This window comes from Tumebacillus lipolyticus, from assembly GCF_042682745.1.
Taxonomy (GTDB): domain Bacteria; phylum Bacillota; class Bacilli; order Tumebacillales; family Tumebacillaceae; genus Tumebacillus_A; species Tumebacillus_A lipolyticus.
Genome location: NZ_JBHUIO010000023.1, coordinates 1 through 54,510, shown reverse-complemented (window position 1 = coordinate 54,510; position 54,510 = coordinate 1). Strand labels below are relative to the sequence as shown.

70 protein-coding genes and 1 other annotated feature (1 of these 71 only partly in view) are annotated in these 54,510 nt (G+C 54.5%); of the genes, 67 read left to right on the top strand and 3 right to left on the bottom strand.

Annotated features, from left to right (window positions below):
• From pssA to ACFSOY_RS20425, 62 genes are all read left to right on the top strand, one after another.
• A protein-coding gene (gene pssA, locus ACFSOY_RS20730) for a CDP-diacylglycerol--serine O-phosphatidyltransferase (RefSeq protein WP_386049765.1) crosses the window boundary here: on the top strand, positions 1–319 show its 3' end. The gene continues 407 nt to the left of window position 1, outside the view; 319 of the gene's 726 nt are visible here — the last part of the coding sequence; its start codon lies beyond the left edge, outside the window; it ends in the stop codon at positions 317–319.
• 306 nt (positions 320–625) lie between these two features.
• The gene (locus tag ACFSOY_RS20725) at positions 626–1,702 is read left to right on the top strand and encodes a PIN/TRAM domain-containing protein (RefSeq protein WP_386049755.1); all 1,077 of its coding nucleotides are present in this window, start codon (positions 626–628) and stop codon (positions 1,700–1,702) included.
• Between the two features lie 116 nt (positions 1,703–1,818).
• Complete coding sequence (gene ispD / locus ACFSOY_RS20720; RefSeq protein WP_386049754.1) at positions 1,819–2,514, top strand: 2-C-methyl-D-erythritol 4-phosphate cytidylyltransferase; 696 nt, start codon at positions 1,819–1,821, stop codon at positions 2,512–2,514.
• Positions 2,511–2,990 carry a 2-C-methyl-D-erythritol 2,4-cyclodiphosphate synthase gene (gene ispF / locus ACFSOY_RS20715; RefSeq protein WP_386049753.1) on the top strand — a complete coding sequence of 160 codons (480 nt, stop codon included), beginning with the start codon at positions 2,511–2,513 and terminating at the stop codon, positions 2,988–2,990. Before ispD ends, ispF begins: the two co-directional genes overlap by 4 nt.
• Positions 2,991–3,051: 61 nt before the next feature.
• Positions 3,052–4,497, top strand: coding sequence for a glutamate--tRNA ligase (gene gltX / locus ACFSOY_RS20710; RefSeq protein ID WP_386049752.1), 1,446 nt, complete (start codon positions 3,052–3,054; stop codon positions 4,495–4,497).
• A gap of 333 nt (positions 4,498–4,830) precedes the next feature.
• Complete coding sequence (gene cysE / locus ACFSOY_RS20705; protein WP_386049751.1) at positions 4,831–5,499, top strand: serine O-acetyltransferase; 669 nt, start codon at positions 4,831–4,833, stop codon at positions 5,497–5,499.
• Positions 5,480–6,868 carry a cysteine--tRNA ligase gene (gene cysS / locus ACFSOY_RS20700; RefSeq protein ID WP_386049750.1) on the top strand — a complete coding sequence of 463 codons (1,389 nt, stop codon included), beginning with the start codon at positions 5,480–5,482 and terminating at the stop codon, positions 6,866–6,868. Before cysE ends, cysS begins: the two co-directional genes overlap by 20 nt.
• A 4-nt stretch (positions 6,869–6,872) precedes the next feature.
• On the top strand, positions 6,873–7,355 hold the full coding sequence (locus ACFSOY_RS20695) for a Mini-ribonuclease 3 (protein ID WP_386049749.1): 483 nt from the start codon (positions 6,873–6,875) through the stop codon (positions 7,353–7,355).
• Positions 7,352–8,266: a 23S rRNA (guanosine(2251)-2'-O)-methyltransferase RlmB gene (gene rlmB / locus ACFSOY_RS20690; RefSeq protein WP_386049748.1), complete on the top strand. Its 915-nt coding sequence runs from the start codon at positions 7,352–7,354 to the stop codon at positions 8,264–8,266. The genes ACFSOY_RS20695 and rlmB overlap by 4 nt, the downstream gene beginning before the upstream one ends.
• Positions 8,267–8,282: 16 nt before the next feature.
• The gene (locus tag ACFSOY_RS20685; RefSeq protein WP_386049747.1) at positions 8,283–8,795 is read left to right on the top strand and encodes an NYN domain-containing protein; all 513 of its coding nucleotides are present in this window, start codon (positions 8,283–8,285) and stop codon (positions 8,793–8,795) included.
• Between the two features lie 152 nt (positions 8,796–8,947).
• Complete coding sequence (sigH, locus tag ACFSOY_RS20680; RefSeq protein ID WP_386049746.1) at positions 8,948–9,595, top strand: RNA polymerase sporulation sigma factor SigH; 648 nt, start codon at positions 8,948–8,950, stop codon at positions 9,593–9,595.
• Positions 9,596–9,788: 193 nt separating this feature from the next.
• On the top strand, positions 9,789–9,938 hold the full coding sequence (rpmG, locus tag ACFSOY_RS20675) for a 50S ribosomal protein L33 (protein WP_386049745.1): 150 nt from the start codon (positions 9,789–9,791) through the stop codon (positions 9,936–9,938).
• Between the two features lie 30 nt (positions 9,939–9,968).
• Positions 9,969–10,205: a preprotein translocase subunit SecE gene (secE, locus tag ACFSOY_RS20670; protein ID WP_386049744.1), complete on the top strand. Its 237-nt coding sequence runs from the start codon at positions 9,969–9,971 to the stop codon at positions 10,203–10,205.
• Between the two features lie 71 nt (positions 10,206–10,276).
• Entirely contained in the window at positions 10,277–10,819 is a 543-nt protein-coding gene (gene nusG, locus ACFSOY_RS20665) for a transcription termination/antitermination protein NusG (RefSeq protein WP_386049743.1), read from the top strand.
• 105 nt (positions 10,820–10,924) lie between these two features.
• Positions 10,925–11,350 carry a 50S ribosomal protein L11 gene (gene rplK / locus ACFSOY_RS20660; RefSeq protein ID WP_132946757.1) on the top strand — a complete coding sequence of 142 codons (426 nt, stop codon included), beginning with the start codon at positions 10,925–10,927 and terminating at the stop codon, positions 11,348–11,350.
• Between the two features lie 106 nt (positions 11,351–11,456).
• Positions 11,457–12,152, top strand: coding sequence for a 50S ribosomal protein L1 (gene rplA, locus ACFSOY_RS20655; protein WP_386049742.1), 696 nt, complete (start codon positions 11,457–11,459; stop codon positions 12,150–12,152).
• Between the two features lie 57 nt (positions 12,153–12,209).
• Positions 12,210–12,359: a sequence feature (ribosomal protein L10 leader region), on the top strand.
• A gap of 23 nt (positions 12,360–12,382) precedes the next feature.
• Positions 12,383–12,874, top strand: a complete 492-nt coding sequence (rplJ, locus tag ACFSOY_RS20650) for a 50S ribosomal protein L10 (protein WP_386049741.1) — start codon at positions 12,383–12,385, stop codon at positions 12,872–12,874.
• 50 nt (positions 12,875–12,924) lie between these two features.
• Entirely contained in the window at positions 12,925–13,290 is a 366-nt protein-coding gene (rplL, locus tag ACFSOY_RS20645; RefSeq protein WP_386049740.1) for a 50S ribosomal protein L7/L12, read from the top strand.
• Positions 13,291–13,408: 118 nt separating this feature from the next.
• On the top strand, positions 13,409–14,017 hold the full coding sequence (locus tag ACFSOY_RS20640) for a class I SAM-dependent methyltransferase (protein ID WP_386049739.1): 609 nt from the start codon (positions 13,409–13,411) through the stop codon (positions 14,015–14,017).
• A gap of 242 nt (positions 14,018–14,259) precedes the next feature.
• Positions 14,260–17,793, top strand: coding sequence for a DNA-directed RNA polymerase subunit beta (gene rpoB, locus ACFSOY_RS20635; protein WP_386049738.1), 3,534 nt, complete (start codon positions 14,260–14,262; stop codon positions 17,791–17,793).
• Between the two features lie 23 nt (positions 17,794–17,816).
• Positions 17,817–21,479 carry a DNA-directed RNA polymerase subunit beta' gene (gene rpoC / locus ACFSOY_RS20630; RefSeq protein ID WP_386049737.1) on the top strand — a complete coding sequence of 1,221 codons (3,663 nt, stop codon included), beginning with the start codon at positions 17,817–17,819 and terminating at the stop codon, positions 21,477–21,479.
• 305 nt (positions 21,480–21,784) lie between these two features.
• Positions 21,785–22,201: a 30S ribosomal protein S12 gene (gene rpsL / locus ACFSOY_RS20625; RefSeq protein ID WP_386049736.1), complete on the top strand. Its 417-nt coding sequence runs from the start codon at positions 21,785–21,787 to the stop codon at positions 22,199–22,201.
• A gap of 48 nt (positions 22,202–22,249) precedes the next feature.
• Positions 22,250–22,720, top strand: a complete 471-nt coding sequence (gene rpsG / locus ACFSOY_RS20620) for a 30S ribosomal protein S7 (RefSeq protein WP_386049735.1) — start codon at positions 22,250–22,252, stop codon at positions 22,718–22,720.
• Positions 22,721–22,802: 82 nt separating this feature from the next.
• The gene (fusA, locus tag ACFSOY_RS20615; RefSeq protein ID WP_386049734.1) at positions 22,803–24,878 is read left to right on the top strand and encodes an elongation factor G; all 2,076 of its coding nucleotides are present in this window, start codon (positions 22,803–22,805) and stop codon (positions 24,876–24,878) included.
• Between the two features lie 22 nt (positions 24,879–24,900).
• Positions 24,901–26,088: an elongation factor Tu gene (tuf, locus tag ACFSOY_RS20610; RefSeq protein ID WP_386049733.1), complete on the top strand. Its 1,188-nt coding sequence runs from the start codon at positions 24,901–24,903 to the stop codon at positions 26,086–26,088.
• 369 nt (positions 26,089–26,457) lie between these two features.
• Complete coding sequence (gene rpsJ, locus ACFSOY_RS20605) at positions 26,458–26,766, top strand: 30S ribosomal protein S10 (protein WP_087456448.1); 309 nt, start codon at positions 26,458–26,460, stop codon at positions 26,764–26,766.
• Between the two features lie 31 nt (positions 26,767–26,797).
• Entirely contained in the window at positions 26,798–27,421 is a 624-nt protein-coding gene (rplC, locus tag ACFSOY_RS20600; protein ID WP_386049732.1) for a 50S ribosomal protein L3, read from the top strand.
• Between the two features lie 30 nt (positions 27,422–27,451).
• Positions 27,452–28,072 (top strand): 50S ribosomal protein L4, encoded by a 621-nt coding sequence (gene rplD, locus ACFSOY_RS20595; protein WP_386049731.1) that lies wholly within the window; start codon positions 27,452–27,454, stop codon positions 28,070–28,072.
• Entirely contained in the window at positions 28,072–28,362 is a 291-nt protein-coding gene (rplW, locus tag ACFSOY_RS20590; RefSeq protein WP_386049730.1) for a 50S ribosomal protein L23, read from the top strand. The genes rplD and rplW overlap by 1 nt, the downstream gene beginning before the upstream one ends.
• A gap of 25 nt (positions 28,363–28,387) precedes the next feature.
• Positions 28,388–29,218, top strand: coding sequence for a 50S ribosomal protein L2 (gene rplB / locus ACFSOY_RS20585; protein WP_386049729.1), 831 nt, complete (start codon positions 28,388–28,390; stop codon positions 29,216–29,218).
• Positions 29,219–29,248: 30 nt separating this feature from the next.
• Complete coding sequence (rpsS, locus tag ACFSOY_RS20580) at positions 29,249–29,527, top strand: 30S ribosomal protein S19 (protein WP_386049728.1); 279 nt, start codon at positions 29,249–29,251, stop codon at positions 29,525–29,527.
• A gap of 33 nt (positions 29,528–29,560) precedes the next feature.
• On the top strand, positions 29,561–29,896 hold the full coding sequence (gene rplV, locus ACFSOY_RS20575) for a 50S ribosomal protein L22 (protein WP_386049727.1): 336 nt from the start codon (positions 29,561–29,563) through the stop codon (positions 29,894–29,896).
• 20 nt (positions 29,897–29,916) lie between these two features.
• Positions 29,917–30,588, top strand: coding sequence for a 30S ribosomal protein S3 (gene rpsC, locus ACFSOY_RS20570; protein WP_386049726.1), 672 nt, complete (start codon positions 29,917–29,919; stop codon positions 30,586–30,588).
• Between the two features lie 3 nt (positions 30,589–30,591).
• A complete protein-coding gene (rplP, locus tag ACFSOY_RS20565; RefSeq protein ID WP_386049725.1) occupies positions 30,592–31,026 on the top strand; it encodes a 50S ribosomal protein L16 in 435 nt (144 codons plus the stop codon).
• Complete coding sequence (gene rpmC, locus ACFSOY_RS20560) at positions 31,016–31,213, top strand: 50S ribosomal protein L29 (protein WP_386049724.1); 198 nt, start codon at positions 31,016–31,018, stop codon at positions 31,211–31,213. Before rplP ends, rpmC begins: the two co-directional genes overlap by 11 nt.
• A gap of 25 nt (positions 31,214–31,238) precedes the next feature.
• Complete coding sequence (gene rpsQ / locus ACFSOY_RS20555) at positions 31,239–31,502, top strand: 30S ribosomal protein S17 (RefSeq protein WP_386049723.1); 264 nt, start codon at positions 31,239–31,241, stop codon at positions 31,500–31,502.
• Between the two features lie 46 nt (positions 31,503–31,548).
• The gene (gene rplN / locus ACFSOY_RS20550; protein WP_386049722.1) at positions 31,549–31,917 is read left to right on the top strand and encodes a 50S ribosomal protein L14; all 369 of its coding nucleotides are present in this window, start codon (positions 31,549–31,551) and stop codon (positions 31,915–31,917) included.
• 44 nt (positions 31,918–31,961) lie between these two features.
• Complete coding sequence (gene rplX / locus ACFSOY_RS20545; protein WP_386049721.1) at positions 31,962–32,291, top strand: 50S ribosomal protein L24; 330 nt, start codon at positions 31,962–31,964, stop codon at positions 32,289–32,291.
• Between the two features lie 26 nt (positions 32,292–32,317).
• Complete coding sequence (gene rplE / locus ACFSOY_RS20540; RefSeq protein WP_386049720.1) at positions 32,318–32,860, top strand: 50S ribosomal protein L5; 543 nt, start codon at positions 32,318–32,320, stop codon at positions 32,858–32,860.
• A 29-nt stretch (positions 32,861–32,889) separates the two neighbouring features.
• On the top strand, positions 32,890–33,075 hold the full coding sequence (locus tag ACFSOY_RS20535; RefSeq protein ID WP_386049719.1) for a type Z 30S ribosomal protein S14: 186 nt from the start codon (positions 32,890–32,892) through the stop codon (positions 33,073–33,075).
• 34 nt (positions 33,076–33,109) lie between these two features.
• Complete coding sequence (gene rpsH / locus ACFSOY_RS20530; RefSeq protein WP_386049718.1) at positions 33,110–33,508, top strand: 30S ribosomal protein S8; 399 nt, start codon at positions 33,110–33,112, stop codon at positions 33,506–33,508.
• 31 nt (positions 33,509–33,539) lie between these two features.
• The gene (rplF, locus tag ACFSOY_RS20525; RefSeq protein ID WP_386049717.1) at positions 33,540–34,079 is read left to right on the top strand and encodes a 50S ribosomal protein L6; all 540 of its coding nucleotides are present in this window, start codon (positions 33,540–33,542) and stop codon (positions 34,077–34,079) included.
• Positions 34,080–34,122: 43 nt separating this feature from the next.
• Positions 34,123–34,491 carry a 50S ribosomal protein L18 gene (gene rplR / locus ACFSOY_RS20520; protein WP_386049716.1) on the top strand — a complete coding sequence of 123 codons (369 nt, stop codon included), beginning with the start codon at positions 34,123–34,125 and terminating at the stop codon, positions 34,489–34,491.
• 30 nt (positions 34,492–34,521) lie between these two features.
• Positions 34,522–35,019, top strand: coding sequence for a 30S ribosomal protein S5 (gene rpsE / locus ACFSOY_RS20515; protein WP_386049715.1), 498 nt, complete (start codon positions 34,522–34,524; stop codon positions 35,017–35,019).
• A gap of 15 nt (positions 35,020–35,034) precedes the next feature.
• The gene (gene rpmD / locus ACFSOY_RS20510) at positions 35,035–35,217 is read left to right on the top strand and encodes a 50S ribosomal protein L30 (RefSeq protein WP_386049714.1); all 183 of its coding nucleotides are present in this window, start codon (positions 35,035–35,037) and stop codon (positions 35,215–35,217) included.
• A gap of 33 nt (positions 35,218–35,250) precedes the next feature.
• Positions 35,251–35,694, top strand: a complete 444-nt coding sequence (gene rplO, locus ACFSOY_RS20505; protein WP_386049713.1) for a 50S ribosomal protein L15 — start codon at positions 35,251–35,253, stop codon at positions 35,692–35,694.
• On the top strand, positions 35,694–36,977 hold the full coding sequence (secY, locus tag ACFSOY_RS20500; protein ID WP_386049712.1) for a preprotein translocase subunit SecY: 1,284 nt from the start codon (positions 35,694–35,696) through the stop codon (positions 36,975–36,977). The genes rplO and secY overlap by 1 nt, the downstream gene beginning before the upstream one ends.
• A 56-nt stretch (positions 36,978–37,033) precedes the next feature.
• Positions 37,034–37,684: an adenylate kinase gene (locus ACFSOY_RS20495; protein WP_386049711.1), complete on the top strand. Its 651-nt coding sequence runs from the start codon at positions 37,034–37,036 to the stop codon at positions 37,682–37,684.
• Entirely contained in the window at positions 37,681–38,427 is a 747-nt protein-coding gene (map, locus tag ACFSOY_RS20490; RefSeq protein ID WP_386049710.1) for a type I methionyl aminopeptidase, read from the top strand. The genes ACFSOY_RS20495 and map overlap by 4 nt, the downstream gene beginning before the upstream one ends.
• Before the next feature lie 188 nt (positions 38,428–38,615).
• Positions 38,616–38,834, top strand: coding sequence for a translation initiation factor IF-1 (infA, locus tag ACFSOY_RS20485; RefSeq protein ID WP_087456472.1), 219 nt, complete (start codon positions 38,616–38,618; stop codon positions 38,832–38,834).
• A gap of 25 nt (positions 38,835–38,859) precedes the next feature.
• On the top strand, positions 38,860–38,973 hold the full coding sequence (gene rpmJ, locus ACFSOY_RS20480; RefSeq protein ID WP_018131305.1) for a 50S ribosomal protein L36: 114 nt from the start codon (positions 38,860–38,862) through the stop codon (positions 38,971–38,973).
• A 118-nt stretch (positions 38,974–39,091) separates the two neighbouring features.
• The gene (gene rpsM / locus ACFSOY_RS20475) at positions 39,092–39,460 is read left to right on the top strand and encodes a 30S ribosomal protein S13 (RefSeq protein WP_386049709.1); all 369 of its coding nucleotides are present in this window, start codon (positions 39,092–39,094) and stop codon (positions 39,458–39,460) included.
• Positions 39,461–39,479: 19 nt separating this feature from the next.
• Positions 39,480–39,890, top strand: coding sequence for a 30S ribosomal protein S11 (gene rpsK, locus ACFSOY_RS20470; RefSeq protein ID WP_386049708.1), 411 nt, complete (start codon positions 39,480–39,482; stop codon positions 39,888–39,890).
• An 87-nt stretch (positions 39,891–39,977) separates the two neighbouring features.
• The gene (gene rpsD, locus ACFSOY_RS20465; RefSeq protein WP_386049707.1) at positions 39,978–40,604 is read left to right on the top strand and encodes a 30S ribosomal protein S4; all 627 of its coding nucleotides are present in this window, start codon (positions 39,978–39,980) and stop codon (positions 40,602–40,604) included.
• An 86-nt stretch (positions 40,605–40,690) separates the two neighbouring features.
• Positions 40,691–41,635, top strand: coding sequence for a DNA-directed RNA polymerase subunit alpha (locus tag ACFSOY_RS20460; RefSeq protein ID WP_386049706.1), 945 nt, complete (start codon positions 40,691–40,693; stop codon positions 41,633–41,635).
• A 51-nt stretch (positions 41,636–41,686) separates the two neighbouring features.
• On the top strand, positions 41,687–42,049 hold the full coding sequence (gene rplQ, locus ACFSOY_RS20455) for a 50S ribosomal protein L17 (protein WP_386049705.1): 363 nt from the start codon (positions 41,687–41,689) through the stop codon (positions 42,047–42,049).
• A gap of 69 nt (positions 42,050–42,118) precedes the next feature.
• On the top strand, positions 42,119–42,856 hold the full coding sequence (gene truA, locus ACFSOY_RS20450) for a tRNA pseudouridine(38-40) synthase TruA (protein ID WP_386049704.1): 738 nt from the start codon (positions 42,119–42,121) through the stop codon (positions 42,854–42,856).
• A gap of 117 nt (positions 42,857–42,973) precedes the next feature.
• On the top strand, positions 42,974–43,408 hold the full coding sequence (rplM, locus tag ACFSOY_RS20445) for a 50S ribosomal protein L13 (RefSeq protein ID WP_386049703.1): 435 nt from the start codon (positions 42,974–42,976) through the stop codon (positions 43,406–43,408).
• Positions 43,409–43,426: 18 nt separating this feature from the next.
• Positions 43,427–43,822 (top strand): 30S ribosomal protein S9, encoded by a 396-nt coding sequence (gene rpsI, locus ACFSOY_RS20440; protein ID WP_386049702.1) that lies wholly within the window; start codon positions 43,427–43,429, stop codon positions 43,820–43,822.
• 95 nt (positions 43,823–43,917) lie between these two features.
• Entirely contained in the window at positions 43,918–44,640 is a 723-nt protein-coding gene (gene cwlD, locus ACFSOY_RS20435) for an N-acetylmuramoyl-L-alanine amidase CwlD (RefSeq protein WP_386049701.1), read from the top strand.
• A gap of 48 nt (positions 44,641–44,688) precedes the next feature.
• Entirely contained in the window at positions 44,689–45,177 is a 489-nt protein-coding gene (locus ACFSOY_RS20430) for a hypothetical protein (protein WP_386049700.1), read from the top strand.
• Between the two features lie 48 nt (positions 45,178–45,225).
• Positions 45,226–46,305: an Mrp/NBP35 family ATP-binding protein gene (locus ACFSOY_RS20425; RefSeq protein WP_386049699.1), complete on the top strand. Its 1,080-nt coding sequence runs from the start codon at positions 45,226–45,228 to the stop codon at positions 46,303–46,305.
• 99 nt (positions 46,306–46,404) lie between these two features.
• Here the strand turns inward: ACFSOY_RS20425 and gerD are convergent, their stop codons facing one another.
• A complete protein-coding gene (gerD, locus tag ACFSOY_RS20420; protein WP_386049698.1) occupies positions 46,405–47,133 on the bottom strand; it encodes a spore germination lipoprotein GerD in 729 nt (242 codons plus the stop codon).
• Positions 47,134–47,276: 143 nt separating this feature from the next.
• On the opposite strand from gerD, the gene ACFSOY_RS20415 reads away from it, so the two are divergent.
• Positions 47,277–47,843, top strand: a complete 567-nt coding sequence (locus ACFSOY_RS20415; protein WP_386049697.1) for a KinB-signaling pathway activation protein — start codon at positions 47,277–47,279, stop codon at positions 47,841–47,843.
• Between the two features lie 17 nt (positions 47,844–47,860).
• On the opposite strand, the gene pdaB is transcribed toward ACFSOY_RS20415, so the two are convergent.
• Complete coding sequence (pdaB, locus tag ACFSOY_RS20410; protein ID WP_386049764.1) at positions 47,861–48,607, bottom strand: polysaccharide deacetylase family sporulation protein PdaB; 747 nt, start codon at positions 48,605–48,607, stop codon at positions 47,861–47,863.
• Positions 48,608–48,778: 171 nt separating this feature from the next.
• Between pdaB and ACFSOY_RS20405 the strand changes: the two genes are divergently transcribed.
• Both ACFSOY_RS20405 and ACFSOY_RS20400 read left to right on the top strand, forming a co-directional pair.
• Complete coding sequence (locus ACFSOY_RS20405) at positions 48,779–49,390, top strand: stage II sporulation protein M (protein WP_386049696.1); 612 nt, start codon at positions 48,779–48,781, stop codon at positions 49,388–49,390.
• A gap of 236 nt (positions 49,391–49,626) precedes the next feature.
• On the top strand, positions 49,627–52,008 hold the full coding sequence (locus ACFSOY_RS20400; protein ID WP_386049695.1) for a putative bifunctional diguanylate cyclase/phosphodiesterase: 2,382 nt from the start codon (positions 49,627–49,629) through the stop codon (positions 52,006–52,008).
• A gap of 46 nt (positions 52,009–52,054) precedes the next feature.
• Here ACFSOY_RS20400 and ACFSOY_RS20395 read toward each other — a convergent pair whose 3' ends face one another.
• The gene (locus ACFSOY_RS20395) at positions 52,055–53,182 is read right to left on the bottom strand and encodes a hypothetical protein (protein WP_386049694.1); all 1,128 of its coding nucleotides are present in this window, start codon (positions 53,180–53,182) and stop codon (positions 52,055–52,057) included.
• Positions 53,183–53,470: 288 nt separating this feature from the next.
• On the opposite strand from ACFSOY_RS20395, the gene ACFSOY_RS20390 reads away from it, so the two are divergent.
• Positions 53,471–53,668: a cold shock domain-containing protein gene (locus tag ACFSOY_RS20390; RefSeq protein WP_386049693.1), complete on the top strand. Its 198-nt coding sequence runs from the start codon at positions 53,471–53,473 to the stop codon at positions 53,666–53,668.
• A 154-nt stretch (positions 53,669–53,822) separates the two neighbouring features.
• Complete coding sequence (gene hpf, locus ACFSOY_RS20385) at positions 53,823–54,380, top strand: ribosome hibernation-promoting factor, HPF/YfiA family (protein WP_386049692.1); 558 nt, start codon at positions 53,823–53,825, stop codon at positions 54,378–54,380.
• Positions 54,381–54,510: the final 130 nt, after the last annotated feature.

Here is a 54,510-nt window from a genome sequence, read left to right as displayed (position 1 = left end):
CGCCCTCTATCATGATCTGCTGCCGTCGCCGAACATCACGCTGCCGCTGCTCATGGTCTTTCTCGCCTATCTGATGGTGTCGAACGTCAAATACCCGAACTTCAAGAAGGTCGGGATTCCGAAAGCTACCTATTACATCGTGCCGGTGATTCTGCTGATCGTGCTCGGCACGTTCTTCTTCTGGCCGCAATATGTGAATCGACTGATCTTCCTGCCGCTCGCCTGCTACGCGCTGTACGGCGTTTTAAAAAAAAACGGAAAAAAGAAGCGCCGCAAAAAGAAAGCAGTAGATGATTCTTTCAATTCGTTCGTAAAATGATCTATCGCCCAAGAAAAGCCACAGGGATACGAAACCCTTGTGGCTTTTTTGCGTATGTATCAGTATGCCCCATCTGTCATCTGTGCACTTCGACAAAATGTGACTAGTTGTTGACGGATTGCATATTGCTGTGGTAGTATATATGATTCGAAATTGACTGTGCAGTCGATTTGTGGTATGCTAGTGTTCGAACTCATAAAGACGTCAAGGGACGTCTTTCTTTCTTAAAAGTGATGTTAAAGGGTCTGCCTACGTTTTGATGACCGTTTCCTTGTCTATAATGCTTGATATGGAGGTGACATTCCTGTGCTAAAACGCATTGTGCATCTGTTTTTTGCCGTGATCGGGATCGTGTTGGGCTACAAGTTTGCCCCCGGGCTGTTCAGCTTGATCAAGCTGGATATCAACCCGTTTGTACACCCGATCTTCGGTGCGGTGTTGGGCGGCTCGCTCTTTATTCTGGCGACGAGCTGGATCGTAGATTATACGGTGAGCTTGATCAAGTGGTTTGAAGAGAAGATGATCAAAACCCCGTTCCCCGACGTTGTTGCCGGAGCTTTCGGGATGGTTCTCGGTCTTATCATCGCGTACCTGATGGCACCGGCCATCGCGCTGATTCCGGTCGTCGGTCAGGTCGTTCAATTCTTTGCGAGCGTGCTGCTCGCCTACATGGGGTATCGCTTCTTCTTCACCAAGCGGGAAGATCTGATGAGCTTCTTCCCGGCTCGCCTGGGCGGCAAGGAGAAGGGGAAGGCGGAGGGAGCGCTCCGTCCGGGAGAGGCGAAGATCCTGGATACGAGCGTGATCATCGACGGACGGATCGCCGACATCGTCAAGACGGAGTTTCTCGATGGCGTGCTGATCATTCCATCGTTCGTGCTGGAGGAGCTCCAGCACATCGCCGACTCCTCCGACGTGCTCAAGCGCAACCGTGGACGCCGCGGGTTGGACATCCTGAACAAGATCCAAAAGGAACTGAAGATCAAAGTGCAGGTGATGGAGATCGACTTCGAAGAGATTCAAGAGGTCGATTCGAAGCTGGTGCGCCTCGCCAAGCAGATCAACGGGAAGGTCGTCACCAACGACTTCAACCTGAACAAAGTGTGTGAGCTGCAGGGAGTCGGCGTGCTGAACATCAACGATCTCGCCAACGCGGTCAAGCCGGTCGTCCTGCCTGGCGAGGAGATTTTCGTGCAGGTGATCAAAGATGGCAAGGAGCACAATCAAGGGGTCGGTTACTTGGACGACGGCACGATGATCGTCGTCGAAGGTGGACGCGACTTTATCGGCACTCGCTTAGAGGTGTTGGTGACCTCGGTGCTTCAGACTTCGGCCGGACGGATGATCTTTGCCAAGCCGAAGATGCTGGAGCGAGCTCTTTGATTCACATCGCGCGTAGTAGGTGCCGTACCCCTGTGGTGCGGCCCTTTTTTGCTTGCAACCCCAAGTTGGTTGGTGTATAGATAAAACGAGACGTCAACGCGTGGAGGAGATTCCCGATGCATACGGAAGTGATCGTTGTCGCAGCAGGCAGCGGCACGCGGATGGGCAGCAGGATCAAAAAGCAGTATCTGCCGCTTGCCGGCGTGCCCGTGCTGGTGCGAACGCTACAGGTGTTGGCAAGTTGCCCGTCGGTCGACCGGATGGTTCTGGTCGTCTCTGCCGATGATAGGGAATATGTAGATAAGCATGTGAAAGACCATCAGATCAGCAAGGTGGGCGCGATCGTCGAGGGCGGTCGCGAGCGTCAAGACTCGGTGCGGCGCGGACTGGGCGCACTGCTCGAACGAACGGCGCTGGTGGCCGTTCACGACGCGGCCCGGCCGCTGGTCACGGTGGCAGAGGTGGAGGCGGTGCTGCGAGCGGCGGAGCGCGAGGGCGCAGCGACGCTCGGCGTGGCGGTCAAGGACACGATCAAGCGGGTGGTGAACGAGCAGGTCACCGAGACGCTCGATCGCCGCGAGCTGTTTGCTGTGCATACCCCGCAAGCATTTACGCGCCCGCTCTTGGAGCGCGCACATCGAGCGGCGCAGCAGCAGGGCGGCATCAGCACGGATGATGCGTCGCTCGTCGAGTGGGTGGGCCATCCGGTGCGGATGGTAGAAGGGCTGTATTCGAACATCAAGATCACGACGCCAGACGATCTGCTGATCGCCGAGGCGCTGTGGAAGAGGAGAGGGGAAGAGGGACGATGATGCGAGTGGGCATGGGTTATGATGTGCATCAGCTGGTCGAAGGGCGCGACCTGATCTTGGGCGGTGTGCTGATCCCGCACGACAAGGGGTTGCTCGGACATTCGGATGCGGACGTGCTGCTGCATGCGATCAAGGACGCGCTGCTCGGAGCGATCGGGGAGGGTGACATCGGCAGGCATTTTCCTGACACAGATCCGCAGTTTGCCGGTGCGGATTCCCTGAAGCTGTTGACGCATGTGTGGAGCATGGTCACCGATCGCGGCTATGCGCTCGGCAACCTCGACTGCGTGGTCATGGCGCAGAAGCCGAAGTTGGCCCCTTATATCGAAGAGATGCGCGGGGTGATCGCGCGCGAGCTTCAGGCGGAGCTCAGCCAGGTCAACGTCAAAGCGACGACGACCGAAAAGCTCGGCTTTGTCGGCCGCGAAGAGGGCATGGCTGCCCAAGCGGTCGTGCTTCTCGTCAAAAAAAGCTAAACCTGTTACAATGAAGTGATGTTTATCTGCAAGGAACTCATTTTGATGGAGGTTATTCACGATGACGGTACGCTTGCGTTATGCACCAAGTCCGACCGGACATTTACATATCGGCGGCGCGAGAACTGCGCTGTTCAACTACCTGTTTGCGAGAAAGCACGGAGGCACCTACATCCTGCGGATCGAGGATACAGACCTTGCGCGCAACAAGGAAAATGCGGAGCAAGGTTTCATGAAGGGCTTTCGCTGGCTCGGCCTGAACTGGGACGAAGGTCCAGAGGTGGGCGGCGAATACGGTCCGTACTCCTGCATGGAGCGCTTGGACATCTACCAAGCGCATATCGATCGACTGCTGGCAGACGGGCTTGCCTACCCCTGCTACTGCACCGAAGAGGAGCTGGAAGCGGAGCGCGAATCGCTGATGGCGCAAGGGCAGATGCCGCGCTACATGGGCAAATGTCGCCACCTGACCGCAGAGCAGCGCGCCGAGTTTGAGCGCGAAGGCCGCAAGAAGACGATCCGTTTCAAAGTGCCGGCAGACAAGGTCTATAAGTTTCACGATCTGATCCGCGGCGATGTGGAGTTTGAGTCGAACGGGATCGGCGATTTTGTCATCGTCAAAAGCGATGGCGTTCCGACCTACAACTTCGCGGTCACCGTCGACGATGCGCTGATGAAGATCTCCCATGTCGCGCGCGGGGAAGAGCATCTGTCCAACACGCCGCGCCAACTGATGCTCTATGAAGCGTTCGGCTGGCAAGCGCCCGAGTTTGCCCATCTCCCGCTGATCCTGAACGAGACTGGGAAAAAGCTCTCCAAGCGCGATGAGTCGATCATTCAGTTTATCGAGCAGTATGAGGAGCTCGGCTATCTGCCAGAAGCGATCAACAACTTCTTGGCTCTGCTCGGTTGGTCGCCCGTCGGGGAGCAGGAGATCTTCTCGCTGGACGAGCTGGTCGAACAGTTCTCCTTCGACAGGGTTTCCAAGTCGGGCGCGATCTTCGACAAGGACAAGCTCGCCTGGATGAACGGACAATACATCAAGGCGGCAGATCTCGACCGCATCGTCGAGCTGACGATTCCCTTCTTGCAGGACGCAGGTCGCATCGGAGCTGATTTTGACCGCGAGTGGGTGACCCAGCTGATCTCGCTGTACAAAGACGGCATGACATCGCTGTCGGAGATCGTGGAGCTGTCGGCGATGTTCTTCACGACAGAAGTTGCATATGATGATGAGGCGAAGGCGGTTTTGGCGGAAGAGTCGGTGCCGGTCGTGCTGCAGGCGTTCCGCGACAAGCTGATCGCGCTGGATGACTACACGGCTGACAACATCAAGGCGGCGCTCAAAGAGGTGCAAAAGGAGACGGGCTTCAAAGGGAAGCAGCTGTTCATGCCGTCCCGCGTGGCAGCAACCGGCCAGACGCACGGCCCAGATCTCAACCTGTCGCTGTTCCTGCTTGGAAAAGAGACGGTGGTCGCTCGCCTCGGCAAGTTGATCGCAGGGTAGGGATTTGTTACCATAGAAGAGAACAGAACGGAAAGATCAAGCGCAAGGAAGAAGTAGAGGAGCACAGCCTGCCAGAGAGCACCGCCCGGAGCGAACCGTATCGATCGCCCCGGAGCTGAGAGCGGTCGCGAGGAATTGACTCTTTGAATGCGCCTTGCGGTTCGCGGGAGGAAATGCCCGACGGGTCACCGCCGTTATCCGGTGCAGAAGCGGGTGCTTTTTCGTTTAGATCATGTTGCGAATCGGCACCAAGCAGAGTGGAACCACGGCATAAGACCGTCTCTGTCTGATCGGGCAGAGGCGGTTTTTATTTAGGTGAGGGAGTGGACTCATATGTTCGAACGGATGCGTGAAGACATTCAAGTCATTTTTAACCGTGACCCGGCGGCGCGCTCCACGCTGGAGGTGGTGCTCACCTACTCCGGCCTGCACGCCCTGTGGTTGTACCGCGTTGCCAACTGGTTGTGGAGAAAGAAGCTGCGCACAGTTGCTCGCCTGGTCTCGCAGTTTTCGCGCTGGGTGACGGGGATTGAGATACATCCGGGGGCGACGATCGGTCGCCGTCTGTTTATCGACCACGGGATGGGTGTGGTGATCGGGGAGACGGCGGAGATCGGCAACGATTGTACGCTGTATCAAGGCGTGACGCTCGGCGGTACGGGCAAGGAGCGAGGCAAGCGACACCCGACCCTCGGCGACAACGTGCTGGTCGCCTCGGGGGCGAAAGTGCTCGGCTCGTTCACGATCGGCTCCGGGTCGAAGATCGGCGCGGGATCGGTCGTGCTGCGCGAAGTGCCGCCCAACTCGACGGTGGTCGGCATCCCGGGCAAAGTGGTGATCCAAAACGGTCGTCGGGTGGACGATATGGAGCAGTGCAACCTGCCCGACCCGGTCGCTGAGCAGATCAAGCAGTTGCAAGGTCAGATCGACGAGTTGAAAGAGGAGCTAAAACGACTACAAAAAAGCGAAGGAGAGGCTGTTGATGGCACTTCACGTGTATAACTCGTTAACACGGCAAAAAGAGAAGTTTGAGAGCATCGAGCCCGGGAAGGTCAAGATGTACATCTGCGGACCGACCGTCTACAATTATTTTCACATCGGCAATGCGCGTCCGTTCATCGTGTTCGACATGATGCGCCGCTATCTCGAATCGATCGGCTATGAAGTGAACTATGTCCAAAATTTTACCGATGTTGACGATAAGATCATCAAGCGCGGCCAGGAGGAAAACCTGACCCCGCAGCAGGTGGCAGACAAGTATATCGAGAGCTATTTTGCAGATGCGGATGCGCTGCACATCCGCCGTGCCACCGCGCACCCGCGGGTGACCGAGGAGATGCCGGAGATCATCGCCTACATCGAAAGGCTGATCGAGCTCGGCCATGCGTACGAGTCGGAGGGCGACGTTTATTTTGACACGACCTCGTTCGAAGGCTATGGCAAGCTGTCCGGGCAGACGCTCGACAACCTGATCGTCGGTGCCCGCGTGGAAGTGAGCCATCTGAAAAAGCACCCGACCGACTTTGCGCTTTGGAAAGCGGCCAAAGAGGGCGAGATCGCGTGGGATTCGCCGTGGGGGAAAGGGCGTCCGGGCTGGCACATCGAATGCTCGGCGATGAACCTCAAGTATCTGGGCGAGCAGATCGACATTCACGGCGGCGGGGTCGACCTGACCTTCCCGCACCATGAGAACGAGCTGGCGCAGACGGAGGCGTGCACGCACAAGCCGTTCGCAAAATATTGGCTGCACAACGCGTTCGTCAACCTCGGCGACGAGAAGATGTCCAAGTCGACCGGCAACTTTTTGACGACTCGCGATCTGCTGCAAAACTATTCGGGCGAAGTGCTGCGCTTCTTGCTCCTGTCGGCGCACTATCGGAACCCGGTCAACTTCTCCCTTGAGCTGGCAGAAAATGCGAAGGCGGGCTATGAGCGGATCACGACGGCGATCACCAACCTGTCGCACCGAGTAGAGAGCGCGTCAGAAGGTCATGCTGATAGTGTGGACGCAGACCGCTATCGCCGCGCGTTTCAAGCGGCGATGGATGAGGATTTCAACACGGCCGATGCGATCACGGTGATCTTCGACCTCGTGTCGGATGCCAACCTCTACCTGCGCGGAGAGCGGGTGGAGAAGCAGGCGCTGACCGCCTACCTGCAACTGCTGGAGGAGTTCCTCGACATCTTGGCGCTGACCCCGGCCGAGGAGGAAGCCGCGCTGGACGCGCAGGTCGAATCGCTGATCGAGGAGCGCAACCTGGCGCGGAAAGAGAAAAATTGGAAGCGTGCCGATGAGATTCGCGACGAGTTGACCGCGATGGGCATCGTGCTGGAAGACACGCCGCAGGGCATACGCTGGAGACGGAAGTGAATCGATGACAGAGGAACATGCTGGAATCAGGCAGCTTTTGAACAGACAGACCAAGCCGGTGAAAAAGCCGCAGGAGATGACCGGGCTCGCGCTCGCCTACATCGGCGATGCGATCTGGGAGATCTTCATTCGCGAGCATCTCGTGCAGAGCGGCGAGATGAAGCCTGACCGCCTGCACAAGTTTGCCACCAAATATGTGAAGGCGAAGGCGCAATCGGACGTCTTGCACATGCTGATGCAGACGTTGAGCGAAGCGGAGCAGACGATCGTCAAGCGCGGTCGCAATGCGAAGTCGGGCTCCACACCGAAAAACGGCAGCCTGATCGACTACCGCCATGCCACCGGGTTTGAGAGCTTGATCGGATATCTGTATCTGCAAGGGGAATTTGACCGCTTGCAGGAGCTTGCGAGCATCGCGATCGCTTGGCTTGAGCGAGCGGAGAGCCAACCTGACGAGACTATGACGAAAAAGGATGAATGCAGATGAGAAGAAGCAAGGAGAAAGAGCGAGCACCGCGCAAAGGAAAAGGTTTTGGGACGGAGCGCAGAAGCGCAGGAGCGGAGCGCCGAGGACCGGCGGCGGAGCGCAGGGAGCGTCCGGCTCCAGAGCGAGAGCGGGTCGAACGCGCAGTCAAGGGCGAGCCTGCAGTCGCAGCGAGCAACAATGAGCAGGTCGAAGGGCGCCATCCGGTGATGGAAGCGCTGAAGTCGGGGCGCGAGATCAACAAGATCCTCGTGGCAGAAGGTGCGGCCGGCTCGATCACCGAGCTGATGGCAAAGGCGCGCGCGAAGAACATCATCGTGCAGAGCGTGCCGCGGTCGAAGCTCGACCTGATCGCCGAAGGGCGCAACCACCAGGGGATCATCGCCTACATCGCAGCAAAAGAATATGTGGAACTCGACGTGATTCTCCAAGCGGCGAACAACTCGCCGCGCCCGGGGCTGATCATCGTGCTCGACGAGATCGAAGACCCGCACAACTTGGGCTCGATCCTGCGCTCGGCGGACGGCGTCGGCGCGCACGGCGTGATCATTCCGAAGCGCCGTGCGGTGCCGTTGACCGCGACGGTGGCAAAAGCGTCGGCAGGGGCGATCGAACATGTGCCGGTCGCGCGCGTCCCCAACATCTCGCAGACGGTCGAGCAGTTGAAGAAAGAAGGGTACTGGGTGGTCGGCACCGATGTGGACGGGGAGCAGATGTATCATCAGGTCGACATGGCGGGACCGACGGTGCTGGTGATCGGCAACGAGGGCAAAGGGCTCGGCGAGGTGATCAAAAAGCGTTGCGACTACCTGGTGCGGCTGCCGATGATCGGCAAGGTGCAATCGCTCAACGCGGGCGTGGCCACTGGGATTCTGCTGTACGAAGTGCTCCGTCAGCGCGGCGAAAAGAAATAGCCTTGTGTGAAGTCTGATGCGTGAAGTCCTGATTGTTGACGGGTACAACATCATCGGCGACTGGCCGGAGCTGCGCGCTCTGAAGCGCGAAAGTTTGGAGGCGGCCCGCGATGGGCTGCTCGACGGGCTGAAAGAGTACAAGGCGTTCACCGGGCGCGAGGTGATCGTCGTCTTCGACGCGCATCTCGCGCTGGGTGGACAAGCGCTTGAAGTGCACTCGGGGATCGAAGTCTACTACAGCGATCAGGAAGAGACGGCAGATGAACTGATCGAGCGGTTGGTGTACGATTTCCTGCGGGAAAAGACCAGGATGCACATCTATGTTGCGACGAGCGATTTTGTGGAGCAGCAGGTCACCTTTGGCGGCGGTGCGCTGCGCATCTCAGCGCGCGAGCTGCGAACGGACGTGCAGACGGCAAAACGACAGATACGCGAACAGGTAGATCGGCAAAACGGCGCCCGCAATGTGATCGACGACCATCTCTCGCCACAGGTGCGGGAGATGTTTGAGAAGTGGCGCCGCGGTTAGGCTGCCAGCCAGGTCGGCTGGCAGCCGTTTGTTCATAAAATGTTCAAATTTTAAAGAAGGAAATGACGGAAGTTAGCAATTGACCCTGCTAGATTACATAAAGTATAATGGGGTCATCTTGGCGCAACGCCTTTTAGTCGGAGGGATGAGAAGTGATAAGCATTCCTACAGGTCAAGTGCAGCACGATCTTGAAGCGATGTCTGATGAAGACTTGGTCGAACTTGTGCGACAGGGCGATGACGAAGCGCTTGAACATCTGATTCACAAATACAAGAACTTCGTTCGAGCCAAGGCACGCTCCTATTTTCTGATCGGGGCGGATCGCGAGGATATCGTGCAAGAGGGAATGATCGGCTTGTACAAGTCCATTCGCGACTTTCGAGATGACAAGTTAGCATCCTTCAAGGCTTTTGCTGAACTTTGCATCACCAGACAAATCATCACTGCGATCAAGACGGCGACGCGTCAGAAGCACATTCCCTTGAATTCTTACGTTTCCTTGGACAAGCCGATCTACGACGAAGACTCAGATCGGACGCTGCTCGATGTGATCTGCGGCTCCCGCGTCACAGACCCGGAGGAGCTGATCATCAACCAGGAAGAGTTTGATGACATCGAGGTGCGAATGGGAGAGATTTTGAGCGACTTGGAACGCAAGGTGCTGATGCTCTATCTGGACGGGCGATCCTATCAGGAGATCGCCGTTGACTTAAAACGTCACGTCAAGTCGATCGACAACGCTCTGCAGCGGGTGAAACGCAAGTTGGAACGCTATTTGGAAATTCGAGATGTCAACTGACAGAAGAGGTAGGTCATCGAGAGAAGCCTACCTTTTTTTGATGTCTCCTGCCGTTTATTTGCTAAGCGGGATGTCAATCCTAGTATCAAGGGAGTTCGGTTGACATCAAGTAGCCGTTGTGCTAAATTTATATGGGTATCCATGAGAATGGACGAGTTTTGATATTTGAGCATCCAGCTAGGAGGTGTCATAGATGCGAGTTAACGTGACCCTGGCTTGCACCGATTGCAAGCAGCGCAACTACATCACCAAAAAGAATAAGAAGAACAACCCCGACCGCATCGAGATGAAGAAGTATTGCAAGTTCTGCAACACTCATACTGCGCACCGTGAAACTCGCTAATGGTGCCCTGTTTTAAGGGGGAAAACACTCATGGCTAGTTCTGTTGCAGGTGAACAGAAGCAAGCGCGTCCCGGATTTTTCAAGCGTTCGATTCAGTTTTTCAAGGACGCTTGGGGCGAACTTAAGCGCGTTCGCTGGCCCAATCGCAAAGAGCTCGTGAGCTACACGATGGTGGTCATGGGAACGTGTATTTTCATCATCCTGCTGATCTTCGGTTTCGACCTTGGGATCAGCTACTTGCTCAAGCTGATCGGGCTTGGTGCATAGTAGACGGCGCAAAGTAGACACAGTAACTTTTCACCAAACTAAGGGGGGAAGGGCATCCTGCCCTCGCGGACATGGAACAATTAGAGAAACGCTGGTATGTCGTCCATACCTACTCCGGTTACGAAAACAAGGTGAAGACCAACCTTGAAAAGCGTGTGCACTCGATGGAGATGGAAGACAAGATCTTCCGCGTCCTCGTCCCGGTGGAAGAGGAGACGGAGATCAAAAACGGCAAGAAGAAATCGGTGATGCGCAAAGTCTTCCCGGGCTACGTGCTCGTGGAGATGATCATGACCGATGACTCTTGGTATGTCGTTCGCAACACACCAGGTGTAACAGGCTTTGTCGGATCTGCTGGGGCTGGTTCCAAGCCGACTCCTCTGTTGCCGTCTGAAGTCAAAGCCATCCTCAGGTCGATGGGTGTGGATGAGACTCGCAAAAAGGTGGATTATACCCTCAAAGAAGCCGTTCGCATCGTCGAAGGGCCATTTGCAAACTTTGTGGGTTCGATCGAGGAGATCCAAGAGGACAAGCAAAAGCTCAAAGTTCTGGTCTCTATGTTCGGACGCGAAACCCCACTTGAGCTTGACTTCGAACAGGTGGAGAAGTTATAATCTTGTCTGGTATTGCGTTGGTCTGTGATCTCACCCATCATAGGCCACTTTTAGTGGGAGGGCTAGTCCCGTTGACCACATCTTGTGAAGAAGGAGGTGGACGTAGTGGCGAAAAAAGTTACCAAGATCGTAAAGCTGCAAATTCCGGCAGCAAAGGCCACCCCTGCTCCGCCGGTAGGTCCGGCACTCGGTCAAGCTGGGGTAAACATCATGGGCTTCTGCAAGGAGTTCAACGCTCGTACTGCTGAGCAAGCAGGCCTGATTATCCCGGTTGTCATCACGGTTTACGAAGATCGTTCCTTTACCTTCGAAACCAAGACCCCGCCGGCAGCTGTTCTGCTGAAAAAAGCAGCAGGCATCGAATCCGGTTCCGGCGAGCCGAACAAGAAGAAAGTTGCAACTGTTAAGCGTGATAAGGTTCGCGAAATCGCAGAATCGAAAATGGTAGACCTGAACGCAGCTTCCGTTGAGGCAGCTATGCGCATGGTCGAAGGCACCGCACGCTCTATGGGCATCGTAATCGAAGACTAATTCGAGAGATTAGCTTCGTTTCTTCGTCGGGTTGGTGGGTCCCCTGCCAACCCTTATTCGTGGGAGGTTACTCTGTACCGTCACTACCACATAAGGAGGAAAGAACATGGCAAAAGCAGGCAAGAAGTATCTGGAAGCTGCAAAGCTGGTCGACCGCGACACTCAGTATGAGCCGTCCGAAGCGATCGAGCTGGTGAAAAAGACCGCTACAGCGAAGTTTGACGAAACTGTAGAAGTTGCTTTCCGTCTGGGCATCGACCCGAAGAAAGCGGATCAAGCGATCCGCGGTGCGGTCGTTCTGCCGCACGGCACCGGTAAAGTATTGCGCGTTCTTGTGTTCGCGAAAGGTGACAAAGCAAAAGAAGCTGAGGCTGCTGGTGCAGACTTCGTCGGCGATGAAGATATGATCAACAAGATCAACCAAGGCTGGTTCGATTTCGACTCCGTAGTCGCAACTCCGGACATGATGGCTTCGGTTGGTAAACTCGGCCGCGTGCTCGGTCCGAAAGGTCTCATGCCGAACCCGAAGACCGGTACCGTTACGTTTGACGTGACGAAGGCTGTAAACGAGATCAAAGCGGGTAAGATCGAATACCGCGTTGACCGCGTTGGTAACATCCATGCTCCGATCGGCAAAGTTTCCTTCGACAACGAAAAGCTGATCGAGAACTTCAACGTGCTCGTTGACACCATCCAAAAAGCGAAACCGGCTGCTGCAAAAGGCCAGTACATGCGCAGTGTCACCCTGTCCTCCACCATGGGGCCGGGCGTGAAAGTCAACTTGCAAAAAGTAACACAGTAATCGGAAGTAATAAGCTTTGACTTTCGTAGTCAAGCGTGATAATATAGCTTCTGTTGCGAAGTGAATAACAACGAACCGCAGACAGCAGGTGTCAGCATGCGCTGACTTAATAGCCTGCCGAGGATCAAGAAGTTAAGCCGTTTGGCTTTCACCTTTTAGGTAACTTATGCCCTCGTAGCTTGTCTGCGGGGGTTTTCTTCTTGATCAAGAAGCACACAGGAGGTGTAACGATGGGAATCCGTGAGGAAAAAGTGGCTCTCGTGAGCGAGATCGCTGAGAAGCTTCAGAACTCCAAGTCTACGATCATCGCAGACTACCGCGGTCTGACTGTAGGCCAGGTAACCGAACTCCGCAAACGTCTGCGTGAAGCAGGTATCGAGTTCCGAGTTCTGAAAAACACCATGACCCGTCGTGCTGCTGAACAGGTCAACCTGGGCGAAGTCAACCAATACCTGACTGGCCCGAACGCAATCGCGTTCTCCAATGACGATGTTGTAGCACCGGCGAAAATCCTGAACAGCTTTGCGAAAGAGCACAAAGCTCTTGAGCTGAAAGCAGGGATCGTTGAGGGCAAGGTAATCAACGTTGAAGAAGTGACCGCTCTGGCTGAACTGCCGAACCGCGAAGGCTTGCTCTCCATGCTGCTTAGCGTGCTGCAAGCTCCGATGCGCAACCTGGCATACGCTGTTTCGCAAGTGGCTGAGCAAAAAGAACAGGCGTAACCATTACGTTCTGTCACCAAAATCGACACCATTTTTAGGAGGGTACTCTAATGTCTAAAGAGCAAATCATCGAAGCCATTAAAGGCATGTCCGTTCTCGATCTGAACGATCTGGTTAAAGCAATCGAAGAAGAATTCGGCGTAACTGCTGCAGCTCCGGTCGTTATGGCTGGCGGCGCTGCTGGCGGCGCAGCTGTTGAAGAACAATCCGAGTTCGACGTAATCCTGACCTCTGCTGGCGCTTCCAAGATCAACGTTATCAAAGTTGTTCGTGAGCTGACCGGTCTCGGCCTGAAAGAAGCGAAAGAGATCGTTGACAACGCTCCGAAAGCTCTGAAAGAAAAGATCTCCAAAGACGAAGCAGAATCCATCAAAGCGAAGCTCGAAGAAGCTGGCGCATCCGTCGAAGTGAAGTAATTGCCCTTTCGGCGAAACGAAGCACCTTGCCATGTGGCAGGGTGCTTTTTCTTTCACTGTGGAGCGTTGTTGTTAAAAAGGAAAGAAATGGGCAACGTATACTTTGGGAGGTGTGTTCGTGGCCGATCACTATTTTACCAACCAGCCGAACGTGGAGCATGAGCTTCGCACCATCCGCGTCACCTTGCGCGGTTTCGATCTCACGTTTTGGACAGATGCAGGCGTATTCTCCAAGGGAGGTGTCGATTTCGGAAGTCAGCTCCTGATCGAGACGATGGACATTCCGAAAGGTGCCAAAGTGCTCGATGTGGGATGTGGGTATGGACCGATTGGAATCACAGCTGCTCGACTTGCGGAAGATGGGGATGTGACGATGGTCGATGTGAACGAGCGAGCGGTAGAGCTTGCGCGCAGAAACATCGAGCAGAACGGGGCGCGCGGGGCGAAGGCGATCGTCAGCGATCGGTTTGAACAGCTCGCGGCCACTCGATATGATCGCATTTTGACCAATCCGCCGATCCGCGCCGGAAAAGCGGTGGTGCATTCGATCTTCGAAGGAGCGGTCGATCATCTGGCCGAAACGGGAGAGCTCTGGGTGGTCATTCAAAAAAAGCAAGGCGCTCCCTCTGCAAAGAAAAAGTTGGAAGAGCTGTTTGAAAGCGTTGAAGATGTGGCGCGCGACGCCGGGTATCGCATTTTCCGCTGTCAAGGTGTGCTGAGAAAGTAAGATACTTGTAGGTTGACACCGTTTTTCCATTGTAGTATAGTTATTAAATGCAAAATGCCAAAGTGCCCCCATGTGCATTTTTCCTGAAGATCGGCTCATCAGAGCGCTTCTGAATAAATCGTGGGCATTCTGGTAACGACTAAATATTACGTGGTTTTTTGAAATGTGTTTACATAACGTATCGCATTTTATTTTTTTGGTGCGAGCGAGTGTGTGGATCAAAGGTATGAGGGGTGACAGATTTGAAGGGACAACTCGTGCAATACGGCAAAAGGCAGCGTAGAACCTATGCGCGTCTGGAAGAAGTATTGGAACTGCCGAATCTGATCGAGATTCAGCAAAAGTCCTACCAGAACTTCCTCGATGAGGGACTGCGGGAAATGTTCCAAGACATCTCGCCGATCTCTGACTTTACGGGGAACCTCTTGCTGGAGTTTGTAGACTACAGCTTGGGCGACCCGAAGTATTCGGTCGACGAATCGAAGGAGCGCGATGTAACATACGCTGCACCGCTGCGTGTGAAGGTACGTCTCATCAACCGCGAAACTGGAGAAGTCAAAGAGCAGGAAGTCTTCATGGGCGATTTCCCGCTGATGACCGATACCGGCACGTTTATTATCAACGGCGCCGAGCGCGTCATCGTTTCGCAGTTGGTGCGTTCCCCAAGCGTCTACTTCAATACCAAGATTGATAAAAACGGGAAGAAGGCGTTTACAGCAACTGTCATCCCGAACCGCGGTGCTTGGTTGGAGTTAGAGACCGATGCGAAAGACATCATCTACGTGCGCATCGACCGGACACGGAAAATTCCTGTGACGGTGCTTTTGCGTGCGCTTGGTTTCTCCACCGACGCTGAGATCTTGAATCTGCTTGGCGAAGATGAGTATCTCCGCAACTCGCTTGACAAGGACAACACGGAGAACTCCGAAAAGGCTTTGCTCGAAATCTACGAGCGTCTCCGTCCGGGTGAACCCCCGACGCTTGAGAACGCCCGCAACCTTTTAATCTCTCGCTTCTTCGATCCGAAGCGCTACGACCTGGCGAACGTCGGCCGCTACAAGATCAACAAGAAGCTTCATATTAAAAACCGTTTGCTCGGGCAGCGACTCGCCGAGACGCTGGTTGATCAAAGCACGGGTGAGATCATCGCCGAAGCGGGTCAAGTGCTCGACCGTCGCCTGCTCGACAAGGTGTTGCCGTGGCTGGAAGGGGACATCAACCATGTGGAGTACAAGTCCACCTCTGGCGTTGTCACCGAAGAGCTGATCAACGTGCAGGAGATCAAGATTTTCTCCCCGCGCGAAGACGGCAAGGTGATCAAGGTGATCGGCAATGCGAACATCGACAAGAACGTCAAGCATGTCACGCCGGCCGACATCTTGGCTTCGATCTCCTATTTTATCAACCTGTTGCATGGCGTCGGTTCGACCGATGACATCGACCACTTGGGGAACCGCCGTCTGCGCTCTGTAGGTGAGTTGCTCACCAACCAGTTCCGCATCGGTCTCTCCCGGATGGAGCGCGTCGTTCGCGAGCGGATGTCGATCCAGGATGCGAATGCGATCACGCCGCAGGCGCTGATCAACATCCGTCCGGTCATCGCTGCGATCAAGGAGTTCTTCGGCTCCTCGCAGCTGTCCCAGTTCATGGATCAGACCAACCCGCTGGCAGAGCTCACGCACAAGCGTCGTCTGTCTGCGCTCGGCCCGGGCGGTCTGACCCGTGAGCGCGCAGGTTTCGAAGTTCGTGACGTCCATCACTCTCACTATGGGCGCATGTGCCCGATCGAGACGCCGGAAGGTCCGAACATCGGTTTGATCAACTATCTCTCCACCTATGCGCGCATCAACGAGTACGGCTTCATCGAGACTCCGTACCGCCGGGTGAACCCGGAGACGCTCCAAGCGACCGAGCAGATCGACTATCTGACCGCCGATGAAGAGGATAACTACGTTATCGCCCAGGCGAACGCGAACCTCGACGAGACGGGCAAGATGATCGATGAGCAGGTGATCGTCCGCTTCAAAGAGGAGACGCTGTTGCTCGCACCGGAGCGCGTCGACTATATGGACGTCTCGCCGAAGCAGGTCGTATCTGTCGCGACCGCCTGCATCCCGTTCTTGGAGAACGACGATGCCAACCGCGCGCTGATGGGATCGAACATGCAACGTCAGGCAGTTCCGCTGCTGAAACCGCAAGCTCCGTTTGTCGGCACCGGCATGGAGCACAAGGCGGCGAAAGACTCCGGTTCCACCGTCGTCTCCAAGCACACCGGCCTCGTCGAGCGGGTCACCGCCAAGGAAGTGTGGGTTCGTGAGCAGTCGGAGGTCGATGGCAGACTGGTCAACGGCGATCTGCACAAATATAAACTGCTAAAATTCACTCGCTCCAACCAAGGGACCTGCATCAACCAGCGCCCGATTCTTCAAGCTGGTGAGAAGGTCAAGCGCGGGGACATCATCGCAGACGGTCCGGCGACCGACTCTGGTGAATTGGCGCTCGGCAAGAACGTCATCGTCGCGTTTATGACTTGGGAAGGGTACAACTACGAGGATGCGATCCTGCTCTCCGAGAAGCTGGTCAAAGAGGATGTGTACACCTCTTTACACATCGAGGAGTATGAGGCGGAAGCGCGCGACACGAAGCTCGGGCCGGAAGAGATCACCCGCGATATCCCGAACGTTGGCGATGAAGCGCTGAAGAACCTCGATGAGCGCGGCATCATCCGCGTAGGTGCGGAGATCGAAGCTGGCGATATCCTCGTCGGCAAAGTGACGCCTAAAGGCGTGACCGAACTGACGGCAGAAGAGCGCCTCCTGCACGCGATCTTCGGCGAAAAAGCGCGCGAAGTCCGCGATACGTCCCTTCGCGTTCCGCACGGTGGCGCCGGCATCGTCGTCGATGTCAAAGTGTTCACCCGCGACAACGGCGATGAGCTGCCGCCGGGCGTCAACCAGCTCGTGCGCGTCTACATCGCGCAGAAGCGCAAGATCTCCGAAGGTGACAAGATGGCAGGCCGCCACGGGAACAAAGGTGTTGTCGCCCGCATCATGGCGGAGGAAGACATGCCGTTCCTCTCGGACGGAACTCCAGTTCAAGTCGTGCTCAACCCGCTCGGCGTACCGTCGCGGATGAACATCGGTCAGGTTCTGGAAACGCACTTGGGCATGGCTGCTCGTGCGCTGGGCATCTCCGTCGCTACCCCGGTGTTTGACGGCGCTCGGGAAACCGATGTGTTCGATACGCTGGAAGAGGCAGGCTTGCCGCGCGATGGCAAACAGGTGCTCTACGATGGTCGTACCGGTGAGCCGTTCGAGAACCGCGTCACCGTCGGCTGTGTGTACATGCTGAAGCTTCACCATCTGGTCGATGATAAAATCCACGCACGCTCCACCGGGCCGTACTCGCTCGTTACGCAGCAGCCGCTCGGCGGTAAAGCTCAGTTTGGTGGTCAGCGCTTCGGGGAGATGGAGGTATGGGCGCTCGAAGCATACGGCGCAGCATACACCCTCCAAGAGATCCTCACCGTCAAATCGGACGACGTGGTCGGTCGCGTGAAGACGTATGAAGCGATCGTCAAGGGCGAGAACGTTCCGGAGCCAGGTGTTCCAGAATCGTTCAAAGTCTTGATCAAGGAACTCCAATCCCTCGGGATGGACGTGAAAATCCTGACGGAAGATGAGCAAGAGATCGTGATGCGTGAAAGCGACGAGGATGACGATTCGGGAGAGAAGCTCAACTTGAATCTCTCCGCTCGTGAAGTCGCTGACGAGTAAGAACGGAAAGGGAGGTAGGCCCCTTGTTGGACGTCAACAACTTTGAGTACATGAAGATCGGTTTGGCATCACCTGAAAAGATCCGCTCGTGGTCGCACGGGGAAGTTAAGAAGCCAGAGACGATCAACTACCGGACCCTCAAGCCTGAAAAAGAAGGTCTGTTCTGCGAAAAAATCTTCGGGCCCCAGCGCGACTGGGAATGTCATTGCGGGAAGTACAAGCGCGTTCGTTATAAAGGTGTCGTCTGCGATCGTTGCGGCGTCGAGGTAACGCGTGCAAAAGTTCGTCGGGAGAGAATGGGGCACATCGAGTTGGCTGCCCCCGTCTCCCACATCTGGTACTTCAAGGGCATTCCGAGCCGCATGGGTCTCGTTCTCGACATGAGCCCGCGCTCGCTGGAGGAAGTGATCTATTTCGCTTCCTACGTGGTGACCAACGCGGGTGATACACCGCTCGAATACAAGCAGTTGCTGTCTGAGAAAGAGTACCGTTCGTACCGCGAGAAATACGGCTACGCTTTCGAAGCGGGCATGGGTGCGGAAGCGATCAAAAAGCTTTTGCTCCAAGTCGAAGTGGTGAAAGAGGTCGAGCAGTTAAAAGAGGAGCTGAAGACCGCGCAAGGTCAGCGCCGCAACCGTGCGATCAAGCGATTGGAAGTCATGGAAGCGTTCCGCACATCGACCAACGCGCCGTCCTGGATGATCCTCGACGTGCTGCCGGTCATCCCGCCTGAGCTGCGCCCGATGGTTCAGCTCGACGGCGGCCGCTTTGCAACGTCCGACCTGAACGACCTGTACCGCCGCGTGATCAACCGGAACAACCGCCTCAAGCGCCTGCTCGATCTCGGCGCTCCTGACATCATCGTGCAAAACGAAAAGCGGATGCTGCAAGAAGCGGTCGATGCGCTGATCGACAACGGTCGCCGCGGCCGTCCGGTCACAGGACCGGGCAACCGTCCGCTCAAGTCGCTCTCGCACATGCTCAAAGGGAAGCAAGGCCGTTTCCGTCAAAACCTGCTCGGGAAGCGCGTCGACTATTCGGGTCGTTCCGTTATCGTCGTCGGTCCGCACCTGCGCATGTACCAGTGCGGTCTGCCGAAGGAGATGGCGCTTGAGCTGTTCAAGCCGTTCGTCATGAAGGAATTGGTGGCGAAGGGCCTTGCGCACAACATCAAGAGCGCGAAGCGCAAAGTGGAGCGCGTGTCGGCTGAGGTATGGGATGTGCTCGAAGAGGTGATCAAGGAACACCCGGTGTTGCTCAACCGCGCACCTACCTTGCACCGCTTGGGGATTCAGGCGTTCGAACCGACGCTGGTCGAAGGCCGTGCGATCAAGCTGCATCCGCTCGTCTGTACGGCGTACAACGCCGACTTTGACGGTGACCAAATGGCTGTTCACGTGCCGCTCTCCGCAGAGGCACAGGCGGAAGCTCGCCTGCTGATGCTGGCGGCGCACAACATCTTGAACCCGAAAGACGGCAAGCCGGTCGTCACCCCGACGCAGGACATGGTGCTCGGATCGTACTACCTGACCATGGATCGCATCGGCGAGCAGGGCGAAGGTCGCGTGTTCCACTCGTCGACCGAAGCGCTGATGGCGTATGATACCGGTCAGATGTCGCTGCACACCCGGATCATCATTCCGGCGAAAGTGCTCGGCAAAACTTCGTTCACCGAAGCGCAGGAAAATGCCTACCTGATCACCACGCCAGGCAAGATCATCTTCAACGAGATCTTCCCCGCCGACTTCCCGTTCATCAACTCGGCGAAGCAGGAAAACTTGCTAAAAGGGACGCCTGACGAGTTCTTCATCTTTGACAAGTCGTCCGACTTCCGCGCGGCAGCAGCAGCTGTCGAGGCGCAGTCGGCAGTCGTAAAAGGGTACCTCGGTCAGATCATCGCCGAGTGCTTCCGCCGCTATGGTACGACGATCACGTCGGAGACGCTCGACAAGATCAAGGCGCTGGCGTTCAAATATTCGACCCGCGCTGGGATCACGATCTCCGTCGCCGACATCATCGTTCCACAGGCGAAGTATGACATCCTTGAAAAAGCGGAAGAAAAGGTCGCCTCGGTCACCAAGCAGTTCCGCCGTGGCCTGATCACCGACGATGAGCGCTATGACCGCGTCATCTCCGTCTGGTCGAAAGCGAAAGACGAGATCACCACCGTGTTGATGGGCTCGCTCGACCGCTTCAACCCGATCTACATGATGGCGCACTCCGGTGCGCGCGGTAACGTATCGCAGATCACTCAGCTCGCCGGGATGCGCGGTCTGATGGCCAACCCGTCCGGTCGGATCATCGAGTTGCCGATCAAGTCGAACTTCCGCGAGGGGCTGACCGTATCCGAGTACTTCATCTCGACGCACGGTGCTCGTAAAGGTCTTGCCGATACGGCGCTTCGTACGGCCGACTCCGGCTACCTGACGCGTCGTCTGGTCGACGTTGCGCAAGACGTCATCGTCCGCCAGCACGACTGCGGAACTGACAAAGGCGTCTGGGCAGAGGAGATCCGCGATGGCAAAGAGGTCATCGAGGAACTGATCGACCGCATCGTCGGGCGCATGGCGTTCCAGACGGTCAAACACCCGGAGACGGGCGAAGTGATCGTCGATGTCAACGAGCTGATCGACGAAGAAAAAGGTCGGACGATCATCGCGGCGAACATCGAGCGCGTCAACATTCGTTCTGTCACCACCTGCCGCACCCAACACGGCGTTTGCATCAACTGCTACGGCCGCAACCTGGCGACGGGCAACATGGTGGAGATCGGCGAAGCTGTCGGCATCATCGCAGCGCAGTCGATCGGTGAGCCGGGCACGCAGCTGACCATGCGTACCTTCCACACCGGCGGCGTTGCAGGGGATGACATCACGCAAGGTCTTCCGCGGATTCAGGAGCTGTTCGAAGCGCGCAATCCGAAAGGTCAAGCGATCATCACCGAGATCGACGGCGCGGTGTCAGACATCCGTGAAGTCAAGGACAAGCGCGAGATCGAAGTCAGCGGCAACGCGGAGGTCAAAGTGTACCCGGTTCCGTATGGTTCCCGCATCCGCGTGACCAAGGGGCAAGTCATCGAAGCGGGCGACGAGCTGACCGAAGGTTCGATCGACCCGAAAGACATGCTGAAAGTAAAAGGCATCCACGGCGTGCAGATGTATCTCTTGCGCGAAGTGCAGCGCGTATATCGCCTGCAAGGCGTTGAGATCAACGATAAGCACGTCGAGGTCATGGTTCGCCAGATGCTGCGCAAAGTTCGCATCATCGACGCGGGCGATACCAGCCTGTTGCCGGGCACCTATGTGGACATCTATGAGTTTGAGAAGGCGAATCTGCCTGTGCTCGTAGGCGGCACTGGCGATCCTGCAGTCGCGCGCCCTGCGCTGCTCGGGATCACCAAAGCATCGCTTGAGACAGATTCCTTCCTCTCGGCAGCTTCCTTCCAAGAGACGACACGCGTCCTGACCGAAGCTGCGATCAAAGGGAAGGTGGACCGTCTCCTCGGGCTGAAGGAGAACGTCATCATCGGGAAGCTGGTTCCGGCCGGCACCGGGATGTCCCGCTATCGCAACATCAAGATCGAAGACGGTACCGAAACAGAAGAAGAATCGCTGCTTGCTGAAGGCGAATTCCACGACGGAGTCGAGGGAACTGAGCTGGAAGCTGCCGAAACGGTCGCTGAATGATCATAGCCACAGGGAGGCGCTCCTGAAACACGGGCGCCTTCCGTCTGGCTATTTGATTTCATCATAAAAAACATTGTATCGCTTTTGGCAAAGCGGTTGACTTCGCCCTAACAAGGTGTTACAATCTCGTAGTGTGCCTGAAGTCAATCAAGACAAGCAGTCATGGTGCTGCATGGCTGTCGCACATCGTTTGTCATTAGGTATATTGGCTGGCTGATTGAAGTTTGCCATTTGCCTTTTTCATTTGCCTAAGCATGAGCCACTAGGCTCTGTGGACTTGAAACTTTGGAAGGAGGTGCAGCAGCATGCCGACAATTAACCAATTGGTACGCAAAGGCCGTAAGAGCATCGAGAAAAAATCGAACTCCCCGGCGCTGCAAAAAGGTTACAACAGCTTCGTCAAGGAGCAAACCGATCTGCCGTCCCCGCAGAAACGTGGGGTTTGCACTCGTGTAGGTACCATGACACCGAAAAAACCGAACTCTGCATTGCGTAAATACGCGCGTGTTCGTTTGACAAACGGTATCGAGGTTACCGCGTACATCCCGGGTATCGGCCATAACTTGCAAGAGCATAGCGTTGTTCTTGTTCGTGGCGGTCGTGTAAAAGACCTTCCGGGTGTTCGTTATCACATCGTTCGTGGAGCACTGGACACTGCAGGCGTGAAAGACCGCATGCAAGCCCGTTCGAAATACGGTGCGAAGCGTCCGAAGAAGAAGTAATGAGAGAAGCGATCTTGATCGCAGAAATCTTGAAAGGAGGCGAATTGCATGCCGCGTAAAGGTCCCGTGCCGCGCCGTGACGTGCTGCCCGATCCGGTTTACGGATCGAAGCTGGTTACCCGTCTGGCAAACAAGTTGATGTATGATGGTAAGAAAAGCACCGCGCAAGGAGCAGTTTACGAAGCGTTCGACAAAATCCGTGTGAAGACTGGTAACGATCCGCTCGAAGTCTTCGAAACGGCGATGAAGAACGTCATGCCGGTTCTTGAAGTTAAAGCTCGCCGCGTAGGGGGCGCAAACTACCAAGTTCCGATCGAAGTCCGTCCGGAGCGCCGAGTTACACTCGCGATCCGTTGGATCGTCGACTACTCCCGCAAGCGCAACGAGAAGTCGATCGTCGACAAGCTCGCAAACGAGCTCATGGATGCTGCCAATAGCACTGGTGGTTCTGTGAAACGTCGTGAAGACATGCACAAGATGGCGGAAGCGAACAAAGCGTTTGCTCACTACCGCTGGTAGGATATAAAAAGGCGTTCGGATAGGTTCAACTCGGATCTGTCCGATCACCTGTATACTTAGCTGAGAAAGGAGGATGTGTCGTATGTCACGTAAGTTCCCTCTTGAGAGAACGAGAAACATCGGTATCATGGCTCACATCGATGCTGGTAAGACGACCACAACGGAGCGTGTCCTGTTCTACACCGGCCGTGTTCACAAAATCGGCGAAACGCACGAAGGTGCTGCGACGATGGACTGGATGGTTCAGGAGCAAGAGCGTGGTATCACGATCACTTCCGCTGCGACCACCGCAGAGTGGAAGGATCACCGCATCAACATCATCGACACACCAGGTCACGTGGACTTCACGGTTGAAGTTGAGCGTTCCCTGCGCGTCCTCGATGGTTCGGTTGGTGTATTCTGTGCAAAGGGTGGCGTTGAACCGCAATCCGAGACCGTATGGCGTCAAGCGGACAAGTACAGCGTTCCGCGTATCGCTTACGTAAACAAAATGGACATCACCGGCGCAGACTTTTTCCGTTGCGTCGACATGATGCGCGATCGCCTGAAGGCGAACGCTGTGCCGGTTCATCTGCCAATCGGTGCAGAGGATACTTTCAAAGGTATGGTCGATCTGATCACCATGAAAGCGATCATCTACACTGACGACCTCGGCAAGACTTCTGAAGAAGCTGAAATCCCGGCTGAACTGCAAGACAAGGCTGCTGAACTGCATCAAGGCCTCGTCGAAGCTGTTGCAGAACTGGACGAAGAGCTGATGATGAAGTACCTCGAAGGTGAAGAGATCACCGTCGAGGAGATCAAATCTGCTCTGCGCAAAGGTGTTTGTAACGTGCAGATCATCCCGGTTCTTTGCGGATCTTCTTACAAAAACAAAGGCGTACAGCAAATGCTGGATGCAGTTGTTGAGTACATGCCTGCACCGACCGACGTTCCGGCGATCAAAGGTATGACTGAAGATGGTGAAGAGACGGAGCGTCCGTCGACCGACAACGGTCCGTTCGCAGCTCTGGCGTTCAAGATCATGACCGACCCGTACGTTGGTAAGCTGGCGTTCTTCCGCGTCTACTCCGGCGTGCTGAACTCCGGTTCTTACGTTTTGAACTCCACCAAAGGCAAGCGTGAGCGGATCGGTCGTATCCTGCAAATGCATGCCAACCACCGCGAAGAGATCTCGACCGTTTACTCGGGCGATATCGCAGCGGCTGTAGGTCTGAAAGATACCACGACCGGTGACACCCTGTGCGACGAGAAGAACGTTGTTATCCTCGAATCGATGGAGTTCCCGGAGCCGGTTATCAGCCTTTCGCTCGAACCGAAGTCGAAAGCGGACCAAGACAAACTTGGTATCGCTCTCTCCAAGCTCGCAGAGGAAGACCCGACCTTCAGAACTTATACCGACCAAGAGACCGGTCAAACGATCATCTCCGGTATGGGTGAGCTGCATCTTGAGATCATCGTAGACCGCCTCCAACGCGAGTTCAAAGTTGAAACCAACGTTGGTAAGCCGCAGGTTGCGTACAAAGAGACCATCACTTCCAAAGTGAAGATCGAAGGTAAATTTGTCCGTCAGTCCGGTGGTAAAGGTCAATACGGTCACGTATGGCTGGAGCTGGAACCGCTTGAGCGCGGCGTAGGCTACATCTTTGAAAACAAGATCGTCGGCGGCGTTGTTCCACGCGAATACGTCCCGGCTGTCGATAACGGCGTCAAAGAAGCGATGGGCAACGGTATCCTCGCAGGTTACCCGCTCATCGACATGAAAGCTACGATCGTCGATGGTTCTTACCATGATGTCGACTCCTCGGAGATGGCGTTTAAGATCGCGGGCTCCATGGCACTGAAAGCGGGCGCTCTCAAGGCGAACCCGGTGATTCTTGAGCCGATCATGAAGGTTGAAGTTATCGTTCCGGAAGAATACATGGGCGATATCATGGGCGACGTCAACTCTCGTCGCGGTCGTATCGAGGGTATGGACAGCCGTGCAGGTGCACAAGTCATCCGCGCGTTCGTTCCGCTCTCCGAGATGTTCGGTTATGCAACTTCCTTGCGTTCCCGTACTCAAGGCCGTGGCCAGTATGCGATGGAGTTCCATTCCTTCGAAGAAACACCGAAATCGATCACGCAAGAAATCATCGCCAAAAACAAAGGCGAGTAATTAATAAGAGGAGTTGACCAAAATGGCAAAAGCTAAATTTGAGCGTAACAAGCCGCACGTTAACATTGGTACCATCGGTCACGTTGACCATGGTAAAACCACTCTGACCGCAGCGATCACCACCTACCTCGCGAAGCGCGGTGGCGCACAAGCGATGGCATACGATTCGATCGACAAAGCTCCGGAAGAGCGCGAGCGCGGTATCACCATCAACACTTCCCACGTTGAGTACGAAACTGAGAACCGTCACTATGCACACGTTGACTGCCCGGGCCATGCCGACTATGTTAAGAACATGATCACCGGTGCTGCTCAAATGGACGGCGCGATCCTGGTTTGCTCCGCAGCTGACGGCCCGATGCCGCAAACTCGCGAGCACATCCTGCTCTCCCGCCAAGTAGGCGTTCCTTACATCGTCGTATTCATGAACAAATGCGACATGGTTGACGATGAAGAGCTCCTCGAACTGGTTGAAATGGAAATCCGCGACCTGCTGACCGAGTATGAATTCCCGGGCGATGACATTCCGGTTGTTAAAGGTTCCGCTCTGAAAGCTCTGGAAGGCGACGCTGCTTGGGAAGGTCGTATCGACGAGCTGATGGCTGCTGTTGACTCCTACATCCCGGAGCCGACTCGTGAAACTGACAAGCCGTTCCTGATGCCGGTCGAGGACGTATTCACCATCACCGGTCGTGGTACCGTTGCGACTGGCCGCGTTGAGCGCGGTGCTCTCAAAGTTGGTGACAACGTTGAGATCGTAGGTCTGGTTGAAGAAACTCGCTCCACCGTTGCTACCGGTATCGAGATGTTCCGCAAACTGCTCGACTCCGCTCAAGCGGGCGACAACATCGGCGCACTGCTCCGCGGTGTTGACCGTAAAGACATCGAGCGCGGCCAAGTTATCTGTAAGCCGGGTTCCATCAAGCCGCACACCACCTTCAACGCAGAGCTCTATGTTCTGACCAAAGAAGAGGGTGGCCGTCACACTCCGTTCTTCCAAGGCTACCGTCCGCAGTTCTACGTTCGTACAACTGACGTAACTGGTATCGTTAAGCTGCCGGAAGGCACTGAGATGGTAATGCCGGGCGACAACATCTCCGTTGAAGTTGAGCTGATCTCCCCGATCGCTCTCGAAGATGGTACTCGCTTCGCAATCCGCGAAGGCGGCCGTACTGTTGGCGCTGGCGTTGTAGCTTCCATCATCAAGTAAGCTTCGAAACGCCAAAAGAGGATGAATCTTTCGAGATTCATCCTCTTTTTGTTTTTCAGCATTTTCCTGCTGGTTTGCCTTTGACAATTTTCCGTTCTTCCTTTAATATAGGAGAAGTGTGCTACAGAAACGAAGACAACACGCTCGTGTGTTTCATTTTTCTGCTGATGGTTGAAAAAATATTGAAGCGCTCGAATAAAATTCTTGTCTTTTCGCTTTCTAAATAGTATACTCTTATATTGTTGGTCTTGACTGCGATGATGCGAAAGGTTGCTGAGGCGCCGAGAGTTTCACGCCATGTGCGGCGCGGATCAGGTAAATTTTCGCGGAGTATGTCCAATTCAAATGGGCGAAAAGGAGGGAACACATATGGCGAAACAGAAAATCCGTATCCGTCTGAAGGCTTACGATCACAAGATTCTCGACACTTCTGCTGAGAAGATTGTTGAAACGGCTAAGCGTTCCGGTGCATCCGTGTCGGGTCCGATCCCGCTTCCGACTGAGAAGTCGATCTTCACGATCCTGCGTGCACCGCACAAATACAAGGATGCGCGTGAGCAGTTTGAAATGCGTACGCATAAACGTCTGATCGACATCGTCAATCCGACGCCGCAAACTGTTGATGCTCTGATGCGACTTGATCTGCCATCTGGCGTTGATATTGAGATCAAGCTCTAAAACCCATTTTTAAATTGAGGAGGTGTCAAACATGAAAGGTATCTTGGGACGTAAACTCGGTATGACTCAGGTGTTTACCGAAGACGGCAACGTCGTTCCGGTAACTGTAATCGAAGCAGGCCCGAACGTAGTTCTTCAAAAGAAAGACCTGGCGAACGACGGCTACGAAGCTGTTCAGCTCGGTTTTGCTGACAAGAAGAACGTGAACAAGCCGGCACAAGGCCATGCGGCAAAGGCGAACACCACCCCCAAGCGCTACGTTCGTGAAATGCGCGGAGTTGATCTGGCTGCATACGAAGTAGGTCAAGTGTTGAACGCTGACGTGTTTGCAGCTGGTGAAGTCGTGGATGTTGTAGGTGTATCGAAGGGTAAAGGGTTTGCTGGTGCGATCAAGCGCCACAATCAATCCCGCGGTCCGATGGCTCACGGTTCTCGTTACCATCGTGGTCCTGGTTCCCTCGGCTCCATCAACCCAGGTCGCGTATTTAAAGGACAAACCCTCCCAGGTCGTATGGGTGGCGAGCGCGTAACGGTTCAAAACCTCGAAGTTGTTAAAGTTGACGTTGAGCGCAACTTGCTTCTGATCAAAGGTTCTGTTCCGGGTCCGAAAAACTCGTTCGTAACAGTCAAAGCGGCTGTTAAGTCGGGGAAATAAATCATTCTTTAGGAAAGGAGGAGACCCTACATGCCGAAAGTGCCTGTATATAACATGAGTGGCTCCCAAGTTGGAGAGATCGAACTCTCCGAAACCATCTTCGGTATCACGCCGAACCAGCACGTCCTGCACGAAGCAGTTGTCATGCAACGCGCGTCGCTGCGCCGTGGTACTCACGATGTGAAAAACCGTTCTGAAGTTCGTGGCGGCGGTCGCAAGCCGTGGCGTCAAAAGGGTACCGGTCGTGCGCGCCAAGGTTCCATCCGCTCCCCGCAATGGGTTGGTGGTGGTACCGTATTCGGTCCGACACCGCGTTCCTACGCTTACAAGCTTCCGAAGAAAGTTCGCCGTCTCGCATTGAAATCTGCGCTCTCTTCCAAAGTGAACGCAAACGAGATCTTCGTACTGGATGCGCTGTCCTTCGACGCGCCGAAGACGAAAGATATGGTGAAGCTCCTGTCCAACCTGAAAGTCGGCAAAGCTCTGCTCGTTGCAGCTGACCAAGATGCGAACGTCGCACTGTCTGCACGCAACATCCCGGGCGTGAAGTTTGTTGACGCAACTGGTATCAACGTACTGGATCTTCTCCATCACGATGCACTCGTCATCACCAAAGACGCTGTGGCTAAAGTCGAGGAGGTGTTCGCATAATGAAGAACGCACGCGACATCATCAAGCGTCCGGTCATCACCGAGCGCTCCACTGACATGATGGAAGAAAACAAGTTCGTTTTTGAAGTAGAACTCAAAGCGAACAAGACCGAAATCAAAGCAGCTCTCGAAGAGATCTTCGGCGTAACGGTTGCAAAGGTTAACACCTTGCGCGTTCCGTCCAAGCAAAAGCGCGTAGGCCGCCACGTTGGCCGCACGTCCGAATGGAAAAAGGCGATCGTGACCTTGTCCCCGGACTCCAAGCCGCTTAACTTCTTCGAAGGTGCATAATCACCACTAAGAAGGAGGGACTCCTATGGGTATCAAGAAGTATAAACCGACCTCGCCGGGTCGTCGTTTCATGTCCGTTCTGACCTATGAAGAGCTGACCACCGACAAACCCGAAAAATCCCTTCTCCTGCCGCTGCACAACAAGGGTGGCCGGAACAACACAGGGAGAACTACCGTTCGTCATCAAGGTGGCGGGCACAAGCGTCAATACCGCATCATCGACTTCAAACGCAACAAAGATGGCATTCCGGGCCGCGTTGCTACGATCGAATACGATCCGAACCGCACATCTTTTATCGCTCTCATCAACTACGCTGATGGCGAAAAGCGTTACATCCTCGCTCCGGTAGGCCTGAAAGTGGGCGATGTGATCCAGTCTGGCACAGATGTCGATATCAAAGTCGGCAACGCACTGCCGCTCGCAAACATCCCGGTGGGTACTGTGATCCACAACATCGAGATGAAAGCTGGCAAAGGCGGCCAGATCGCTCGTGCAGCAGGCGCTGAAGCGCAACTGCTGGCGAAAGAAGGCGAGTACTGCCACGTACGTCTCGCTTCTGGCGAAGTTCGCTTGATCCGCTCCGAGTGCCGCGCGACCATCGGTCAAGTGGGCAACCTCGACCATGAGCTTGTTAACATCGGTAAAGCTGGCCGCAACCGTCACAAAGGCATCCGCCCGACCGTCCGCGGTGTGGTAATGAACCCGAACGATCACCCGCATGGTGGTGGTGAAGGTCGTGCTCCGATCGGCCGTAAGTCTCCGATGTCCCCGTGGGGCAAACCGACCCTCGGCAAAAAGACGCGCAAGAAGAACAAGCAGTCTAACAAGTACATTGTTCGTTCGCGCAAGAAGTAATCTAACCGCCTAACGAAGGGAGGTACTAAAATGGGTCGCTCTCTTAAGAAAGGACCGTTTGTTGACGATCATCTGATGAAGAAGGTCGATGACATGAACGCTGCTGGCGACAAAAAGGTGATCAAGACCTGGTCGCGCCGTTCGACGATCTTCCCGCAGTTCATCGGCCACACCTTCGCGGTATATGATGGCCGCAAGCATGTGCCGGTATATGTGACCGAAGACATGGTAGGTCACAAGCTGGGTGAATTTGCTCCGACTCGTTCCTACAAAGGTCACGGAGCTAACGAGAAAACATCTCGCCGCTAACATTTTTAGGATCGGTAGAGAGGAGGGAATACTATGCAAACTGCGAAGGCAGTCGCTCGTACCGTGCGTATCGCACCGCGCAAAGTCCGCCTTGTTGTGGATTTGATCCGTGGCAAAAAAGCTTCGGAAGCGATCGCGATTCTCAAGTACACTCCGAAAGCTGCATCTCCAGTTGTTGAGAAGGTTCTGAACTCCGCTTTGGCGAACGCAGACCACAACTACAACATGGATTTGGATAACCTCTACGTGAAAGAGGTATTCGTGGATCAAGGACCGACCCTGAAGCGCTTCCGTCCACGCGCTCAAGGCCGTGCATTCCGTATTCACAAACGCACCAGCCACATCACAGTGGTACTGGGTGAAAAGTAGTCAAGAAGGAGGGATAACGGATGGGACAAAAGGTTAACCCCGTAGGCCTTCGCGTTGGCATCATTCGCGACTGGGAGTCGAAATGGTTCGCTAACAAGAAGGAATACACCGAACTGCTTCACGAAGACATCAAAGTTCGTGAGTATATCGAGAATCGCCTGAAAGACGCATCTGTTGCTACGGTAGAAATCGAACGGGCTGCAAACCGTATCAACGTGACCATTCACACCGCGAAGCCGGGTATGGTAATCGGTAAAGGCGGCGCTGAGGTTGATGCGTTGCGCACCGCTCTTTCCAACATGACTGGCAAGCGCGTGCACATCAACATCGCTGAAATCAAGCATCCGGACATGAACGCTCATCTGGTTGCTGTCAACATCGCGCAACAGCTCGAACGCCGTATCGCGTTCCGCCGTGCGATGAAGCAATCGATCCAGCGCACGATGCGCACTGGTGCAAAAGGTATCAAAGTACAAGTGTCCGGTCGTCTTGGCGGCGCTGAGATCGCACGTACTGAAGGGTACTCGGAAGGCACTGTACCGCTCCACACCCTGCGTGCTGATATCGACTACGCTCACTACGAAGCACACACCACTTACGGCCGCATCGGCGTAAAAGTGTGGATCTATCGTGGCGAAGTACTGCCGACCCGCGGCGCTAAGAAAGAAGCTGCCGAAGAAGGGGGTAAGTAAGACATGTTGTTGCCAAAGCGCGTAAAGCATCGTAAAGAACATCGCGGTCGCATGAAAGGTCGCACCAAAGGCGGCGAACATGTAACTTTCGGTGAATACGGTCTGCAAGCTCTGGAACCGGCTTGGATCACCAACCGCCAGATCGAAGCAGCTCGTATCGCGATGACCCGTTACATCCGCCGTGGCGGTAAAGTATGGATCAAAATTTTCCCGAGCAAACCGGTTACTGCGAAGCCGGCTGAAACCCGGATGGGTGCAGGTAAAGGTTCGCCGGAAAAATGGGTTGCAGTTGTTAAACCGGGTCGCGTTCTCTTTGAACTCGCTGGCGTTCCGGAAGAGATCGCACGCGAAGCAATGCGTCTCGCAATGCACAAACTGCCGATCAAGTGCAAGTTTGTAAAACGTGAAGAAGTGGGTGGTGAGGCAGATGAAAGTTAAAGACATCCGTAACTTGTCCACCGTTGAGATTGAAACGAAAATCAGCGATCTGAAAGACGAGCTGTTCAACCTGCGTTTCCAACTGGCAACCGGTCAGCTCGACAACCCGATGCGTATCCGCGAAGTTCGCAAGGATATCGCACGTGCCAAAACGATCCTCAGAGAGCGCGAACTGGGTATCGGCTAATCTCCGCTAGGAAGGAGGAAATAGGATGAGCGAGCGTAACTATCGCAAAGTTCGAACCGGCAAAGTCGTATCCGACAAAATGGATAAGACGATCGTTGTCGCTGTTGAAGAGCAGAAGAAGCATCCGCTGTACGGCAAGCTTGTTCTGGTCACGACAAAGTTCAAAGCACACGATGAAAACAACACTGCAAAAGTTGGCGACATCGTGAAAATTATGGAAACCCGTCCGCTGTCGAAAGACAAGCGCTGGCGTTTGGTCGAAGTTGTAGAGGAAGCTATCATCCTCTAATCGGAACCTAGAGTCCTCGTGACTCATATGGAAGGAGGTCCCAGGCATGATTCAAGAACAAACTCGTCTGGTTGTTGCAGACAACTCTGGTGCGAAAGAAATCATGTGCTTCCGCGTGTTGGGTGGTTCGAACCGTAAATCGGCTAACATCGGTGACATTATCGTCGCTTCGGTGAAAAGTGCAACACCCGGTGGCGTTGTCAAGAAGGGTGACGTTGTAAAAGCGGTTATCGTTCGTTCGAAGACTGGTGCTCGCCGCAAAGATGGCACGTACATCAAGTTCGGAGAAAACGCAGCTGTCATCATCAAAGAAGACAAGTCGCCGCGCGGCACTCGTATCTTCGGTCCGGTTGCTCGCGAACTGCGCGACAAAGACTTCATGAAGATCATCTCTCTGGCACCTGAAGTGCTGTAATCGATAAAGTTTCAGGTAGTAACACCTGAGGAGGTGTAACACAAGTGGCTAAAGCGAAACTTCATGTGAAGAAGGGCGATCAAGTTGTCGTTCTCACTGGTAAGGATAAAGGCAAGAAGGGTCGCATCTTGGAAGCATACCCGTCCGAGCAGCGCGTTCTGATCGAAGGCGTGAACGTTGTAAAGCGTCACACCCGCCCGAACGCGACCAACCAGCAAGGCGGTATCATCGAAAAAGAAGCGCCGATCCATGTTTCGAACGTGGCGATCGTAGACCCGAAAACCGGTGGCGCTACTCGTATCGGTAAAAAGATTCTGAGCGACGGCACCAAAGTTCGTTACGCAAAAAAATCTGGCGAAACGCTCGACAAGTAACCAGGTCGTAGAAAGGAGGTAACCAAGTGGCTCGTTTGCAAGAGTTCTATCAACAAGAAGTGCTTCCTGCGCTGATGCAGAAGTTTGAATACAAGTCTGTAATGCAAGTGCCGAAGCTCGACAAGATCGTGATCAACATGGGTCTTGGCGAAGCGGTAGCGAACGCTAAAGTTTTGGACTCCGCTGTAGCGGACCTCGAACTGATCTCCGGTCAAAAGCCGGTCATCACCAAGGCGAAGAAGTCGATCGCAGGCTTCAAGATCCGTGAAGGCATGCCGATCGGTGCAAAAGTTACCCTGCGCGGTGAGCGCATGTACCACTTCCTCGACAAGCTGTTCAACGTGGCACTGCCGCGTGTGCGCGACTTCCGCGGGATCTCCCCGAAAGGGTTCGATGGTCGTGGCAACTACACGCTCGGTCTGAAAGAGCAGCTCCTGTTCCCGGAGATCGAGTACGAAAAGGTCGACAAAATGCTGGGTATGGACATCGTGTTCGTAACCACCGCAACGACCGATGAAGAAGGTCGTGAATTCCTGCGCCTGATGGGCGCGCCGTTCCGTCAAGCATAAAATTCCGCAAATTATAGGAGGGATGGACAGTGGCACGTAAGGCTATGATCGTGAAACAGCAACGTTCGCCGAAGTTCAGCACCCGCGCGTACACTCGCTGCCGCGTGTGCGGACGTCCGCACTCGGTATTGCGGAAGTTCGGCATCTGCCGTATTTGCTTCCGCGAACTGGCTTACAAAGGTCAACTTCCTGGCGTGAAGAAAGCCAGCTGGTAATAGATAGAGCGATTAGGGAAGGAGGTTTTTACACATGGTGATGACTGATCCGATCGCCGATATGCTGACTCGAATCCGGAACGCGAACTTGGTTGGTCACGAGAAAGTTGAAATCCCGGGCTCCAACCTGAAGAAGGCAGTCGCCGAAATCCTCAAAAGCGAAGGATTTATCCGTGACGCTGAATTCATTCCGGACAACAAGCAAGGCGTAATCCGCGTATTCCTCAAGTACGGTGCGAACAATGAACGTGTTATCACGGGTCTGAAACGCATCTCGAAGCCGGGCCTGCGCGTTTACGCGAAGTCGAACGAAATCCCGCGCGTTTTGGGTGGTCTGGGTATCGCAATCCTGTCCACTTCTAACGGCATCATGACCGACAAAGAGGCTCGCCGCAACCAAGTCGGTGGCGAAGTGCTCTGCTACGTTTGGTAATAAAAGCTTCTTACGATTGGAGGTGTAACTTGTGTCTCGTATCGGTAGAAAAGTAATCGAGTTGCCTGCTGGTGTTGAGCTGACTCAAAACGGCGCTGTCGTGACTGTAAAAGGTCCGAAAGGCACTCTGACTCGTGAATTCCACAAGGACATGGTCATCAAGGTTGAAGGCAGCCAAGTCGTTGTCGAACGTCCGTCCGACAACAAGCTGCACCGCTCCCTGCACGGCACCACTCGCTCTGTCCTCAACAACATGGTAGAGGGCGTTTCGAAGGGCTTCGAGAAAAACCTCGAGCTCGTGGGCGTTGGTTACCGTGCTGCGAAAGCGGGCAACAAAGTAACCCTGTCCCTCGGTTTCTCCCACCCGGTAGAAATCGTTCCGGAAGATGGCATCGAGATCGATGTTCCGGCAGCTACTAAGCTGACCATCAAAGGGATCAACAAGGAGCGTGTCGGCCAGGTGGCTGCACAGATCCGTTCCCTGCGTGAGCCGGAGCCTTACAAAGGCAAAGGGATCAAGTACGAAAACGAAGTCATCCGCCGCAAGGTTGGTAAGACTGGTAAGAAATAATAGCATGAATCATGCAAACGCAGCATGAAGGGAGTGAAACTCGATGATCACCAAAGGTGACAAGAATAAAGCTCGTAAGCGCCGTCACTTCCGCGTACGTCGCAAGGTTGCAGGTACGGCTCTGCGCCCGCGTCTGAACGTATTCCGTTCTTCGAAGCACATCTACGCACAAGTTATCGATGATAACACCGGCGTGACGCTCGTTTCGGCTTCTACCGTCGATCCGTCTTTGAAAGGTTCGATCGGTCATGGCGGCAACATTGACGCTGCTACGAAAGTCGGCGAACTGGTTGCGAAGCGCGCTCTTGAAAAAGGAATCTCCAATGTCGTGTTCGACCGTGGCGGTTACCTCTATCATGGCCGTGTTGCAGCTCTGGCTGCAGCTGCTCGTGAAGCAGGCCTCGAATTCTAATCATCTTGTTAAAAAGGAGGGAAACCTTACATGCGTATCGATCCGAACCAACTCGAACTGTCTGAAAAAGTCGTCGCAATCAACCGTGTTGCGAAGGTGGTAAAAGGCGGTCGTCGTTTTAGCTTCTCCGCGCTCGTAATCGTAGGCGATGGCAACGGACACGTAGGCGCAGGTCTCGGCAAAGCTGCTGAGGTGCCGGACGCGATCCGTAAAGGCATCGACGATGCGAAGAAAAACTTGGTTTACGTACCGCTCGTAGGCACTACCGTACCGCATGATATCCTCGGTCGTTTCGGCGCTGGTAAAGTTCTGATCAAACCGGCGAAGGAAGGTACTGGTGTTATCGCAGGCGGCCCGGCTCGTGCAGTTCTCGAACTGGCTGGCGTAAAAGATATCGTTACCAAATCTCTCGGTTCTTCCAACTCCATGAACATGGTCCATGCAACTCTCGACGGTCTGAAGCGCCTGAAGCGCCCAGAAGAAGTTGCGAAGCTGCGTGGTAAGTCTCTGGAAGAAATTCAGGGTTAAGGAGGGGAAATCACAATGGCAAAGTTGGAAATCACCCTCAAGAAGAGCCCGATCGGCCGTCCTGAAGACCAGAAAGTAACCGTGACGACCCTGGGCCTGCGCAAGCTGAACCAGACTGTTGTCCACAACGATACGCCGCAAATCCGCGGCATGATCAAAAAGGTCTCGCACCTTGTAGAGTACAACGTCATCGACTAATCAAGCATCAAAGTATAGAGGAGGTGCATCGGGATGAAATTGCACGAGCTCAAACCGGCTGAAGGTTCTAAGTTCACCCGCAAGCGTGTAGGCCGTGGGATCGGTACCGGCAATGGCAAAACTGCTGGCCGCGGTCACAAGGGTCAAAACTCTCGCTCTGGCGGCGGCGTTCGTCTGGGCTTTGAGGGCGGTCAGACTCCTCTGTTCCGCCGTCTGCCGAAACGTGGCTTCAACAACTCGCTCTTCGCTACCGTTTATGCTGAAGTGAACGTTGCGAAGCTGAACAAGTTCGAAGCTGGCACTGTTGTAACCCCGGGTCTGCTTAAAGAAGCGGGCGTCGTCAAGAACTTGCATGACGGCGTTAAGATCCTCGGCAACGGTGAGATCACTGTAGCTCTTACTGTTCAAGCACAGGCTTTCTCCAAGTCTGCAATCGAGAAAATCGAAGCTGCTGGCGGTAAGGCTGAGGTGATCTAATGTTTACGACGATCGCGAACATTTGGAAAGTGTCCGATCTGCGTAATCGTATTTTGTTCACCCTGCTCATGATTCTGGTGTTCAGGATCGGGAGTTTTATCCCGGTCCCGAATGTCAACGCAAAAGCACTCGCAGAGATCGGGGATAACCCGATCTTCGGGATGCTTAACACGTTCTCGGGCGGTGCGCTCCAGAACTTCTCCATCTTCGCGATGTCGATCACCCCGTACATCACGGCGTCGATCATCGTGCAGCTCCTCGGCATGGGCGTGCTCAAAAAGTTTGAGGAGTGGCAAAAAGAGGGAGATTCCGGGCGTAAGAAGTTGGCACAGATTACGCGATACGGTACAATCGTACTGGGGATGATCCAGGCTTTCGGCCTGTCCGTAACCTTTAACAACCAGCTCCCGGGATTGATTACCGACACGAGTTGGACCGGATACGCACTGATCACGCTGACGTTGACAGCGGGTACTGCGTTTCTGATGTGGCTTGGTGAACAGATCACCGAGCGCGGCATCGGGAACGGGATCTCGATCGTCATCTTCGCGGGTATCATCGCAGGCGTTGAGCGCGGTGCGCGCACGATCTACGAGACTTGGTTCTACAACCAAGAGGCTCTCGGCATGAGCTATGTCAAGCTGGCATTGCTTTTGGTCGGCGTCGTGCTGTTGATCGCTGCGATCGTATTCGTACAACAAGGCGTGCGTCGGATTCCGGTACAGTATGCGAAGCGTGTAGTTGGGCGTAAAATGTATGGTGGACAATCCACTCACATCCCGCTCAAGGTGAACGCTGCAGGGGTTATTCCGGTGATCTTTGCATCGTCCTTGCTGATGTTCCCCGTCACGATCGCGCAGTTCCTTCCGGCGAGCGTTGTAACAGACTGGATTAAAGCGCGGCTTGCTTTTGGGCAACCGCTCTACGTGATCTTTGAAGTGATTCTGATCATCTTCTTCACTTACTTCTACACGTTCGTACAGATCAATCCTGTGCAGCTGTCAGACGGCATGAAGAAGAATGGCGGTTTCATCCCAGGCATTCGCCCGGGCAAGCCGACCGAGATGTTCATCACTCGGGTCATGAATCGCATCACCCTTTCCGGCGCACTTTTCTTGGCCGCCATCTCCGCGATGCCGGTCGTATTTATGGGTGCTACGGACTTGAATCTGTATTTCGGCGGCACTGGTCTTCTCATCGTCGTCGGGGTTGCACTTGATACCATGAAACAAGTGGAAAGCCAGCTCCTGCAACGTCACTACAAAGGATTCATCCGCAAGTAGCGAAAGAGAGGGCATGGCCCGAAACCAGAAGTCATTGACAAATGGAGGGATGATGGATGCAAGTCATCTTTATGGGATTGCCCGGTGCAGGTAAAGGTACGCAGGCAGAACGCATCGTCTCCGAGTTCGGGATCCCTCACATCTCTACCGGTGACATGTTCCGTGCGGCGATAGCAGAAGAGACTGCTCTTGGACTTCAGGCGAAGTCGTTTATGGATCAGGGGCTCCTCGTTCCAGACGAAGTCACCATCGGGATTGTGCGTGAACGATTCCAAAAGCCGGACTGCAAAAATGGGTTTCTCCTCGATGGTTTTCCGCGCACGCTGGCTCAATCAGAAGCGCTGGACGCGATGCTTCACGATCTCGGTCGCAAGATCGACGTTGTGATCAACATGTCGGTCGCGCGTGAAAACCTCTTAGCGCGATTAACCGGTCGTCGGATCTGCAAATCCTGCGGCGCAACCTACCATGTCATCTTCAACCCTCCTGCAGAGGAAGGCAAGTGTGACAAGTGCGGTGGCGAGCTCTATCAGCGCTCAGATGACACCGAAGATGTAGTTGCGACTCGCTTGGATGTGAACATCAAGCAATCCGAACCAATTTTGGCTTACTACGAAGCCAAGGGTCTGCTGAAAACCATCGATGGCGAACAGGCGATCGATGAGGTTTACAAGCAAATCTCTTCCATTCTACGAGGTGTGGAATGATCGTCAGTAAGTCCAACGTAGAGCTGGATTTAATGCGTGAGGCAGGACGGATCGTTGCGTTGACACACAAAGAGCTGCAAAAAGCAGTTCTTCCGGGGATTACCACGAAGGAACTTGACCAGATTGCCGATGATTTTATTCGCAAGCAGGGTGCGCTTCCTTCCTTTAAGGGATATCACGGGTATCCAGCTTCTATCTGTGCATCAGTCAATGAGGTCATCGTTCACGGGATCCCGGGCAACCAGGTTCTGCAGGAAGGCGATATCATCTCCATTGACATCGGTGCGAACATCCACGGCTTCCATGGCGACTCCGCCTGGACGTACGCGGTCGGCCAGATCAGCGAGACGGCGCAGCGGTTGCTCGATGTAACCGAAGCAGCTCTGTTCAAAGGCTTGGAACAGGCCAAGGACGGCAACCGTCTTTCCGATATCGGCCACGCGGTACAGAAGTATGTGGAATCGCACGGATTCTCGGTCGTACGTGAATTCGTAGGCCACGGCATTGGGCGACAAATGCATGAAGACCCGTCGATTCCGAACTATGGCCCGCCCGGACGTGGACCACGACTGAAAACCGGCATGGCGCTGGCGATCGAACCGATGGTCAACGTTGGGAGCTTCCACACCAAGACGCTCCAGGACGACTGGACGGTGGTGACGGCTGACGGCTCGCTGGCAGCTCACTTTGAGCACACAGTGGCAGTAACTCCTGATGGTCCAGACATCTTGACGAAAGTGTAAGGCAAAGCACGCTGCACCGCTCTGGAGCAGCTGCGCCTTGGATCGATCATCGAGATGTTGCAACGGAAATCAGGTAGAATACAAAAGGGTCATCGTTGGTATACATGATTTGTTGCGCCGTAGCTTGAATTGTTGCAAACGATCGTTCCTGCACATATATGATGAAGCGAAGAGAGGAAGTGACCTCAGTGGCGAAAGATGATGTCATCGAAGTGGAAGGTAGAGTAATCGAACCCCTTCCGAACGCAATGTTTCGAGTGGAACTGGAAAACGGACACAAAGTGCTCGCACATGTATCTGGCAAGATTCGAATGCACTATATCCGGATTCTACCGGGGGACCGTGTAACCGTCGAATTGTCTCCGTACGATTTGACGCGTGGCCGGATTACCTACCGCTACAAATAAGGACTTACGATTGGAGGTAATCGCAATGAAGGTACGCCCTTCTGTTAAGCCGATTTGCGAAAAGTGCAAGATCATTCGTCGCAAAGGCGCTGTCATGGTCATTTGCGAAAACCCGAAGCACAAGCAAAAACAAGGTTAAGTTTCAGCAGAGCGTAGAGCGGCTGTCCCGTTCCGCTCTGACGGAACAGGGAAACTGCGCGCTGTTGTTTCCTATAAACTGAGCAAGTCATCGAATCACTTGGGAGGTGTACACGCACATGGCACGTATTGCAGGTATCGATATCCCGCGCGACAAGCGTGTGGAGATCAGCTTGACTTACATCTTCGGCATCGGCCGTAAGACTGCGAACAAAGTCCTCGAAGCTACCGGCGTTAACAAGGACACTCGCGTTAAGGACTTGACTGATGATGAAGTTAACAGTCTCCGCGAATATATCGACAAAAACATCAAAGTTGAGGGTGACCTCCGCCGCGACATCGCGCTGAACATCAAGCGCCTCGTCGAGATCGGCTCCTACCGTGGTATCCGTCACCGTCGCGGCCTTCCGGTTCGCGGTCAACGCACGAAGACCAACGCTCGTACCCGTAAAGGTCCTCGCCGCACTGTAGCAGGCAAGAAAAAATAAGAAGGGGGGAAACTGACTCATGGCAAAAGTGAAAGGACGCGGTAAGGGTGTTGCTACCCGCACCAAACGTCGTGACCGTAAAAATGTTGAAGTTGGCGTAGCTCACATCAAGTCGACTTTCAACAATACGATCGTAACCATCACCGACATCCAAGGCAACGCGATCTCTTGGGCTACTGCTGGCGGCCAAGGCTTCAAAGGCTCCCGTAAGTCGACCCCGTTCGCAGCTCAAATGGCAGCAGAGTCTGCTGCTAAAGTTGCGATGGAGCATGGCATGAAGTCTTGCGAAGTGTTCGTAAAGGGTCCGGGCTCTGGTCGTGAAGCTGCGATTCGTTCCCTGCAAGCTGCAGGTCTCGAAGTTTCGATGATCAAAGACGTCACTCCGATCCCGCACAACGGTTGCCGTCCGCCGAAGCGCCGCCGCGTATAACGTTGGCGCTTCTCTTCTGTCTGTGAGAAGAGAGAGGGCAAACTTTGGCAAGAGAGTATGTTTCTAACAGGAGGTGTCAATACTAGAATGGCAAGATACACCGGTTCCGTTTGCCGCCTTTGCCGCCGCGAAGGTCTGAAACTGTATCTGAAAGGCGAACGTTGCTACACCGACAAATGTGCTATCGACCGCCGTGCTTATGCGCCTGGCCAACACGGGCAAGCTCGTAAAAAAGTATCGGAGTACGGTACACAGTTGCGCGAGAAGCAAAAAGCACGTCGCGTATACGGCGTTCTCGAAAAGCAGTTCCGCGCCTACTACGAAGAAGCTAACCGCCGCAAGGGTATCACTGGCGAAACCCTGTTGCAGATTCTGGAAAGCCGACTGGATAACGTCGTGTTCCGCTCCGGTTTTGCAGCTTCCCGTCCGGAAGCTCGCCAGATCGTAAAACACGGCCACATCCTCGTGAACGGCAAGCGTGTCGACATCCCGTCCTATCTGACGCAGGCGGGCGACGTCATCGCTTTTGCTGATAATTCGCAAGAGAATCCTCGCGTGAAGGAACTCTTGGAGTCTGCTGAATCCAAAGCGGTGGTCGCGTGGCTCGAGAGAGACCTGAACACCAAGTCTGCGCGCATCGTTCGCGTTCCGTCTCGTGACGAAATCGACGTTCCAGTTGCAGAACAAATGATCGTCGAACTTTACTCTCGCTAAGATTTGAGTGTACTCGGCAGACTATCACCCTCAGCTGCGCAAGTCTCACCGGAATGTTCGAGTTGTCGAGAAGGAGGGTTACGTGAATGATTGAAATTGAAAAGCCGAGAATCGAGACTGTTGAAGTCAACGAAGCTGGAACGTACGGGAAGTTTGTGGTGGAGCCGCTTGAGCGTGGCTATGGCACCACCCTGGGGAACTCTCTGCGTCGCATCCTGCTCTCTTCTCTGCCTGGCGCTGCTGCGACCAGCGTGAAGATTGAAGGGGTGCTTCACGAGTTCTCCACCATTCCGGGCGTTGTCGAAGATACAACAGAGATCATCTTGAATCTCAAACGGCTTTCGCTCAAAATCCATTCCGACGAGGAGAAAACGCTGACGATCGACGCGGAGGGACCGGGCGCGGTCACCGCCGGCGATATTCGTGTGGATTCGGACGTTGACGTACTCAACCAAGACCTGCACATCGCCAATTTGGCCGAAGGCGGAAAGCTCTTCATGGAGATTACGGCGAACCGTGGACGCGGTTATGTTCCGGCAGACCGTAACAAGAAAGAAGACATGGAGATTGGCGTCATCCCGATCGACTCCATCTACACGCCGATTGAACGCGTGAACTACTCCGTAGAGAACACTCGCGTCGGACAGGTAACCAACTACGACAAGCTGACCCTCGAGGTCTGGACGGACGGAAGCATTCGACCTGACGAAGCGGTGAGTCTGGGTGCGAAGATCCTTACAGAGCACCTGATGTTGTTTGTAGGCCTGACCGATAAAGCTCGCGATACGGAGATCATGATCGAGAAGGAAGATGACAAGAAAGAGAAAGTTCTCGAGATGACGATCGAAGAACTGGAACTTTCGGTTCGCTCCTACAACTGCTTGAAGCGTGCTGGCATCAACACGGTTCAAGAGCTCTGTTCAAAAACAGAAGAAGAGATGATGAAAGTCCGCAACTTGGGACGCAAGTCGCTTGAGGAAGTTCAAGAGAAGCTCGCTGAGCTGAACTTGGGACTCCGCAACGAGGAGTAATCACATCTCTGTAGAGCAACACCTGATATCGTTGAGGAGGAGGGAAACAACGTGGCATACAGAAAGTTGAACCGTCGTTCCGGCAACCGTAAGGCACTGTTCCGGAGCCAGGTAACCGACCTGTTTATCTATGAGCGCATCCAAACGACCGAAGCGAAAGCGAAGGAACTCCGTTCGGTTGCTGAGAAGTTGATCACGCTGGCGAAGCGTGGTGACCTGCACGCTCGTCGTCAAGTCGCATCGTTCGTTCGCCCAGAAATCGCAGATCAAGCTACGAACCAAGATGTGGTTCAAAAGCTGTTCTCCGAGATCGCACCGCGCTTTGCAGATCGTCAAGGCGGCTACACCCGCATCATGAAGATCGGCCCGCGCCGCGGTGACGGTGCACCGATGGTGTACCTCGAACTCGTATAATGTTTTTCACGAGGTTTGCTGACAGTGCAAACCTCGTTTTTGATTACGAACGGTGCGCGCGGAGGGACTATGCGGAATATCAAACTGACGATCTCGTATGATGGAACCGAGTTTCATGGCTTTCAGACTCAGCCGAATCTGCGCACGGTACAAGGTGCGCTACAGGGGCGTCTGGAAGAGGTGGTCGGTCATCCGGTTTCGATCATCGGCTCGGGGCGAACCGATGCGGGGGTACATGCGCGCGGACAGGTGGTCAACTTTCACACCAGCTCGCGAGTGCCGGTGGAGAAATGGCCGATCGTCTGCAATGTCAAATTGCCAAACGATCTGGTCGTGACTGCTGCGGAAGAGGTGCCTGAAGACTGGCATGCTCGCTTTAACGCGCGGGGGAAGGTCTATCGCTATCTGATCGATCGTGGAGCCTATCCTGACGTTTTCTTGCGGATGTACAGCTACCACTATCCGTATCAGATGTGCGTCGAGCGGATGATCGAAGCGGCCGCTCATCTTCCGGGTCGTCATGATTTCACCAGTTTCTGTGCAGCGAATACACCGGTCGAGGATAAAGTGCGGACGCTTACCGCAGTCGATCTGAAAGAGGAAGGACACCTGCTGTCGGTGACCTGCCGTGGGGAAGGATTTCTCTACAACATGGTGCGGATCATCGTCGGGACTTTGCTAGAAGTCGGACGGGGCAAGATCTCTCCCGATCAGATTCCGGCGATCCTGCAAGCTTGTGACCGCAAGCGGGCGGGCGTGACTGCGCCCGCTCACGGCCTCACCATGTGGGAAGTGTTGTATGATTGATTTGTCTTGACATTTTATCCTATCCAAAGTACAATTGACATTGGTATTTTACAGCCCTTGCTAATTCCCACTAGCCCCGGCTATTAAAATACAACAAGTTTCAGGAGGGAATATCCTATGCGTACAACGTACATGGCGAAACCAGGCGCTGTGGAACGCAAATGGTACATCATCGACGCTGAAGGCAAAACTGTCGGTCGTCTTGCAAGTGAAGTTGCTTCTATCCTTCGCGGTAAACATAAACCGGAATTCACCCCGCATATCGACACTGGGGATTTCGTTATCCTCATCAATGCGGAAAAGGTTGTTTTCACCGGTAAAAAACTGCACGCTAAGATCTACCGTCGTCACTCGATGTATCCGGGCGGTCTGAAAGAAACCTCCGCAGCTCAAATGCTGGCTACCAAGCCGGAGCGTGTGCTGACCTACGCGATCAAAGGGATGCTTCCGCATAACTCTTTGGGCGCGAAGCAGCTGACCAAGCTGCGCGTATACGCTGGTTCTGAGCATCCGCATGCTGCACAAAACCCGATTCCGTGGGAATCGAAGTAAGAAGGAGGTTAGCACTCAATGGCACAAGTTCAATACTGGGGCACTGGTCGTCGTAAACACTCTGTAGCTCGCGTACGTCTCGTACCGGGTGAAGGGAACGTTATCATCAACAAACGCACCATGGACGAATACTTCGGTGGTTTGGAAACCCTGAAGTTGATCGTAAAACAGCCGGGCAACCTGACTGAGACGATCGGCAAGTACGATGTACTCTGCAACGTTCAAGGTGGCGGCTTCTCCGGTCAAGCTGGCGCGATCCGTCACGGTATCTCCCGTGCGCTTCTGAAAGCTGATCCGGAACTGCGTGGTTCTCTGAAGAAGGCAGGCTTCCTGACTCGTGACCCGCGTATGAAAGAGCGTAAAAAATACGGTCTCAAAGCTGCTCGTCGCGCTCCGCAATTCTCCAAGCGTTAATTTCGGGCCGAACGGCTTCAAGAAGGGTACCCTTTGGGTATCCTTCTTTTTTTCTGCCTGTCCGCATATCCTTCTGATGGAAGGAGGGATGGCGGGTGCGAAAAATTGGGAAGATGCCAGTGTGGAGGTTTGGCGTCTTGGTCGCTCTTTTCTTGGTCGGCTCGTTCGGACTTTATGTGGGGATCGGTCAATGGTTGACGGAGCCCTCTTCGCTTTCTTGGACCTTGCCGTTGAACGGGCAGGTGATCGTGATCGATGCAGGTCATGGCGGTGTTGATCCGGGAGCGGTCAGCAAGACCGGCGTGTTGGAAAAGGAGATTGCGCTCCAGGTGGCAAAGCGCCTGCGCGATTACTTGCAACAAGGCGGCGCGCATGTGATCATGATTCGAGAAGAGGATCGCGACCTTGCGGAGGAACAGACGAAGGGTTATAGCCGTCGGAAAGGTGAAGACTTAAAAGAGCGGGCTCGCATCATTCGCGAGTCGGATGCGACCCTCTTTATCTCGCTGCATTGCAATGCGTTTTTATCGTCCAAGTCGACAGGTGCGCACACGCTCTATGATTCTGAGTTTCCAGAGAGCAAGCAGCTGGCGGAGCTGATCCAAGCGGCGCTCGGCGAGACGATCGACAACTCGCGGAATGTGAAAAAGCGCGAAGATCTCTACTTGCTCAAACAGGCAAACAAGCCGGGCGTATTGGTCGAGCTTGGGTTTTTGTCCAATCCGGACGAAACGTTGCAGTTGCAGACGACGAGCTATCAACAGAAGTTGGCGCTTGGCGTGTATAAGGGGATTCTCTCCTACTACGCGAACAGGTAGAGCGGGATGTGCAACGCGGGCAGGGGATCTGATAGGAGGCTTATCGAGATGCGGAAGAAACGCAGCAGCGATCATGCAGTGCACAGGTCGAGCACGTTTGAAAGCGGAGGATGGATAAAAAGAGCGCAGGGGATGGGCGGTTGGGTCGCCTGTTTTGTATTGCTGGTCAGCCTGATCGGGTGTTCGCCAGCAGCAGATCAACAGGCGGAGACAAAGCCTGCGCAGGCGGAGTTGGTGCTGATGGAGGAGCAGTCGGTGTATCCCTATCTGGTGTTTGTCAATCGGGGGCAGGCGGATGCACAGGAGGTGCGCGTGTTCAGCACCAAGGGCGGGGAGGAGCTGACCGCAATCGGGCTGTCTCGCGACCAGCAGGTCACGCCCGCACAGAAGCCGATCACCCTAGCTCCAGGCGTCGGCGCTCACTATCAGCTGCTCTCCAAAGAACTGCGAGAGTATACGGTAAAATGGAGCGAGGACGGGCAGGAGCACGAGCAGAAAATGCTGCTCAAAGCGCCTGGGCGGATCGAAACGCACTAGTGCAGGTATGGTATACTAGGTCTTGTGGAAACTGATGGAGGTGGCAATATGCTGACAAAACAGGCGATTCTGGATGCGCTGCGTCCGGTACAAGACCCTGAAGTACATAAAAGCATCGTGGAACTGGGCATGGTTCGCAACGTGGAGATCACCGGCGATCATGCGAAGGTCGAAGTGGTTCTGACGATCGCAGGCTGTCCGCTGCGCAACAAGATCGACGGGGATGTGCGCGAGGCGCTCTCCGGTGTGGAAGGGCTGAAAACGTTCGATTTGACGCTGGGGACGATGACCGATGAGGAGCGCGCCAAGTTTCGCGATGTGCTCCGCGGAGGACGACCGGAACAGGGGACGCCGCCGCTGCTCGATCCGGAAGCGACCACGCAGTTTATCGCCGTCGCTTCGGGCAAAGGCGGAGTCGGCAAATCGACCGTCACCGCCAACTTGGCTGTGGCGCTGGCACGCATGGGCTACCGCGTCGGGATCATCGATGCGGACATCTACGGCTTCTCGATCCCGGGCATCTTTGGGGTGCGCGATCAAAAGCCCACGCTGATCGACAACATGCTGTTGCCCGTCGTGGCAGAAGGCGTGAAGATCATCTCGATGCACTTTTTTGTGCCGGACAATCGCCCGGTGATCTGGCGGGGGCCGATGCTTGGCAAGATGATGCGCAACTTCTTCGCAGAGGTGCATTGGGGCGACATCGACATCATGCTGCTCGATATGCCGCCGGGCACAGGCGACATGGCGCTCGACGTGCATCAGATGTTGCCGAAGAGCAAGGAGATCATCGTCACGACCCCGCAGTTTAACGCGACAGAGGTGGCAGCACGAGTTGGCACGATGGCGATCCAGACTCAGCATGAGATCTTGGGCGTCGTCGAAAACATGTCGTTCTTCGAAACGGCCGGGCAGAAGCATTACATCTTCGGCAAAGGTGGCGGCGAGCGTCTCGCGCTAGAGCTGAAGACGGACGTGCTCGTGCAGATTCCGATCGGGGCGGTCAATGAGACGGGCGACGGTCTCTATCAGGCTGACTCGCCGCAGGGCGAAGCGTATGCGAGGCTGGCGAAGACGATCGGTCGAAAAGTTTTGGATCAAGCGATGACCGAGCCGTACACCAAATAAGCGAGTTGCAGGCGCACAACGGGGAAAAGACCGTGAGCACCCATGAGGGGAAGCCACGGTCTTTTCTGTTGCAGCGCTTGATCAACAGGCTGCGGGCGATCACTCGCTGCTCTGCTCCTTTTCCGAGCTGCCTTCCTGCTCGCCCTGCTTTTCGTCGCCTTCCTTCTTCTCCTTTTCTCCTTCTTTTTTCTTTTTGTCTCCGCCCTCCTCTTGCCCCGCCTTTTTCTTCTCATTCGGTGTGCGCTCAGCGGTGCCTTCGCGGATCGCCTCTTTTAGCAGATCCATAAACAGCAAACGGAATTCTGGATTTTGCAGCGACTGGGTCATGATCGACATCGTCTGCTTGCGATATTCTGGCGTTTTCATCACGTCATAGAGGTTGCGGGCGAACTCGGGGGACTTGAGCAAGGTGAGCATCATCTCCTGATACTCAGGATCTTTCATCAGGTCTTTGAGCACTTTCTCATTGTCCTTTTTGAAAGTCTTGGCGAGAGCAGATGCAAATTTCGGATTGCGCATCTGCTCTTCGAGCGAGGCGTGCGCAGATCCATCGGTGAGCGCCTTTAACATCGCCACCTGCACGTCCGCTTCGTTGATGGCGAGCGAGCGCTTAAACTGGGGGTCCCGAACGATGTCTTTGAGCGTATCCATGCCCTCTTGGGTGTGCAGAATGTCCAACACCATCTGCTTCGTTTCGTTATATTGCGCCTTGGCATCCGTCTCCTGAGAGCCGCGACTCTTTTCAGCTTGCGAGCCACAGCCACCGAGCGTGGCAAAAACGAGAATGATTGCGACCGAGACGGCGCCGATCTTCCAAGGCAGTTTCACCTCGCGTCACGTCCTTTCATGTACTGGATGTGCTTAGTTTGCAGTCTCTCGGACAAACGTATACCAAGGAGAAGTTCGCCAATTTCCACCGCCGAATCGTTATGATATGATAAGGGAAGTTGTTCACAAGCAGGAGGGGCTGTATGAACTTACGCAAGTTTTTTACCTTGTTCTTCATGACCGCTTTGATCGGTGTCCTCCTCGGATTGATCACGACGCTGACCGGATGGTTTGGCGAGATTCGATTGGTCTGGGGAATGATCACAGGAGGGTTTCTCTCTGCGACGACGCTGATGGGCTTTTGGGCGTATTTGACGCTAAACTTTACGATGCGCAATTTTATCTCCTTTCGGATGTGGGTGACCATTCAGGTGTTGCTCATCGCGCTTGTCCTGTTTGACATGGTCTATTTCCGCTATCTGTGGACAGGGGAAGGGGAAGGCAGCATCCTGCCGTTTATCGGATTTGCGCTGTGGCCGCTGGCGGTGGCGATGATCGTCGCTTATATCAAAGGTCGCATCTCCGGCATGCGCTCGTTTATTCCGTCCGTGTTTTTCTTGTACTGCTTCACCACGCTCGAATGGTTTCTCGCGTTAAAGTCTGGAGAGCTCTTGCAGATGACGCAGATCGGCATCATCTTGCTCGGCTGTAACGTGTTCTTGCTCTTGATGTATACGCGGCTGTTAAAACAACCCTCACCGACTCGGTGAGGGCTGTTTTATAGCGGCTATTCTTGCTTGGAGGTGACGCCGGCAGAGGCGATCAACTCGGTGACGGTCATGAACTCATACCCTTTTTGTCGCAGACCGTCGATGATGCGAGGCAGAGCATCGATCGTCTGCAGGGCGGAGTCGCTCGCATGCATCAGGATGATGTCGCCGGGCACCGTTCGTTTCAGCACGCGATCGACGATCTTGTCAGGGCCGGGTCGCATCCAATCGAGCGAATCGGTGTTCCACTGCACCACGGTGTAGCCCATCGAGTTTAAGTGTTGGATCACCCGCTTGTCGAACGCGCCGTTCGGCGTGCGGATCAGGTTGGTTTTGACACCTGTCGCTTCGTGGATCGCCTGTTCCGACTTGGTCACCTGTTCGGTGATCCACTGGTTGTTATATTTGGGGAAATCATCGTGGCGATGCCCATGATTTCCGATCTCGAAGCCGATGCTTTTGATGCGCTTGGCGATCTCCGGATGGGTGGTCGTCCAAGGGCCGGAGAGGAAGAAGGTCGCTTTTTTGACCCCTTTTTTCTCCAAGATGTCGAGGATCGGACCAGGCGCTTTCTCCCCCCATGAAATGTCGAAGGTCAAGGCGACGACCTTTTTGTCCGTCTGAACTTTGTAGATCGCCCCTTTTGGCGGCGGAGCAGGCTTGTCTGCCTGTTTCGGAGCAGGGGTGCTGGTGCCTTGAAAGACCGATTGCGATCCGAGATCAGCTTGACTGTAGAGGGAGATCATGAACAGGAGTACGGCCATGAACAGCACGCCCAACTTTTTCAGTTGGCGAGCCGTTCGATCTTTTCGATTACGCAATGTGTGAACACCTCCATGTCTTGAGCAAAGCTTGCGCGATTATGTCTTTTTTACTCTATGGAAAAGCCAGTCCGATTATGCGGACAGGTCGATGAGAAGAGGAGTGGGTTGAACGTGTGGAGTACGGTAGGAACGAGCGGGGCGGTGCTGAAGCGCAATCTCGGGTATATTGCGGTGGCGGCCGGCCTGTTGGTGATCGGATGTGTGCTCGGGTCGCTGTACAGCGCAGAGCTGCTTGGGGCGATTCAACCGGTCTTGGAGCAGTTTGCCGACCTCGCAGAGAAGTCGAAGGAGCAGGACAGCGCGCTGTACACCGGCATGCTGATCTTTTTTAACAACGCAACCGCCTGTGCGATGATGGTGCTGTTCGGTTGCTTTTTGGCGCTGCCGGCGATGTTCTCCCTGCTGATGAACGGTATGGTGATCGGGGTGCTGTTTTCCCAGATCGCCGCGCAAGGGGTGGCGAGCACCTGGGAGCTGATCGTGTTCGGCCTGTTGCCGCACGGAATCTTCGAATTGCCGGCGGTGATGATCTCAGCTGCCCTCGGCATGAAGCTCGGCATCGTGCTGATCAAACCGCTCAAGGAGAAGACGCGGCTGGAGAGCTTCGGGTTCGTCTGGCTGGAAGTGGTCAAGTCGGCGGGTGTGATCCTCGCGCTGCTCGTGATCGCAGCGCTTGTCGAAGGCGCGGTGACTCCCCTCTTGTTGGAGCGAGTCGTGGCTTAGAACTAAAATCCCCAAATTCGGAAATTTAAATTCTTTGTCAAATAAGGTCGTTTTATGTTAAAGTGGTAATAGAATCGGTTTATTCCACAGGGGGAACGATGGATACCACGATCTATGACCTATTGAGCCAAAACCTTGATTATATCTGTTTTGCGGGAGTCATTTTGTGCTTTGTATCGAGCCTTGAATTTGTGATGCACCGATATTTGGTCTCTGAGAAGTTGCGTGGGAAAAAGGTGGCGGGAAAAAAGTTCTCGATGGGCTTTGCACCGTACCTCGCTGGAACGATCATCTGCACGCTGTTGACCATCGGCTGGTTTGTGGTCGATGATGCGGGAAAGAAAGAGCTGGATCGAAACAAGATGCTCGTCGACGGGATCGCGCCGACGTTCGCTTATGAGCTAGAGAAGCTGGAGCATGAAAACATCAGGCTTGCGACATCGACGCAGGACCCAAAATATCAGGCGGTCAATGTGACGCTGCAAAAATGGTTGGCGATCAATCCGGAGATCTCGTCGATCTATACGCTTCGCCAGCTGAGCGAGACGACCAACGTGTATGTGTTCTCTCCTCCGAGCGATTACAATCACGATGGGGTGATCTCCGGGGAGATGGAACGAGGATTTTCGCTCGGTACGGCCTATTCGTACCCATTGCCCGATCTGAAGGAGACGTCGGGCATGAAGTCGACGTTTCGCGAAGAGCCGATCATGCATGAGTGGGGATCGACGATCTCCGCATTCGTGCCGATCTACGGGAGAGATGGTCGGCAGGATGCGGTGCTCGGGGTCGATTTCGATGCGACAGTTTGGAATTCGAAGGTGGCCAAGGCGCGCTGGAGCGTGATGGCGTTTTTGCTGATCATCTTCATCCCTTTTAATACGACCTATTGGGTGGTCTTTCACACGCGAGTCGAACGGTTTCGGATGCTGTTGCACCAGGAGGAGATCTCCGAGAGCGAAGATCGCTTTCGCAAGCTGTCACAAGCCACGTTTGAAGGCATCGTGCTGACCGACCAGGGTAAAATTTTGGAGATCAACCAGACGCTCTATGCGATGTTCGGTTATGATTCGCAAGAGGAATTGACTGGAAGTTCCGCCATCTCGCTGGCCGCGCCAGAATCTCGTGATAAGTTGATTGAAAATTTGTACTCCATGAACAACTCGATGTTGGAGATCGTCGCGATTCGCAAGGATGGCACCAAGTTTTCGGCAGAGCTTGTCGGGACGAGCTGCATGTACCAAGGCCGCGAGGTTCGCGTGACGGCGATACGGGATATTTCGGAGCGCAAGCGCACACAGGAGATCATCAACCACATGGCGCTGCACGATACGCTGACCGGTCTGCCGAACCGCGTGCTGTTCACCCAGCATTTAAGCGATGTACTGGAACAAGCGAGGTTAAATGGCGAAAAGCTGGCCGTCTTTTTCCTCGATCTGGATCGCTTTAAGATCATCAACGACACGCTCGGCCATGCGCGAGGAGACAAGCTGTTGAAAAGCGTGGCCAATCGCCTGACGCGCTGTGCGGGAGAGTCTGGCGTGGTGGCGAGGTTGAGCGGCGATGAATTTGTGATGCTGACCCAGAAGTTTGATCAGGTCGATGAGATCGTGGCGCTGGCTGAGCAGGTGTTGGCCAAGCTTGAGCAGCCGTACCGAATTCATGATTATGAGCTGCACGCCACCGCTTCGATCGGGATCGCGCTGTTCCCGCAGGATGGGGACGATCCGCAGATGCTGATCAAAAATGCGGAGACCGCTCTGTTTCGCGTGAAGGACAAGGGGAGCAACCAATATTCGCTGTATGCGCCGGCGATGAACATGAAGGGCATCGAACGGCTGCAGCTGGAAAACGGGTTGCGCCATGCGCTGGAGCGGGAGGAGTTTGTGCTCTACTACCAGCCGCGCCTGAACATCGCGACCGGGCAGATCATCGGCATGGAAGCGCTGCTCAGGTGGAATCACCCGGAGCTCGGGCTGGTGTCGCCTGGCGATTTTATCCCGATCGCCGAAGAGACGGGCCTGATCGTGCCGATCGGGGACTGGGTCTTGCGCACAGCGCTGCGGCAGAACAGGCTGTGGCAGGAGGCTGGCTATCCGCAGATGACGGTGGCGGTCAACCTGTCGCCGCGCCAGTTTTCGCGGCAGGGGCTGGTGGAGATGGTCGCCAAGGAGCTCCGCGAGACGGGCACGCATCCGAGCGATCTGGAGCTTGAGATCACGGAGAGCATGACGATGCACGATGTGGAGTACACGATCATGATTCTGGAGCAGCTGAGCAAGATGGGCGTGCAGATCTCAATCGATGATTTTGGCACAGGCTATTCTTCGCTCAACTATCTGAAGCATTTCCCGATCTCGACGCTGAAGATCGACCAATCTTTTGTGCGCGGCTTGGAGAGCGATCCGTACAACGCGGCAATCGTGACGACGGTGATCTATCTCGCGCAAAATCTGCGGGTGAAGGTGATCGCCGAAGGAGTCGAGACGAAGGAGCAGTTTCTCTATCTGCAGAATCACAAGTGCGATGAGATGCAGGGCTACCTGTTCTCCCGCCCGATTCCGGCCGATCAGTTTGAAGAGCTGCTCAAGCAAGGGCGGACGTTTGAGCTGGCGTAGGGATGGACAAAAATACCCTCTGCCCCGTATGGGGAAGAGGGTATTTTCATTGCCCGGGAGAGAGGCTTTGAAAGGAGTGGGTGACCGCAAGCGCCGTCTCTTTGGGGACGAGCTTCGCATCGTTTGATAGCCAGACATTGTAGGCGATTTGGCCGCGCAGGAAGTAGGTGTGGACTTCGAGCATCGATCCGGCGGCCTTGGTTGCTGGATCGCTGCGCTTGAGCAGATATTTGACCGTGTCTTCGCCGCGGTAGGATTCGAGGCCGGCCTGCACCACTTCGCTTTGTGCGGGAAGCTGCACCGCTTTTAACGGGTTGCTCTCGCCCTTTCGCAGCGGTGTCAGCTCGACTCCACCTACCGTCTGTCCTCCTTGCTGAAAGACGAGGCTGCCGTCCTGCTTTTGATTGGGGATCGCCTTCCAAGCGCTGGGCAGGGCGATCTGGTAGTTGCTATGGCTGTACAGCTTGAAGTCAAAAGGGTTGTTTGCCGTGGAGGTCACCGTCCAAACTCCCTGTATCTTTTGCAGCTCGACATATTGCTCGACGCGAAAGGGGCGATCGCCTTTTCCGAAGGAAGAGCTTCGCTTGGGCTGATTTTCCACCCAGAGCGACAGGCGGCCGGTCTGCGTATCCCCTTGGATGCTGTCTCGGGTGTACGTTTCGATGGTGAGCTGTTTGAGCGTGTCGATCTCCACCCGGTTGTTCAGGAAGGAGCGGATGCTCTCCGTCTCCTCGCGGTAGGAGGAGTTGTTGGTCAGGTCGATGACCACCATGCCAGCCTGTTCGGGAAACGCCGTCTGTTTCTGAGCGACCGATTCCGGGGCGGCTGTCGCATCGGCCGCTTTGTCGCTTTCTGCCGACAGCTCCAGCGGCCAGAGATCGGACGATTGCGTCAGCCCGAGCAAGATGGCTGCTGTGATCGTGCTGACGGTGATCCACGATTTTGGAAAGATCCTGCGGCTTCGCTTGCTGTTTTTGATCGCTTCTTCGATCTTTTCTGGGCGAGGAAGCAAAGAGCGCGTCGGAAGCGGGATGTTCGCAGGTTCGATCGCTTCGTTTAGCTTTTGCACGCGCTCGAATTCCTGTTGGCACTGTGCACAGGCTGCAAGATGTGCCTGGATGTCGGCCGTCAGATCGCCGCACCAGATCGCTTCTTGAACGTTTGAGCAATTCATCAACTCCCACCTCCGCATTCTCTCTATTCGGTTGGACGCAGAGTAGCGATAGAATGATTCATCAGCGGGGAGTTTTTGTATTTTTTGCCCGTTTTGTGCGGGCCTCAAGCGCTTGAATCGATGTGAGAAAAACTTTGATTTGAGAAATATTTGTTGATTTCCCCGATTAGGTGTATAATCGAGGAGGTTTGGGTCTATTATAAGATGCAACCTCACACAACCAAACGTACTTGATCGACTCGATGTCGTGAGGTCATCGAGTCGTAACCGTAGGAGGAATGGAAAGAAATGCAAGGTAAAGTGAAATGGTTCAACAGCGAAAAAGGATACGGCTTCATCGAGTATGAAGGCGGCGACGACGTGTTTGTTCACTTCTCCGCAATCACTGGCGAAGGGTTCAAATCTCTCAACGAAGGCGAATCTGTCGAGTTTGACATCGTCGAAGGAAACCGCGGCCAACAAGCTGCAAACGTTGTCAGACTGTAATCGCATAGAACCCCCGGACAACCTGTCCGGGGGTTTCTTTTTTTGTGGATTTCTTGTGAAAATCGGTTTATTTTTCTGCGTTGGATTGTAAAGTTTTGCAGGAGTATGGCGAGGGGAGATGGAATACTATAGCTATAGGAAGGGAGGAGTATACATGAAGATCCAAGTACGTGGTAACCATCTTGAGGTGACTGATGCGCTGCGTCAGTATGTTGAAAAAAAGATCGGGCGTCTGGAAAAGTATTTTCATGCTCCAACCGAATATTCCGTGCAAGTCACTCTGTCCGTGGTGAAAGATTTGCATACGGTAGAAGTGACGATGCCGATCAACGGTTTTGTGATTCGCGCCGAGGAGAAGTCGGGCGATATGTATGCTTCGATCGACACTGTGACCGACAAGCTGGAGAAGCAGATCGAGAAGCATAAGGCGAAGCTGAATAAGCGACTTCGTCAAGAAGGTTTCCATTCTCTCTTTAAGGAGCAGGGCGAAGGCGCTGTTCGAGTGCTGACAGAGGATGAGGAAGAGTTTGGCGATGTGGTTCGTGTGAAAAAGTTCGCGGTGAAACCGATGCCGGTCGATGAGGCGATTATGCAGATGGATCTGCTGGGACACGATTTCTTCGTCTTTAGCAATGCGGATACGGATGAAGTAAATGTGGTGTACAAGCGCCGAGACGGGCAGTATGGGTTGATTGAACCGACGTTTGCGTAGAGTGTTATTAGGTCAGTTCCTTCGGGAGCTGACCTTTTTTGGTTTGGAAGGGGCGTTTTGTTCGAGTGTGTGAGTGTGTGAGTGTGTGAGTGTGTGAGTGTGTGAGTGTGTGAGTGTGTGAGTGTGTGAG

Excerpts from the sequence above, each read along its gene's own strand:
- ispD (WP_386049754.1), top strand. The coding sequence starts at position 1,819 with ATGCATACGGAAGTGATCGTTGTCGCAGCAGGCAGCGGCACGCGGATG.
- ispF (WP_386049753.1), top strand. The coding sequence starts at position 2,511 with ATGATGCGAGTGGGCATGGGTTATGATGTGCATCAGCTGGTCGAAGGG.
- gltX (WP_386049752.1), top strand. The coding sequence starts at position 3,052 with ATGACGGTACGCTTGCGTTATGCACCAAGTCCGACCGGACATTTACAT.
- cysE (WP_386049751.1), top strand. The coding sequence starts at position 4,831 with ATGTTCGAACGGATGCGTGAAGACATTCAAGTCATTTTTAACCGTGAC.
- cysS (WP_386049750.1), top strand. The coding sequence starts at position 5,480 with ATGGCACTTCACGTGTATAACTCGTTAACACGGCAAAAAGAGAAGTTT.
- ACFSOY_RS20695 (WP_386049749.1), top strand. The coding sequence starts at position 6,873 with ATGACAGAGGAACATGCTGGAATCAGGCAGCTTTTGAACAGACAGACC.
- rlmB (WP_386049748.1), top strand. The coding sequence starts at position 7,352 with ATGAGAAGAAGCAAGGAGAAAGAGCGAGCACCGCGCAAAGGAAAAGGT.
- ACFSOY_RS20685 (WP_386049747.1), top strand. The coding sequence starts at position 8,283 with ATGCGTGAAGTCCTGATTGTTGACGGGTACAACATCATCGGCGACTGG.
- rpmG (WP_386049745.1), top strand. The coding sequence starts at position 9,789 with ATGCGAGTTAACGTGACCCTGGCTTGCACCGATTGCAAGCAGCGCAAC.
- secE (WP_386049744.1), top strand. The coding sequence starts at position 9,969 with ATGGCTAGTTCTGTTGCAGGTGAACAGAAGCAAGCGCGTCCCGGATTT.
- nusG (WP_386049743.1), top strand. The coding sequence starts at position 10,277 with ATGGAACAATTAGAGAAACGCTGGTATGTCGTCCATACCTACTCCGGT.
- rplA (WP_386049742.1), top strand. The coding sequence starts at position 11,457 with ATGGCAAAAGCAGGCAAGAAGTATCTGGAAGCTGCAAAGCTGGTCGAC.
- rplJ (WP_386049741.1), top strand. The coding sequence starts at position 12,383 with ATGGGAATCCGTGAGGAAAAAGTGGCTCTCGTGAGCGAGATCGCTGAG.
- rplL (WP_386049740.1), top strand. The coding sequence starts at position 12,925 with ATGTCTAAAGAGCAAATCATCGAAGCCATTAAAGGCATGTCCGTTCTC.
- rpsL (WP_386049736.1), top strand. The coding sequence starts at position 21,785 with ATGCCGACAATTAACCAATTGGTACGCAAAGGCCGTAAGAGCATCGAG.
- rpsG (WP_386049735.1), top strand. The coding sequence starts at position 22,250 with ATGCCGCGTAAAGGTCCCGTGCCGCGCCGTGACGTGCTGCCCGATCCG.
- fusA (WP_386049734.1), top strand. The coding sequence starts at position 22,803 with ATGTCACGTAAGTTCCCTCTTGAGAGAACGAGAAACATCGGTATCATG.
- tuf (WP_386049733.1), top strand. The coding sequence starts at position 24,901 with ATGGCAAAAGCTAAATTTGAGCGTAACAAGCCGCACGTTAACATTGGT.
- rpsJ (WP_087456448.1), top strand. The coding sequence starts at position 26,458 with ATGGCGAAACAGAAAATCCGTATCCGTCTGAAGGCTTACGATCACAAG.
- rplC (WP_386049732.1), top strand. The coding sequence starts at position 26,798 with ATGAAAGGTATCTTGGGACGTAAACTCGGTATGACTCAGGTGTTTACC.
- rplD (WP_386049731.1), top strand. The coding sequence starts at position 27,452 with ATGCCGAAAGTGCCTGTATATAACATGAGTGGCTCCCAAGTTGGAGAG.
- rplW (WP_386049730.1), top strand. The coding sequence starts at position 28,072 with ATGAAGAACGCACGCGACATCATCAAGCGTCCGGTCATCACCGAGCGC.
- rplB (WP_386049729.1), top strand. The coding sequence starts at position 28,388 with ATGGGTATCAAGAAGTATAAACCGACCTCGCCGGGTCGTCGTTTCATG.
- rpsS (WP_386049728.1), top strand. The coding sequence starts at position 29,249 with ATGGGTCGCTCTCTTAAGAAAGGACCGTTTGTTGACGATCATCTGATG.
- rplV (WP_386049727.1), top strand. The coding sequence starts at position 29,561 with ATGCAAACTGCGAAGGCAGTCGCTCGTACCGTGCGTATCGCACCGCGC.
- rpsC (WP_386049726.1), top strand. The coding sequence starts at position 29,917 with ATGGGACAAAAGGTTAACCCCGTAGGCCTTCGCGTTGGCATCATTCGC.
- rplP (WP_386049725.1), top strand. The coding sequence starts at position 30,592 with ATGTTGTTGCCAAAGCGCGTAAAGCATCGTAAAGAACATCGCGGTCGC.
- rpmC (WP_386049724.1), top strand. The coding sequence starts at position 31,016 with ATGAAAGTTAAAGACATCCGTAACTTGTCCACCGTTGAGATTGAAACG.
- rpsQ (WP_386049723.1), top strand. The coding sequence starts at position 31,239 with ATGAGCGAGCGTAACTATCGCAAAGTTCGAACCGGCAAAGTCGTATCC.
- rplN (WP_386049722.1), top strand. The coding sequence starts at position 31,549 with ATGATTCAAGAACAAACTCGTCTGGTTGTTGCAGACAACTCTGGTGCG.
- rpsH (WP_386049718.1), top strand. The coding sequence starts at position 33,110 with ATGGTGATGACTGATCCGATCGCCGATATGCTGACTCGAATCCGGAAC.
- rplR (WP_386049716.1), top strand. The coding sequence starts at position 34,123 with ATGATCACCAAAGGTGACAAGAATAAAGCTCGTAAGCGCCGTCACTTC.
- rpsE (WP_386049715.1), top strand. The coding sequence starts at position 34,522 with ATGCGTATCGATCCGAACCAACTCGAACTGTCTGAAAAAGTCGTCGCA.
- rpmD (WP_386049714.1), top strand. The coding sequence starts at position 35,035 with ATGGCAAAGTTGGAAATCACCCTCAAGAAGAGCCCGATCGGCCGTCCT.
- rplO (WP_386049713.1), top strand. The coding sequence starts at position 35,251 with ATGAAATTGCACGAGCTCAAACCGGCTGAAGGTTCTAAGTTCACCCGC.
- secY (WP_386049712.1), top strand. The coding sequence starts at position 35,694 with ATGTTTACGACGATCGCGAACATTTGGAAAGTGTCCGATCTGCGTAAT.
- ACFSOY_RS20495 (WP_386049711.1), top strand. The coding sequence starts at position 37,034 with ATGCAAGTCATCTTTATGGGATTGCCCGGTGCAGGTAAAGGTACGCAG.
- map (WP_386049710.1), top strand. The coding sequence starts at position 37,681 with ATGATCGTCAGTAAGTCCAACGTAGAGCTGGATTTAATGCGTGAGGCA.
- rpmJ (WP_018131305.1), top strand. The coding sequence starts at position 38,860 with ATGAAGGTACGCCCTTCTGTTAAGCCGATTTGCGAAAAGTGCAAGATC.
- rpsM (WP_386049709.1), top strand. The coding sequence starts at position 39,092 with ATGGCACGTATTGCAGGTATCGATATCCCGCGCGACAAGCGTGTGGAG.
- rpsK (WP_386049708.1), top strand. The coding sequence starts at position 39,480 with ATGGCAAAAGTGAAAGGACGCGGTAAGGGTGTTGCTACCCGCACCAAA.
- rpsD (WP_386049707.1), top strand. The coding sequence starts at position 39,978 with ATGGCAAGATACACCGGTTCCGTTTGCCGCCTTTGCCGCCGCGAAGGT.
- ACFSOY_RS20460 (WP_386049706.1), top strand. The coding sequence starts at position 40,691 with ATGATTGAAATTGAAAAGCCGAGAATCGAGACTGTTGAAGTCAACGAA.
- truA (WP_386049704.1), top strand. The coding sequence starts at position 42,119 with ATGCGGAATATCAAACTGACGATCTCGTATGATGGAACCGAGTTTCAT.
- rplM (WP_386049703.1), top strand. The coding sequence starts at position 42,974 with ATGCGTACAACGTACATGGCGAAACCAGGCGCTGTGGAACGCAAATGG.
- rpsI (WP_386049702.1), top strand. The coding sequence starts at position 43,427 with ATGGCACAAGTTCAATACTGGGGCACTGGTCGTCGTAAACACTCTGTA.
- ACFSOY_RS20430 (WP_386049700.1), top strand. The coding sequence starts at position 44,689 with ATGCGGAAGAAACGCAGCAGCGATCATGCAGTGCACAGGTCGAGCACG.
- ACFSOY_RS20425 (WP_386049699.1), top strand. The coding sequence starts at position 45,226 with ATGCTGACAAAACAGGCGATTCTGGATGCGCTGCGTCCGGTACAAGAC.
- ACFSOY_RS20415 (WP_386049697.1), top strand. The coding sequence starts at position 47,277 with ATGAACTTACGCAAGTTTTTTACCTTGTTCTTCATGACCGCTTTGATC.
- pdaB (WP_386049764.1), bottom strand. The coding sequence starts at position 48,607 with ATGGCCGTACTCCTGTTCATGATCTCCCTCTACAGTCAAGCTGATCTC.
- ACFSOY_RS20395 (WP_386049694.1), bottom strand. The coding sequence starts at position 53,182 with ATGAATTGCTCAAACGTTCAAGAAGCGATCTGGTGCGGCGATCTGACG.
- ACFSOY_RS20390 (WP_386049693.1), top strand. The coding sequence starts at position 53,471 with ATGCAAGGTAAAGTGAAATGGTTCAACAGCGAAAAAGGATACGGCTTC.
- hpf (WP_386049692.1), top strand. The coding sequence starts at position 53,823 with ATGAAGATCCAAGTACGTGGTAACCATCTTGAGGTGACTGATGCGCTG.